The following is a 57671-nucleotide window of genomic DNA, read 5'->3' on the forward strand; positions in this document are numbered from 1 at the left end:
ACTCAACTTCCTAGGTAGCTGACTATTCTTATAAAACAGGACAGCGTAATCTTTTAGGTTATAAGCTTTATAACCGTCAATGCGCTTATAACCATATTTCTTAGCTATCGCCATATCAGTTGTTCCTGCATCATACAGACGTATGCCATCACTGATAGTAAGCACTTCGCTCTTGATATCAACAAGATGAACGGCAAAAGTATCCGTCTGTTGGCTATTATCGGTATAACCGCTACTCTTTGTCGTAACACAAGACGTAACGACAAGTGCAGCCATTATGACTGCACTTGATATCATTTTATATATTTTCATCCTAAACATATAATCATTTATATTACTCTGCTGCCTCGGCGCGATCATCAATATTGTCGCCTTCTGTAGGGGCAAGAGATTCCTTGAAGTTGGTGATTCCTGCCTTTACTAGGATGTTGTACCACTGCAAGAGTTTCTTGATGTCACTATCGTGTACGCGATCTTGATCCCAGTTAGGAAGAACTTCTGTAAAGTAAGCTCTAAGTTCTTTGCTGCTTGCTTTCTTGTAATTGACAGAAGATTCCTTACTGTTCTCCTTCTTGCCTACATTCTCGAGAACCTGCCACAATGGAATATCGTCGGCATCTGTATACATGGCGATATCACCAAGAGAGGTTACACGGTCTGTCGCAAAAACAGGCTGGCGCTTGTGAGTCTCATCAAGTGCCTCTACTATAAGATTCATTTTACCACGAGATACCAGTTTGTAAAGGCCTGGTTTACCTGCTATTGAAAGAATTGTTTCCATTTTATTCTAAATTATAATTTTTGTAATCTATTTATTATATAATGTATCAAGCATGTCGTCGATCTGCTGCTCTAATGACTTTTGTCCGTCATTGATGATTTCATAATCGCACTTTTCTGCCACTTCTTCCTGAGGCAACTGCCGATGAATCCATTCCAACGTTTTAGAACAACTAATTCCATCCCGTGCCATTACTCGCCGGATTCTTATTTCCATAGGTGCTGATACGCAAACTATAAAATCGAAATGAATGCGCTTATCGAAATGTGCGTCAAACAAGATCGCACTCTCAAGCCATTCGTACTCGCTCTCTTCAAAATCCCGCGCTACTGCCGGATGGATGATCTCATTCACTGCCTGCTTGTTCTGCTCGCTCTTTAAAAGAAACTGAGCAAGCACATTTTTCTGCAATATATTGCCTCTATAAACGTGCTCGCCAACTAATTTTTGCAAAGCAACACGCAGACTGGCAGAAGATGCCATCAATCGCTTGGCTGCAGCATCACAATCATAGACATGAATGCCCTTATTTTCAAGGATTCTGCATACGTATGACTTTCCACTGCCGATACCTCCCGTAATCGCAATCCTCTTCATCGCTGTTATTTCTGTTCGATCAGGTAATCGATCTGACGTATTCCTAGTCGTGGATTCTTTATTCCATTTGGATAACTACGCAATATTAAGGTACACTTATCAGAAGGGTGAGTCTGTATCTCATTATAATCTACCACTACAGAAAATTGTTCCGGACTAATCTGTCGGAACAAATTTGCACCTACAATAAACTTCACATCCACACGCGATGGGAACGTTCGAAGTATCTTATCATCCGGCATATTGATAGCCTTTATCGGTACTTCCACACTTTCCTCCGTAAGTACATCGGGATATAGTCCTACACGTACTACCGAAGGAACAATCTTTACACCACGTATGGACTGCAAAGATACCTTGCGATATATGGTATCCGTAATATTAGAAATATTCAGATCTGTAGTTGAGATATATCGAATACTATCCAGTAAATGCTTATTGGCATAAATCCTCACACGCTCTGGCCAGAACTGTACCTTTGACAAATAGTAGCTGGAACCTAAACCTATTCTCCCCGACAATCTTACGGGAACCTCTTTGGACAGTCCATAGTTGTAATAGAACACAAGACGATCCGGATTCAACTTCATGACTTTCGAAGAACCATACAACTGAGGATATATCTGTTTCAAGATATCTGAAGCAGGAATAACACCTACCCCACCCTTACGGGCATAGTTCTCAAAGTCTAAAGTGACCACACGGAATTTTGAACCATAGAGATAACTAAAGATGGAAAATCCTTTATCGCGGATTGTCACCATCACTGTATCGTCTATATTATCCGTGATAACCGCATTACTCGGAACATTAACCAAGCGAACAGGCACAGGAATATCTTGTTCACAAGTCTCGTTGAGCGACATCATAAGCCAAAAGCCACCACTCAACGCGAGAAAGAACAAAAAAATCAGAAATTCCTTGTTGACGATGCCAAACAGGAAATTCCTGATGATTGTCCAAGTACCATTCCACCTGACCATTTACTTACTTATTCTGGCTCTGAGCAGATGAAGCTGTATTGGCAAACACATACCCCTTGTCAACTGTAATGACAACGCCACGAGCAATCTCGAGTTCTATAGTATTATCTGCCATATTTATATGCTTTACAGTACCATAGATGCCGCCACCGGTCACAACACGAGCGCCCTCTTGCAATGAATTCTGGAAATTGCGAATTTCCTTTTGCTTTTTCTGTTGAGGACGAATCATAAACAACCAAAGGATGGCAAACATTGCAACCATCATAATCAGGAAGCCCCACTGGCCGCCTTGCTGTGCCTGAGCAGCTAATAAAATCGATGTCATAATATAAATATCTTTTTAAAATTTAAAATTCAAATTATTAGAAGCGACGCGCACGAGGACGATTGTTCTCCTTCTGTCGCTCTTCCATAGGTTTGGCGATAATGCCACGCTCATTAAGATGACGAGCTATAGTATCGAGCAGACCATTCACATAACGACCACTCTGTGGAGTACTATAAAGTTTAGCCAAATTTACATACTCATTGATCGTAACAGAAGCTGGTATATTAGGGAATGTACAGAACTCAGCAATAGCGATCTGCATAATAACTACGTCCATATAGGCCAATCTTGAGAAGTCCCAATTACGACTCGCCTCACTCATGTAATGCTGATAACTGTCTGCATTCAATATCGTGGCACGGAACAACTTACGAGCGAAGTCACGGTCTTCTTCATCCTTATATTCCGGAAGAAGTTCCTGATTAGCCTTGTTTTCAAGTTCGAATCGTTTAATCGTCTTAATGACGAAAGTATCAACGATTTCCTTGTCATCATTCCAGTAAAGGCTCTTTTCCTCAAGCCAACTATCGATATCCTCATTTTGCTGAATGAGTTGTTTATATATCTTACGCCACAATTCGCGGTCAGCCTCATAAGAATCATCCTCGGCAGCCATATACTCCTGATAGATATCACTTTGTTCTATAAGAGTCAAGAGTTTACGTACTAATTCAATATCGTCATCCCAAGAGAATTTTTTAGTTTCGCAATACTCTGTAAGGGTCTTGTTTTCTTCTAGTTGAACAGCAAATTTGTTAAATGCGAATTTAGAAGACGGAGCCTCTGTTCCCTCACGTTCTGCACGATTAATAAGAATATCCGTCTGACGACGCGATTCACGAGTAATCGCCACAATGAGTGCGAGCATATCATTGTAAAGATCATACGCTTTAGAAAGGCTGAAAAGAAGTTCTTTTTCAGCATTATCCATATTCTTATTTCCATTTTGATAGTATGCGTAGGTTAACTGGACTATCTTTAAACGAATTAATTCCCTATTAATCATTCTCTAATGTTATTTTTGGTTCGTTATATAATGTAATTACGATGCAAAAGTATAAATTTATGTTGGTATATGCAAGAATACGAAACGAAAAACTAGATTTTTTAAGAGAAAAGTTGCACAATTCGCATAAAATACGTACCTTTGCAGCGCTTTTTGAGCAACACAAAATCGTCGGAGCACTAATCTTTTAAAGATTAAAGACGTCGGCGTTTAATCTGTGTATGGCGAATTAAGGCACATATTATTCACTTAATTTAGAGTAACACATTATTATGAAAGAGATTAATGTTTCAGGTCAGAAGCGTACAGACCTTGGTAAAAAAGCTTCTAAGGCAATTCGTAAGGAAGGTTTAGTTCCTTGTAACATCTATGGTGAGGCTAAGGCTGACGGTAAGCCAGTTGCTATGGCTTTCACAGCTACTATGAGCGAGCTCCGCAAGATCGTTTACACTCCACACATCTACGTTATCAACTTGGATATCGATGGTGAGCATCACACAGCTATCTTGAAGGAGTTGCAGTTCCACCCAGTAACAGACGCTCTTCTTCACGTAGATTTCCTTGAGGTTAACGATCAGAAGCCTATCACTATCGGTATTCCTGTTAAGCTCGTAGGTCTTGCACAGGGTGTTCGTGATGGTGGTCGTATGAACCTTTCTATCCGTAAGATCAACGTTAAGGCTCCTTACCAGCAGATTCCTGAGCACCTCGATGTAGACGTTACTGCTTTGAAGATCGGTAAGAGCATCAAGGTTGGCGAATTAAGCTACGAAGGTCTTGAGTTAACAACTGGTAAGGATGTAGTTGTTTGTTCAATCAAGATGACACGTAACGCTGCCGCTGCTGCCGCTGCTGCAAGCGATGATAGTGAGGCTGCTGAATAATGGACAAGTATCTAATTTGTGGATTAGGTAACCCTGGTTCTGAATACGAGGGTACCCGACACAATACAGGTTTTATGGTATTGGACGCTTTTGCAAAAGCGTCCAATATTGTTTTTGAGGATAAGCGTTATGGTTTTGTCGCAGAGACTTCTATCAAGGGGAGAAAGGTTTTCCTGTTAAAGCCTACTACTTTCATGAATCTCAGCGGAAATGCTGTACGATATTGGCTCAATAAGGAAAATATCGACCAGAAGCGCTTACTTGTCATTTCTGATGATGTGGCCTTACCATTAGGTGCTTTCCGATTAAAGGCTAGTGGCAGTAACGGTGGACACAACGGGCTCGGTCATATCATGCAACTCATTGGTCAGAATTACGCACGTCTACGCATGGGTGTAGGCAACGACTACCCACGAGGCGGACAAGTAGACTGGGTGCTCGGACATTACAGCGATGAGGATATGAAGATTCTTCAACCAAGCATCGACCTTGCTGGTGATATCATCAAGAGTTTTGTATTGCAGGGTATTGACAATACAATGAATCAATATAACAAATTAGGCAAGAAATAATGGCTGATACTGCACGAATAGATAAATGGTTATGGGCTGCACGAGTGTACAAAACTCGTTCTCTTGCAGCTAATGCCTGCAAAAATGGTCGCGTTACCATAGAAGGGGTCAACGTGAAACCTTCGCATATGATAAAGCGCGGAGAGGTCATCAGCGTTAAGAAGCCACCTATCACCTATTCGTATATGGTACTCGACTGCATAGAGCAACGTGTGGGTGCCAAACTATTGCCTGACGTTTACAAAAATGTCACCGACCCTAAGCAATACGAACTTCTGGAGATGAGCCGCATCAGCGGTTTTGTGGACAGAGCAAGGGGTACTGGTCGCCCTACCAAGAAAGAGCGAAGAGCTCTTGACTCTTTCGTCGACCCTGCCATGTTCGGATGGGATGACGATGAGAACTGGGATGATGATGAATAAGTAAATCGCATAAGAACATAAAAAAGGTGAACTCAATTATCGAGTCCACCTTTTTCGTTTTTGTTGAATTTATTTATTGAATGTGTTGGTCTAATTACATCATCGGACCACCGAATCCACCACGTGGATGGCGTGGGGCACCTTTGGGACGTTCTCCTTTGAAAGGACCTCCACGGAAATCCGGTCCGGGTCCAAATCCCTGTGTCATCTTCTCACGAGCTTCTTTACTACCGAAAATACTCAAACGGTATATGACATGCAACATGGCATAACTGTTGATACTATTATACTCCGTATCCGTACGTGCCATAGCTGTAAGTGCACGACTAAATGTGCTCTGTTGGCGCAGGATATCATAGAACTGCAAAGATACTGTAAGCGGTTTACCTTTCAGGAAGCTTTGAGACAACTGGGCATTCCATATCAACTCATTCGTATTCATTGAGTTGTCGTTATATCCTCTACGACACTGATTATGAAGGTCAGTACTCAAACTTGTACCCCAAGGTGCTGTAGTCGTGATTGTACCACCATAAGAGAACTGCCATGTATCGAGGTCACTCTGGCTCTGCAACATGTTACGGGCATGGGTATAATTCAAAGAACCATCCAACTCCAGTTCGAACCAATCATTACGATAGCTTGTTGCTAAGCGTTCACCAACAGTCAACGACTTGGTAGTATTCTTCTCTGAATCTGATTTAGAATTCAACTGCAAATAGCTTACATTATTATCATAACCGATATTGGTAAATGTATTCACATTGAAGATACCGGCAGAGTCGATGGCTGTGTTATACATAAAGGCACCAGACATTCTCCAGTTTCCGTTGATATTCTCAGGGGTAATCACTCGTCCGCCTGTTGACTCATTATAAGATACCTTATTGCTTATACTGTTTCTTGTCGTTGAGAAATTGACAAACGACATCAAAGCCTGCTGACGCTTCTCTATATAATTATTGTAGAACAATCTGAGCGTATTGGTGAACGAAGGTTTCAAACCAGGGTTACCCTTTCTGATATTCAATGGGTCACTATCATCTGTGATATCAAGGAGATCCGTCATACTCGGTTGAGAAGTTGTACCACGGTAGTTGATTCGCAGGTTACTAACCCTACTGAAACGATAACGGAAATCAAGAGTTGGAGAGAAATTGGTCACCGAACGAACCGTATCTACATGTATGCCCTGATAGTTCTGAACATATTTAGAGCTCTGTGGCTGTAGAAGTAAGCCGACATTCAAGTTGTAGTTCTTATTGATGACACGAAGCATCACATCAATATCGTGCAGATAATTACGATATTCTGAATAGCGACTGAGATTATTGTCTAAGTAAGATTCCAATGGGTTGCTTAACTTACTCAGATAGCTATCCCATCCACGATAAACAGGAGTGATGGTATCAAAGAAACCTTCGCCTAGATTACTGAAATCGAAAGTACTTCTATCACTCTTGGAATAACTATAGGTAAACTTATAGCTAAACTGCAGGAATGCAGCCCGCCATAATGGTTCACTATACGTGGCTTGAGTGCTAAAACTATAATTTGTAGTAGGAGTAAGATTATATCTATTGGTCTGATAAGTTGAATCCAATCCCAAAGCTGTTTGTACCAAATAGAGATGTGCATTAGCGGTAGAGAGACTCTTGCTATCCGTTTTTCCGTAATTACCATCCAAACGCAAAGTAACATTACGTCCTCGGCTATTGAGTTTTCTATTCAACTGCAACATACCTCTTACATTATTATTACTGCTATAAGAGAGACTGTTGCTATTCTGATAGTTTACCATCAAACTATCATTAGCAAGTTTCTTGATGTCCTCAGTATTCAGAGGATCTATAACATATTTGTAAGGATCTTCTTTATATGATGCTGATACTGATTTAGCCAAGCCATCGTTTGTCTTCCAAGAGAAAGAAGGACGGAACAAAATGTTGGTCATCGTATCAGGAGTCCATTCCAATCGCATTCTGGCATCCCAACTATTACTACGCGTAAAACTATGTGAGATATTATTTCCGAAAGAAGACTTAGTACTTACGAAATACTCAGAAGAAGTCTTGCTATAAGCATCACCGTCGGAATGATTCCAACGACCAGAGATATCGATTTTCAGTTTATTCTTTTTCTCATAGTTATAATTGAGACCAAGCATCTTTGTGGCATTCAGACCTTGACGGCCCATACCCCAGAAACCGCCTCGGCCACCACCGAAGCCCATATCGTTCACGTTATTTGCTGAGCCAAAGAACATCAACTGATTATCATCATCAGAATATCTTCCGAACAATCGTTCTGCATATCTGCCTTTTGTACCGATGGCAAGGTCTGCATTACCAATATATCCTCTATTCATACCAGTTTTCACACCGAAATCTAGTACGGTCTCTTCTTCACCATCATCAATACCCGTAATTCGGGATAGATCACTTTTCTCATCATAGGCCTTAATTTTATCAACAATACTTGTAGGCAAATTCTTAAGGGCTGTCTTCGTGTCACCAGTCATAAACTCCTTACCATTGACACGAATCTTCTTCACCTCTTTACCATTGATCTTGATGGTACCATCATCACTGACCTCAGCACCGGGAAGTCGTTTCACCAATTCCTCTATCGTTGACCCCTCTGGAGTTCTGTAAGCAGCTGAATTATATACGAACGTATCTTCCTTAAGTACCACTTTCTGAGCTTGTGCCGTTATCACAGCGCCCTTAAGCATCACAGCATCCGACCCAAGAACAAGTCGTCCCATGGCCAAGTCTTTGTCTTCTGAAATCTGAATACGCTTGATTACGGGTTTATACCCTACTGAAGTAATTTTCAGCAAATATTTCCCATTCTCCGGAGCATGCACTCTGAACAAGCCTTCTTCATTGGTCAGAGCACCGTCAACATAAGTGCTATCCATTTTCAAAAGTTGGACAGTAGCCTGAGTGATCACCTCCTTAGTATCACGATCATTTATAGCACCTGAAATCAGACGACTCTGAGCCATTGCTGTAAACGCCGATAATAGCATTAAGCCTACAATTAATAATTTTTTCATTTTAAGGTCCCTTTGATTTTTATTGAAACACATACATATAGACGCAACTAAAATGAAAGAGTTTAACTTAGATTATAAAAAAAAACTATTTTTTGCTAGTTTTTTATTTGAAATCATTATATTTGCATTGGTATTTACTTTTATATTATGGAGCAGAGGATTATTATTTCAAAGAATTTAAAGAGCGAACTGGCCACAGCCATCTCTGAATGTGAACACGACAAGACTTTTATCCTTGTCGATGAAGTGACCAAAGAAAAGTGCTGGCCTTTGCTGTCAAAACAGCTTAGCATGCGTAAAGCCAAGCTTATCACGATAGAAGCTACGGATACTCATAAAAACATTGAATCTTTAGCTCATGTATGGGAAGAGCTCGGAAATGATGGGGCTTCCCGACATTCTCTACTGATAAATCTAGGTGGTGGCATGGTAACCGACTTAGGTGGATTCGCTGCTTCTACTTTCAAAAGAGGTATTAACTTCATCAACATTCCTACTACCCTGCTTGCCATGGTCGATGCTTCTGTCGGCGGAAAGACTGGCATCAACTTCAATGGTCTGAAAAATGAGATTGGTGTCTTCAATGATTCTAAATTCGTGATCTTAGATACTGACTTTCTGAAGACTCTTGATGGTCAGAATATATGTAGCGGATATGCTGAGATGCTAAAGCATGGCCTTATCTCCAACGAGAAGATGTGGGCTGAACTGATAAAGTTCGATATTCAACAGCCTGATCTTGGAAAGTTGCAGGACATGTTAGCGAAGAGCGTGAAAGTGAAAGAAAATGTGGTAAAGAAAGACCCTCATGAGCAAGGTATAAGAAAGGCATTGAACTTAGGTCATACTTTCGGTCATGCTTTTGAGAGTTGGAGCTTAAAGCACTCTCCTATCCTCCATGGATATGCTGTGGCTTACGGAATGATCTGCGAGCTCTATCTTAGTGCTATCAAGACGGGATTCCCTACAGACAAGATGCATCAGACCGTACAGTTCATCCGCGAAAACTATGGTGCCATCAATATTACTTGTGATGATTATCCTGAACTGATAGAGTTGATGACTCATGACAAGAAGAACCGTAATGGTATCATCAACTTTACACTTCTTGCAAATATTGGAGACATCAGAATAGACCAGACTGCCACAGAAGAGGAAATCAAAGAAGCCTTTGATTTCTTCAGAGAAGGCTAAGAGCTAATTTCTGAGCTTGTGCACGAGCTGGTTTACTGGTTTCGGTCATAGGAATCTTATCCACATGGAATATATAATGTGGCTGCCAATATTTTGGTAATGCCTTCATACATATTTCTGATACTTCGGCGATATTGTTTTGCTCCGTCAGGAGGATAACAGTTTCGCCGAATTTTTCATCAGGACCTTTCGTTATCATATAAGGAGAGGAAAGGAATGGCTTCAACTTCTTTTCCACTTCTTCTATCTGTATCTTAATGCCTCCGCTATCTATCACATTATCTTTTCTCCCTAATATTTTGAACTCGATCTTTCCGTCTCTTTCACGGAGTTCCGCACGATCATTGGTAACCAACTTTCCTTCATGTACTAATGGGGCATCAATAACAAGACACCCTTCTTCGTTTATACTTACTTTTACGCTATCGAAAGGACGATACCATTCACTTGTCTCCGAACCATTCAACCTACGAAGGGCGATATGCGACAAAGTTTCTGTCATGCCATAAGTACTCCACACAGCATGAGGAAAGTCCTTTAATTGTAATGCGAGTTTATCGTCGATAGCGCCACCACCAATGATAAGGTTATGTATCGACCGAAGGCGTTCAGCCTCAACATCGACTTGTAGGGAATTATACACCTGCATAGGTACCATTGCTGCAAAAAGACGATTTGCATTTGCTTGGAAATAAGCAACTTGATCACCTAAGGAGAGATCACTCAAAGGATGTCCAGAAGGCTTCACTGAAATCAGATGAAGCTGTCGTTCTATCGACCTTACCACAACCATCTTACCTGCGATATAGTCGAGAGGCATACAGAGTAGTGCTGAATCTCCTGGTCGTAGGTTCAGGAAATCACAAGTAATCTTCGCAGAGTTCAACATTCTGCTTTTCTCTACATACATCGGTTTAGGCTTCCCCGTACTACCCGAAGTATGTACCAGCACTGTCTTGCCATCATTATTCCATTCGGCAAGAAATCCTGTTAATGTCATCTTTTCCTTCATCATATATTTCCCATCTAAAAGGTATTGTGGTGGTGATTTCTACGACCCGTTTTTAGTCATTCCGCCGATTCACCATCTTTGGAGGGGCAGAACCATAATTGGTCGCCTCTTATTTCCAGTGGCATATCAATATTATCGGTAAAGAGTTGTCCTGTTCCTAAACCTTGGGGCATCATGATATTCGCGCCATAGGTCTTTGCACAGAAGTGTGCGATAGCGTTCAAGCCGACATTACTTTCCAATGCCGAAGTTATCCAACTGCCAATACCACGTTCCTTAGCCATTTTAATCCATTCGGAAGCACCGGACATACCACCATGAAGACTCGGTTTCAGGATAATATAAGCTGGTTTTATCGTATCCAGCAGTGCTTCCTTCATACTTACAGTGTTTACTCCGATCAGTTCCTCATCCAGTGCAATAGGCAACGGACTCTCCCTGCAAAGTCGAGCCATGGCATCCCATTGATGCTGCTTGATAGGTTGCTCTATCGAATGAATATCATATTGAGTCAAAGCCTCAAGTCGCTCCATGGCATTCTCCGGTGTAAAGCCTCCATTAGCATCCACTCGCAACTCGATCTGTTCTTTCGTGAATGCTTCTCTGATATGCTTCACCAACTCTAATTCTTTTTCAAAGTCGATCGCACCAATCTTCAACTTCACACAATGGAATCCCTTTGCCAGTTTCTCCTCAAGACGGGCATACATCTCATCGAAAGTCCCCATCCATACAAGTCCATTGATGGTAATACCTTCTTCTCCACGTCCAAAAGGCGTATCAAATATAGCAGCAGAACCATTTGCTTCAAACTGAGCGAAAGCAGATTCCAGACCAAAGAGAATGCTTGGATAAGGTCTCAGCATGTCATAAGGAATATGCCCTATCTGTTCTATCAGACGACACATTTCCCGAAGTATTTTATCATACTCCGGGATAGCATCACATGACAAGTCGGGCAACGTAGCACATTCTCCAACGCCCTTGATACCAGGTTTCTCATCATCTGTAAGAGTAAGATAATAACTATGACGCGTATGATAAACGCCACGAGAAGTCCCGGCAGGTTGTTTAAAATGGAGTGTCCGTTCTGATATTTCTATATGTTTCATCTTAGTTTATACATCAAGGGAACTGTGGATATTTGTCAAAATCAGGTTTGCGCTTTTCCAAGAATGCCTTTCCACCTTCCTGAGCCTCATCCATCGTGTAATAAAGCATCGTTGCATCACCGGCCAATTCCTGAATACCAGCCTGTCCATCCAACTCAGCATTTAATCCGGCCTTGATCATTCGCAATGCCAATGGCGAGCGTTCCATCATGATCTCAGCCCACTCCACACAGGTATCCTCTAACTGATCAAATGGCACTACCTTATTCACCATTCCCATTTCTTCGGCCTCTTTTGCTGAATACTGCTTACAGAGGAACCAAATCTCACGCGCCTTCTTCTGTCCGACCATTCGTGCCAAATAACTGGCACCGAATCCTGCATCAAACGAACCAACCTTAGGACCAGTCTGACCAAATATTGCGTTCTCTGATGCTATTGTCAGATCACACATTACATGAAGCACGTGTCCTCCACCTATCGCGTAACCATTTACCATGGCGATTACAGGTTTCGGCAATCGACGGATCTGCATCTGTACATCAAGTACATTCAAGCGAGGCACGCCATCACTTCCAACATATCCGCCACGACCTTTTACATGCATATCACCACCCGAACAGAAGGCCTTATCACCGGCACCTGTCAGAATTACAACACGGATATCCTGACATTCACGGCAATAACTGAAAGCCTGAGACATTTCCCATGTCGTAAGCGGAGTAAATGCATTGCGATAACGAGGACGATTAATTGTTATCTTTGCTATATGATTATAAGTTTCAAAAAGTATCTCCTTAAAATCAAATTCCGTAACTTTATTCCATTGTCTTTCCATATCTATTTTTATTTCCAATAATTCTTTAAAACCTGATCATCTTCTTGAGCATCTGTAAAGACCTCAAGTACCACAGGACGTTGTGTATCTATCGTCATCAACTGTACCATGCCTATCTGCATTTCTTCTTGACTGGTGGCTTTAAGATACCCTACATCATTCTGAGTGCATATTCCCTGTGCCTTGGTTTGATGTGTACCGATAACGAAATCGCGAGCCTTGCTTTCTTTCAGTCCGTCAAACTTGGTAAAGATACCACCACACTCGTTATTTAGAAGTATAATGCGCAAATTACCTTTGAGGTTTCGGTTCCACAAAGCATTCTGATCATAGAAGAAACTCAAATCTCCAAGTACACAGTATACAATATCGTCGGTAACGACAGACATTCCCGCTGCCGTCGATAGACTTCCTTCTATACCGTTGATTCCTCGATTCACATAAATCTGATGTCCAGCATAAATGTTACCTAATCGAACAGCTGAACTATTGCCATATTGTACACGATAATCATAATACATATCTTCGAGTTGTTCTTCGAAGTATTTCACGACTGACATCTGTGAATATGCTGGTTCAAAATCATAAGAATGACTATTCGCCAGTGTGAGTGATTTCTGCCACAAATCATGAAACGTTGTTGACTGATAGGTGCTATTCAACTTGGATGCAGAAATCATATCAGCAATAGCTCCTAATACATCTGCAGGCTCTCCTTCTATGACACCGTCCAAATGCATAAAGGTGTCATGGATTTCTCCATCTGCATCCACGGCCCATTCCTCAGCATCACACTTGCGAAGGAATTGTTTCAACCGTTTGCTAACAAGTGTAGAACCGATATACAGGATGAAATCGGGTTGATAAGCATCATTGTCTCCCTCTTTGGCCAGCACTTCCTCAAAATGAGTCAACGGAAGCACATGAGGACTCAATGATTCTTTCAACACAACAGCATAATCTGCAATAGGTTGCAAGTCTTCTTCTATCAACGTTTGTAATACCATCTGACCGATTACGACCATCGGACGCTCGGCTGCCATAAACCGTTCGGCAACTTGATTCACATACAAATCATTTACTACGGGATTCAATCGGATGATAGGTCGCTCCTCCGGTAATGCAGATTCGGTATATTCATATAAAGGTTCGGTTATCGGCACATTGATATGTACAGGTCCACAACCGCGATGTTTGCATTCCAACAGGGCTTCATTGACCAGACGGTTACAATACCAATGTTCTTCTTCGTCATGAGGTTCCGGCAACGATACAGACTTTCTTACGTAATTTTGTAAAGCACCGGTTTGCTTCATCGTCTGTCCATCCAATTGGTCGATCCATTGTATCGGTCTATCAGCCGAAACGATGATAAGTGGCAAATGCTGATAGTAAGCTTCTGCTGCGGCTGGGGCCACATTGAGCAATGCACTACCCGACGTAACGCATACCACAACAGGCTGATCCAAAGTCTGGCACATTCCCAAGGCATAAAAGCCTGCACTTCGTTCATCCGTAACAGGATAACAGTTCATCTCCTCACATTCGTTGAGATCATGAACGATCGGAGAATTTCTACTACCCGGGCAAACCACAGCATGACGCACGCCATGTTTCAGAAGAAGTGCTGTTAATATATTTACGTTTTCCTTATTGCTGAACATATTATTTCTTTCGTATGAGGTTCATCATTGTTCCCATTTTGTTTACCGTCTCCTGCCACTCACTCTCCATATCACTTTCTTTCATGATACCACCACCTGCAAACAGGCGATATCCATGTTCCTTGATATTCATACATCGGAGCGATACATAAAGATGTGTCTCTCCATCCGGATCGATAGGGCCACAGAATCCACTATAATAGCTGCGGCTCTCATGTTCGTTGGCTAAGATAAAGTCGCGGGTATCATCTTTCGGCAGTCCACAAACGGCCGGGGTAGGATGCATCATCTGTAAGATACCTCCAAGATGTCGTGCCTCTTTCAAGGTGAAGGTAAAGTCACTTCTCAGATGTACCAGATTAGCAGCTCGAGCTGTATATGGTCCTTCCTCCTCGACATGATCAGTAAACAGTTTCAGGCATTCCGTAATGTAACTTGCCACGACACGTTGTTCCTGGATATTCTTCGGACTCCACGATATGGTCTCACCCTCTGTATTCAACTCCGCATCTTCCAGTTTCATCGTCCCGGCAAGTGCCATCGTATGCCAGTTTTCTCCATCACCCTCTAATAAGACTTCAGGAGTTGCCATCAGCCATGTCCCTGCCTCGGGAATAGAGACCAGACAGACAAACAATCGCGGATATCTCTCACAGGCCTCAACAAACAATTGTTCGGGGGAGAGACCACAATTGCCTTCTATCTCGGAGCATCGCGACAACACGATTTTCCGAAATCTACCTTTCTCCAGTTGTGCATGATAATTAGCGAAATTCAAAGCATAGTGATCTTTCTCCGAAGCATCCGGCACTTTCAATTCCACATCTTCCGACGTCCTCACTCCACGATTCACTTTCTCGGATAGTTCCTTGACATGAATCGTCTTGATTTCATCAGGTTGGATAAGAAGGATGGGATATTTGGCTGAATTGGCAAATGGGGCAAACACGAAACCTTTCTTTCCACTCAACTCATCATAAGACGATAATCTCGTAGCATCACCACGCAATTGCTTCATCATGACACAGTCTTGTTGATGAGGCAAACGATAAATAGCGTAACTATCCATTATTTGCGGACGGATAATACATAGTTAGTAACCTGAACAGTAGAAATCAAATCACCCTGTTCGTCTGTAATATCCACATGCCATACGTGGAGCGTTTTCCCTTTAGATTGGATACGGGCAAGGGCCGTAACAGTACCGCCAAAAGCAACAGCCTTCACATGACTACCGTTCACATTGATACCAACACACATTTTTCCGGGACAGAGGGCCATACTGCCTACTCCTGCAAGGTTTTCAGCAAGGGCAAGAGAAGCTCCGCCACTCAGAAAGCCGAAGGGTTGCTGATTCTTCTCATCCACCTTCATCTTGGCCATGACCGTATCAGGTTCCGGAGTGGAAAAGAACTCCATGCCAAGAGTATTCGACAGACCTTTACGGCTCAATATATTACGTTTCTGATCTTCTATATCCATGTCATTTTCGTATTATTACTGCAAAGATAACAAAAAGAAATGCGTTAACGACCAAATCACGAAATATTTTCTTATTTTTGCAGGCAAATAACATACCTAATGAAAAAACTGTTTTTATTTATTACCATTTGTCTGACTACTGTCGTTCATGCTAATCCTATCGACGACTTAATCAATCGTATTGACAATGGGGCTTCTAAGCAATTTGATATACAACTTGAAAACAACAGCACACGCGACTTCTTTGAGATTGACAACGCGCCGAATGGTAGGATTTCTATTAAGGGAAATTCTTGGGTCAGCATTGCTACAGGACTCAACTGGTATCTGAAATATACGGCAGGAATTCATCTGACATGGAACAATATGAGGGCCGACATTCCTTCGAGATTGCCTCGGGTTACTAAGAAGATACGCAAAGAAACAAACCTGACCTTGCGCTATGATTTCAATTATTGCACTTTCTCTTACTCCATGGCTTTCTGGGACTGGGATAGATGGCAGAAGGAAATAGACTGGATGGCGCTACATGGCGTCAACTTGCCTCTCGCTATCGTGGGAGAAGAGGTGGTCTGGCGAAATATGCTTCTGAAATTGGGTTACTCGAAAGATGAAATCGGTAGGTTTATCGCAGGTCCTGCCTTCCTTGCTTGGTGGGAAATGAACAACCTTGAAGGTTGGGGTGGTCCTCTCCCCGACTCTTGGTATCGCCAACAGGAAATATTACAGAAGAAGATTCTCAAGCGGATGCGCGAATATGGTATGCATCCTGTATTACCGGGCTACTGCGGTATGATGCCACATGATGCGAAAGATAAACTAGGTATCGACGTAACGCCTGGTGGCTCATGGAACGGTTATACGCGCCCTGCCAACCTGAGTGCAACGAGTACGGAATTTGACAGAATCGCTGACCTATACTATAAAGAACTTACCCGTCTTTATGGAAAATCTGATTATTATTCCATGGACCCGTTCCACGAGAGTAATGATGATGCTTCCATCAACTATGCTGAGGCCGGCAGAAAACTGATGGAGGCGATGAAACGGGTCAATCCGAAAGCGACATGGGTGATCCAAGGATGGACGGAGAATCCGCGCCCACAGATGATAGAATCCATGAGGGATGGTGATCTTCTGGTGCTCGACTTATTCTCAGAATGTCGTCCTATGTTCGGGGCACCATCTATATGGAAACGTGAACAGGGTTATGGCAAGCATGGGTGGCTTTTCTGTATGCTCGAGAATTTTGGGGCCAACGTTGGTTTGCATGGGCGTATCGACCAACTGCTCCACAACTGGAGACTGGCAAATAGTGAGACCTTCAAAAACCAGAAGAAGAAACTCAGAGGTATCGGTTTCACCATGGAAGGTTCTGAGAACAATCCGATCATGTTCGAACTTATGAGTGAACTTCCGTGGGATGAGAATTCTTTTCTAAATGATGACAGCATTTCCTCTATCCGGAAGGAATGGGTAAAACGCTACGTTAAGGCAAGATACGGACGGGATGATTCCGCCCTTCAGGAAGCTTGGGCGATACTTTCTTCCACCATCTACAACTGTCCGATGGGAAACAACCAGCAAGGTCCTCATGAGAGTATCTTCGATGGTCGACCTTCGCTCAACAATTTTCAGGTAAAGAGTTGGAGCAAGATGCGCAACTATTACGATCCGGCTTCTACCTTGAGGGCTGCCATTCTCTTTGCCAGCGTTGCCGACAAATATCGACTCAACAATAATTATGAATACGATCTCGTCGACATCGTGCGCCAAGCTATGGACGATCAGGCCCGATTACAATATCTCCGTACAATAGCCGACTATAATGGTTTCTCGATAGACGATTTCAAGCGTGACAGCAGACGGTTCCTCGACATGCTACTCCTACAGGACAAACTTCTCGGAACTCGCAGCGAATTTCGACTGGGGCATTGGGTTGAAGCTGCCAGAAAGTTGGGCACCACAGAGGCTGAAAGAAATCTCTATGAATGGAATGCACGTACACAGATTACGACATGGGGAAATCGCACTTGTGCCGACAAGGGCGGACTTCGTGACTATGCGCATAAGGAATGGCAAGGGTTGCTCAGAGACTTCTATTACAAGAGATGGAGCATCTTCTTCGATGCTTTGCTCGCACAGATGACACAGAATCAAAAGTCTGACGAGAATGCACTCGGTGGTGGCCCTAATGCCAACAAGACAAGTCAGGAACTCTTCGACATGGCTTTACCTCACGGTCCTCAGATCGACTGGTATGCCATCGAGGAACCATGGACCCGACAGCACAACACATATAACAGTAAAACAGAAGGCAACTCTATTGATATTGCCAAAGAAGTAATTGATTTCTTAAAATGATACAAAACAAACGTCTGGTCAGCCTTGATGTTTTTAGAGGATTAACTGTCATGTTGATGATATTCGTCAACAATGGGGCTGGCAATGAAATATTTTCACAACTCAAGCATTCCAAATGGAACGGACTGACACTTACCGATCTCGTCTTTCCGTTCTTCCTTTTCATCATGGGTGCTTCCTGCTATCTCAGTTTGAAAAAGTCTGAATTCATTTGGTCGAAGGATATTTTCAAGAAAGTCGTTAAGCGAACAATCCTACTTTTTCTGATAGGACTGTTCATCAACTGGTTTGATATCGCATGCGACGGAAGACCGTTCGACTTTGCTCATCTACGTATCATGGGCGTCATGCAACGTATAAGCATCTGCTATGGATTTGCCACCGTGATCATTCTTACCTGTAAGACCTATTTCGGTTCTACCAATGGAATCATCGGTTGCATCATCGGTATACTCGTTGTCTATTCCGGTTTGATACTATTCTACGGCGGTTACAACTACGATTCGGCAACGAACATACTCGCACAAATCGACCTTTCCGCCCTCAGCTACGACCATTTATACCATAAAAGTCCCGTTGACCCGGAAGGTATCATTTCTACCCTCCCTTCCATTGCCAACACACTTCTAGGTTTCTTCGTATCTGCCACCATCGACAAATACAAGAATCAACGAATCACGATTCTTATCCTATCAGGAGTTGTCCTGATTATAACAGGAAGTTTATTTACACCACTATTACCTATCAACAAACGTATCTGGAGCCCTACCTACGCACTGATAACTTGCGGAATAGGAACACTTCTATGGGGAATCCTCGTATATATCATCGACAGAGAAAAGAAGAGCAACACAAACTCATATCCACTTCAAACCCTGAGCATCGCCTTCGGAACAAACCCCTTGTTCCTATATCTCGTCAGCGAACTCCTTGCCACACTCTTCGGAAGCACAGGTGTCAAAGAACAAATATTCGGAAACCTACACCTGTTGATAACCAACGGATACTGGACAAGTGCTGCCTATGCTACGATTTTCCTAAGCATCCACATCATCCTGGCCCTCCTACTCTTCCACAAGAAAATACTCATCAAGATATAATTTAGGATAAAATAGGTGGCGCTTTCAGAATAATTTCGTAACTTTGCACCTAGAATAGAAAATTTTCGAAAATTAGATTATGAACGTTTTAGAGTTAAGTGAACAGGAGATTGTCCGTAGACAGAGTCTCCAAGAACTGCGCAATATGGGTATCGATCCATATCCTGCTGCTGAGTATCCAACCAACGCATACAGCGTAGATATCAAAAAACAGTTCAAAGCAGATGAGAAGCGTGAAGTAGTCATAGCAGGCCGTATGATGAGCCGTCGTGTGATGGGTAAGGCCAGCTTTGTAGAACTTCAGGATTCTAAGGGTAGAATTCAGGTTTATATTACTCGTGACGACATTTGTCCAGACGAGAATAAAGATTTATACAACAAAGTTTTCAAGAAATTACTCGATATTGGTGACTTCATCGGTGTCAAAGGTTTCGTCTTCGAGACCCAGACCGGCGAGATTAGCGTTCATGCTCAAGAGCTCACACTCTTAAGCAAGAGTTTGAAGCCACTCCCTATCGTAAAATATAAAGATGGTGTCGCATACGATAAGTTCGACGACCCAGAGATGCGCGCCCGCCAGCGTTATGTTGACCTCGTGGTTAACGATGGCGTAAAGGATACCTTCCTGAAGCGTGCAACAGTACTTCGCACTATGCGTAAATTCTTCGACGAGCAAGGCTATACAGAGGTAGAGACCCCTATCCTTCAGTCTATCGCCGGCGGTGCAAGTGCACGTCCATTCATCACTCATTTCAACGCACTCAACATCGATATGTACATGCGTATCGCTACAGAACTTTATCTGAAGCGTCTTATCGTTGGTGGTTTCGATGGTGTATACGAGATCGGAAAGAACTTCCGCAACGAGGGTATGGACAAGAACCACAACCCAGAGTTTACTTGTATGGAGCTCTATGTTCCTTACAAAGACTATAACTGGATGATGAGTTTCACAGAGAAGTTGCTCGAGACCATCTGTGTTGCTGTCAACGGCAAACCTGAGGTAGAATACGAAGATGGCAAGGTCATCAGCTACAAGGCACCATTCCGTCGTCTCCCTATCTTGGAAGCTATTCAGGAAAAGACAGGTTTCGATTGCAATGGCAAGACAGAAGACGAAATCCGCGCATTCTGTCTCTCAAAGGGTATGGAAGTTGACGAGACCTTCGGTAAGGGTAAACTTATCGATGAACTCTTCGGTGAATTCTGCGAAGGCACCTTCATCCAGCCAACATTCATCACAGACTATCCTGTCGAGATGTCTCCACTTACCAAGATGCATCGCTCTAAACCAGGTTTGACCGAGCGCTTCGAGCTTATGATCAATGGTAAGGAATGTGCAAATGCTTACTCAGAGTTGAACGACCCTATTGATCAGGAGGAGCGTTTCATCGAACAGATGAAACTTGCCGACAAGGGTGACGACGAGGCCATGATCATCGACCAAGACTTCCTTCGCGCTCTGCAGTATGGTATGCCTCCAACATCAGGTATCGGTATCGGTATCGACCGCCTCACCATGTTGATGACAGGTAAGGAATACATTCAGGAAGTAATGCTCTTCCCACAGATGAAGCCAGAAGCCAAGATGCCTCAGAGTTCTATCAAGGAATGGGCAGAGATTGGTGTTCCAGAGGATTGGGTTTACGTATTACGCAAGGCAGGTTTCAACCTCATCAGCGACATCAAGAATGAAAAAGCTCAGGGCTTGCAGCAGAAGATTGGCGAAATCAACAAGAAATACAAGCTTGGTTACGAAAAACCTTCTGTAGATGATATTCAGGCATGGATTGACAAGGCACAGGCTTAACCTCGTGCTCGAGTAAAAAATGCAATATGGATTATAATATCGGTAAGATAGCCATTATAGGTGGCGGTAGCTGGGCTACCGCCATTGCCAAGATTATTGTGGGGCATACCCATCACATTGGTTGGTATATGCGTCGCGATGACCGAATCGAAGATTTCAAACGACTCGGCCATAACCCTGCCTATCTTACCTCTGCGAGATTTAATGTCGATGAGATTTTCTTCTCAAGCGATATCAACCGCATCGTTGAGGCATACGACACCCTGGTATTCGTAACGCCATCACCTTATCTCAAGAACCATCTCAAGAAATTAAAACGGGGATTGCATGATAAGTTCATCGTTACCGCCATCAAGGGTATCGTTCCTGATGAGAACTTAGCCTGTTCGGAATATTTCCATCAGGTATATGATGTACCTTACGAGAACTTAGCCTGTATCGGTGGCCCTTCTCATGCCGAGGAGGTTGCCTTGGAGCGACTAAGTTATCTCACCGTAGGATGCAGCGATTTAGACAAGGCCCAAGCCTTTACCAATGTACTGACCTCCGGCTACATCAAGACCAAGACCTCAAGTGATGTGATAGGAATCGAATATTCCTCAGTACTCAAGAATGTGTACGCCATCGCAGCAGGTATCTGCAACGGTCTCAAATATGGCGACAACTTTCAGGCAGTTCTCATGTCGAATGCAGTACAAGAGATGAACAGATTCCTCAATGCAGTACATCCGATAGAGCGAAGCATCTACGACAGCGTATATCTTGGCGACCTATTGGTGACAGGATACAGTAATTTCTCGCGCAATCGTACATTCGGTACGATGATAGGCAAAGGCTACTCCGTAAAGAGTGCACAGATCGAGATGGAGATGATTGCCGAAGGTTATTTCGGAACAAAATGTATGAAGGAAATCAACAGCCACATGCATGTGAACATGCCAATTCTCGATGCCGTTTACAACATTCTTTACGAGCGCATTAATCCACAAATAGAAATTAAACTTCTAACGGATTCGTTCCGTTAATAAAATTATTACATAGTATAATGGAAAATATCAGCTTAGACATCACAAAGGCAGCCCAGTTCCTTAATGCTGGCACCGTTGAAGCGTATGAATCAAAAGTAAATGCTGCTCAGGAAGCTTTGGAAAATGGCACCTGTGCAGGTAACGATTTCCTAGGATGGCTTCACTTACCATCTTCTATCACCCCAGAGTTCCTCGATGAGATTCAGGCTTGTGCCAACACTCTTCGTGAGAAATGCGAGGTTGTAGTTGTTGCAGGTATTGGTGGTAGTTATCTTGGTGCCCGTGCCGTAATCGAAGCACTTAGCAATGCTTTTGCTTGGCTCGTTAACGATGACACAAAGAACCCTACGATCCTATTCGCAGGAAACAACATCGGTGAGGATTACCTAGCAGAACTCACAGAGTACCTCAAGAACAAGAAGTTTGGTGTTATCAACATTTCTAAGTCTGGTACCACTACAGAGACTGCCCTCACATTCCGTTTACTCAAGAAGCAGTGCGAGGCTCAGCGTGGCAAGGCAGAGGCTAAGGATGTTATCGTTGCTGTGACCGATGCCAAGAAGGGTGCTGCTCGTACTTGTGCTGACAAGGAAGGTTACAAGAGTTTCATCATTCCAGACAATGTTGGTGGTCGTTTCTCTGTTCTTACTCCGGTAGGTTTGTTACCAATCGCTTGCGCTGGTTTCGATGTTAAGGCTCTCGTTAAGGGTGCTGCCGACATGGAGAAGCAGTGTGGCAAGGACGTAGCTTTCGCTGAGAACCCAGCTGCTCTGTATGCTGCTGTTCGTCAGGGCTTGTACACACAGGCTGGCAAGAAGATTGAGATCGTTGCCAACTTCCAGCCAAAACTTCACTACTTCGCTGAATGGTGGAAGCAGCTTTATGGTGAGAGCGAGGGTAAGGACTTGAAGGGTATCTTCCCTGCAGCTTGCGACTTCACTACCGACCTTCACTCTATGGGTCAGTGGATTCAGGAAGGTGAGCGTTCTATCTTCGAGACCGTTATCTCTGTAGAGAAGCCAAACCGCGAACTTGACTTTCCACACGATGAGGAAAACCTTGACGGTTTGAACTTCCTTGCCGGCAAGCGCGTAGACGATGTCAACAAGATGGCAGAGCTTGGTACTCGTTTGGCTCACGTAGATGGTGGTGTTCCTAACATCCGCATCAGCGTTCCATCACTCAACGAGTATTACCTCGGTCAGCTCATCTACTTCTTCGAGAAAGCTTGTGGTATCAGCGGTCTCCTTGAGGAAGTTAACCCATTCAACCAGCCAGGTGTAGAGGCTTACAAGAAGAACATGTTCGCTCTTCTCAACAAACCTGGTTATGAGGCTGAAAGCAAAGCTATTCAGGAGCGTCTTGCTAAAGAGAAGTAATAATGATAGAAGCAATTCTAAAATATAAAGGTAAAAACGGCTTTGGGGAATTTTGCCCCAAAGCCGTTCTCTTTGATATGGACGGAGTGTTGTATAACTCCATGCCCAACCATGCTGTTGCTTGGGAAGAGTCGATGAAGAAATTCGGCATCGCGATGACCAAGGCTGATGCTTACGCGACTGAAGGTGCAAGAGGTATCGATACGATCCGTCATTTTGTAAAGAAACAGAAAGGAATAGACATCTCGTTCGAAGAGGCCCAGAAGATGTATGACGAGAAAACACGCATCTTCCACAGTATGCCTGAAGCTCCTATCTTTGATGGTGTCCTCGACATCATGGAGAAGATCCATCAGGCAGGAATGAGTGTGAATGTCGTTACCGGTAGTGGTCAGCGTCCACTTATCGCAAGACTGCTCAACGACTTCGGTAAATATCTCGACGAGAATCATATCACAACAGCATACGATGTGAAACGAGGAAAACCCAATCCCGACCCATATCTTGCCGGACTACAGAAAGCAGGAAATCTAAAGCCATGGGAGGGAATCGTTGTCGAGAATGCTCCACTGGGCGTTCGTGCAGGAGTAGCAGCCAAGATATTTACCGTAGCCATCAACAGCGGTCCGTTACCAGACGAAGCGCTTAGTTCGTTGGGAGCAGACGTACTCTATCATCAGATGACAGAGTTTGTAGAAGACTGGGATATACTTTTCGAATCATCAACACTATAATATGAAAACAAAGCACATATTTTATCAGCCTCAGGGTGTATGCTCACAAATGATTGATGTGACAGCCGACGAGAATGATGTTATTCTACAAGTGATGTTCCTTGGAGGATGCAACGGAAACCTTCAGGGAGTAAGCAAACTTGTCACTGGTCAGAAGATTGACGATGTGATTGCAAAAATCGATGGCATACGTTGTGGAAACAAGTCAACCTCTTGTCCTGACCAACTATGCAGAGCCCTTGAAAAACTAAAAGAGGCTCCTCTGGAAGACTAAGTAGGCAACCCATGAAAAAGAAGATATGAACCTATTTACACACAAGATATCAGAAGAACTATCATTGCCTGTCCACTCGGTAGATGCTGTGCTCTCTCTCCTTGATGAGGGAGCTACAATTCCCTTCATTGCCCGTTATCGCAAGGAGCGTACCGGCAACATGGATGAGGTGGAGATTGCAAAGATCTCTGAGATGAGTGACAAACTCAAAGAACTTGCGAAACGCAAGGATACGATCCTAAAACAGATTGAAGAGCAAGGAAAGCTCACCGATGAACTGAAGAAACGTATCGAGACATGCTGGGAAGGTAATGTACTGGAAGATATTTACCTACCCTATAAACCTAAACGCAGAACTCGTGCCCAGATAGCCCGCGAACATGGCTTGGAACCTCTCGCAACAATGATTATGCTCGGACAGGTACGCAACGTGGAAGATGCCGCACACCGATTTGTAAAAGGTGACGTGAAGAGCATAGAAGATGCTATCCATGATGCAGAGGATATCATTGCCGAGATGATAAGCGAAGACGAACGGGTACGCCAAGGCGTACGTGCCATATATCGCAGAGAAGCCTATATCACCTCGAAGGTCATCACAAAGATGAAAGATGATGAGAAAGCACAGAAATACAGCGACTACTTTGATTGGAGCGAACCGCTGAAGCGTTGTACATCCCACCGTCTGCTTGCTATGCGCAGAGGTGAGAGCGAAGGAATCCTCCGTGTCTCGATCGCTGCCGATGACGAGGTATGTACCGACAGAATCAAAAGAAACTACAGATATAATAAATATGTGAATGAGGCCATAGAAGATGCTTTCAAGCGACTGATCAAACCTTCTATGGAAACAGAATTTGCATCCGCAAGTAAGGAAAAGGCAGACGAAGAAGCTATTGCTGTGTTTACAGAAAACCTTACCCAGCTATTGCTTGCTGCTCCTCTCGGACAAAAGCGCGTATTGGGCGTTGACCCCGGAATCCGTACAGGCTGTAAGATTGTTTGTCTGGATGCACAAGGCAACTTGCTGCATCACGAAGTGGCACATATCGCTCGTGAAGCAGAGAAAGCAGGTAAGCAACTTATCCAACTTGTGAAAGACTACAAGATAGAAGCCATTGCCATCGGAAATGGTACTTATTCGAGAGAGTCGTCAGACTTCATACACACTCTCCGATTCGACCACGATGTGCAGATCTTCGTGGTTTCAGAAGATGGTGCCTCTGTATATTCGGCCTCAGAAACAGCCCGTGAGGAATTTCCTGATGAGGATGTCACCGTCCGTGGAGCGGTAAGTATTGCCCGCCGACTTATGGACCCTCTTGCTGAGTTGGTGAAGATAGATCCTAAGAGCATTGGTGTGGGGCAATATCAGCATGATGTAAACCAAAACGCACTGAAGAAATCTCTCGACACAACAGTTGAGTTATGCGTAAACTCTGTTGGTGTCAACGTGAATACTGCCAGCAAGCATCTGCTTACCTATGTCAGTGGTCTCGGTCCTGCCCTCGCAAAGAATATCGTTGATTACAGAAAGGAGAATGGCCCTTTCACGTCTCGTGCACAACTGAAAAAGGTACCACGACTGGGAGCGACGGCATTCGAGCAATGTGCGGGATTCCTTCGTATTCCCGGAGCAAGAAATCCGCTCGACAATTCTGCCGTGCATCCTGAGAGCTACAAGGTAGTGGAACAGATGGCCAAAGACTGTAACTGTAAAGTGGCAGACCTGATTACCAATGCTGACGAGCGAAAGAAGATAGATATCAAACGCTATGTTACCGACACCATCGGTATACCGACGCTTCAGGATATTCTTAAAGAGTTGGAAAAGCCCGGACTAGACCCTCGTGACAAGATTGAGGTGTTTGAGTTTGCCAAGAACGTACATACCCCCGACGACTTAATACCGGGCATGGAACTTCCTGGTATCGTAACCAACATCACCAATTTTGGTGCTTTTGTCGACATCGGTGTTCATCAAGATGGATTAGTTCATATCAGTCAATTGTCCGACCGGTATGTTAAAGATCCAACCGAGGTGGTGAAACTTCATCAGCACGTCAAAGTGAAAGTGCTGGAGGTAGACAATCGCCGTCATCGCATCAGTCTATCGATGCGCTCATAAAAGTAATATCAACTCTGCAAAAAAACGCAGTTAACTTCATCAGCTTACGAAGTTAACTGCGTAGGCTTACGTGAATAGGTATATCGGCTTACGAAGTTAACTGCGTAAAACGATATACCTGCATATACTAATAACCTTACAAGAGAAAACACAGCAACTATCTATTAGTCAACAAGTTACGCTTCACTCAAAAATCATTCCGTCTTTAATCCTTAATTCGCGAATTATGAGCACCCTTTCTAAGGATGAAAATCATACAATTCTAAAGTTGTTGCATTATTAACTTGAATTTAGGTATTTGTTTGTGGTTATCCAAATATACAAAATGATCAGTGGTTTTCTTCTTTTAATCTCAAATTATCTTTCAACACTCCTTTTTCCGAATGAGCCTTATTTTTTGCTTGGAGAAGCTATCTTATTTCCTTCATTCCATGCTCCGGCGACTTTGTCTCCTACGGCGCGATAAGACATTGAAGAAGCATCGAAAACGACAGGTTGTAATTTATCAAGGTCAACGCGACCATTGGTAAGCACGCTATCATCGGCACTCATATTGATGACCTCACCAACAACTCTCGTTTCATTGAGACTCGTCTTCGTCATCTCGATAACCTTACACTCCAGAGTAAGCGGATATTCATTGATAATAGGAGCATCGACATTAGGACTCTTGGTCACCGTGAAACCGGCCTTCTTCACTTTATCCGGAACATCTTTGGCTGAAACCATACCAAAATAATCTGACTCGGCAATATGTTTCTGGTCGGCAAAACTTACCGTAAAGGCTTTCTTTAGTTGCAGATTCTCCGTGGTCTTATGGGCTGAGAGGTTGAAACAGATATGGCGGGGACCACACTGTCCACCCCATGCCGCCATCATCACATCGGGATTTTCATTCTGGTCATACGTCGCAATCATAATGGCTGGCATCGGAGTTATCAAGGCTTCTTGATTGAAATTCGTTCTACCATCCACATTCTTCACTTCTTGTGCACTAGCTGTCATACTAACAAGAATCATCAAGGTTATAAAAAATTTCTTCATCGTCAATTCATTAGATTAAGTTATGTTCTTTCCTGTGCAAAGATAATTAAAAGTTTGGAAACTACATTTATTTTTGCTACCTTTGCTCGATAATAAAGAACACATTATTGTAATATCTATTATGACAGAAATCATCATAGCATTCGTTGCCGTCCTGGCTGGCTTGATCGCAGGACTTCTCATTGGAAATATGCAGAAGAAAGAGATGTTCGCTATGCAGAAGCAATCATCGGATACGGAAAAAGAAAATCAAAAGAAATCATATGATCAAATCATCGAGAGCTTGAAAATCTCGCATGCCTCTGAAATCGAAACTATCAACAGGGAACATGCCAAACAGATTGCTGCACAAAAGGAGCAGGTGGTAAAGGAACGGGAATATGCTCAACAGATGATAAATGCTGCTAATGAGAATCTGGCAAAGGAAAAGGAAAACGAAGCTGCTCTAAGAGAGGAAAACAATAAACAGTGGACTGAGAAACTGGAGACGCTGAAACAGAGTATCCTAAAGATGACAATGGATCAGTTGGCTTCTAAACAGAATGATTTGCAGGAAAACAATAAAGCGCAGATCAGTGATTTGCTGAAACCTATCAAGGAGCAGTTTAATGATTTCAAGAAATCTGTAGATGATAGCAAGACGCAGAATGAACTGAACAAGGAGCAAATTAGGGAGACTTTTAAATCGACAATGGATTTGTTCCAACAGGCTCAGGATATTGCGGTAAAGACTCTCAAGGAACAAACGGAAAAGATTGGTAATGATGCCAGCAATCTGACAAAGGCCTTGAAGGGCGAAAGTAAGACGCAGGGTGACTGGGGAGAGATGGTGCTACAGACTATTCTCGAAAACAGTGGTCTGCATAAGGATGAGGAATACTTTGTACAGGAGAATGTGAAGGATGAAAATGGTAACAACTATCGTCCTGACATCATCGTGAAGATTCCTAATGATAAGGGATGTATCGTCATCGACTCTAAGGTTTCTCTTACTGCATACTCTAATGCTATCGCTGAAGATGACGAGATCTTACAGGAGAAATATCTGAAGGAGCACGTGAGGAGTGTTCGCAAGCATGTGGATGAACTGGCTGACAAGCATTATGAGACGATCGTCGACCAGACTATCGGATTCGTTCTGATGTTCATTCCTAACGAATATAGTTATATCGTAGCCATGAAGCAGGATCCGCAACTGAACCTCTATGCTTACAAGAAGAAAATCGTCATCATATCACCAAGCAATCTGCTGATGGCTCTGCAACTGGTCTACAATCTATGGCAGACGGATAAGCAGAATAAGAATGTGGAGAAAATCGTGAAGACGGCTGCCGATTTATATGATAAGGTAGTCGGTTTTACAGATACCTTCGAAAACATCGGGGAACAGATAGAAAAAGTAAACAAGTCTTTTGAGAAAGCTAAAGGACAGTTGTTTACCGGAAAGGGTAATGTGCTGGGGCGTGTGGAGAAACTCAAAGAAATGGGGGTAAACCCGAAACGCTCGCGCAAGGCTCTTCCTGATGAGGAGGAATGATGGCTATTCGCCTCTTTTCATTCTCTCCGCAAAAGGTCGGGTGACTTCCATGACTTTCTTCATGGTTTCCTCGTCGATGGTGTCCTTGACTAATTGCTGGGCAAAAGGCATCAAAGAACGGGATTGCTCTGAACGCAGAAACTTAGGAGCTAATCCCCATGGCCCTAAGCGATAGCGATCAAGTGCATCGGCATCCTTGAAAGAATGATATACTTCTAACCATCCTTCTGTATCGTCACTCTTTTCGCCTTCACTGGCTAATGAATGCTTGGGAGCTTCCTTACGGATATATTCCTCACCTTGTGCATCATCGCGATCATGATACTTGATGGTGGCATATACTTCGGGAAGGTATTTGATGTTGTGTGCATCACAAAATTCACGATAGTATTCTGCTGCACGGTCGCCATGTCCTTGATCGAGATAGTTGTCCTTGCGACGGGTATCATGAAAGATTGATGCGTGCGATAAGGCTATCATACTGCGCAACTTGAGTTCGCGCAAATCACCTAACTTCAAAGCTAGAAGGAGCACACGCTCGCAATGACTTTCTGTATGAATGTCGATACCGTCTGTCAACTGCCAGAACTCTATCTGTTCTTGCATCATCTGACGATAATAACGAAACATGGATGCTACTTGCCCTTCTTGGGCTTCAAGGATTTCATCGCTTATCATGACTTTTCTTTACTTCCTTTATCATTTCCATACGCTCCAGATAGAGTGGACGGTATTTGTCTATCATTGCCTGTAATGATTTGCTGCGACTATCCAACTGTGCATATTCGTCACTATCTGTAGCCTCAGCTTTCTTAAGGTCCAGCATTCGAGAAATCATAAACTTCTGCTGATTCTCGGCTGCTATCAACTGTTCGCCTAATTTCTGTGTGGACTCTAAAAAGGCGAGTGCTTTATCTATATGATCTGCCATATTACTTTCGTTAAACTGTGATTTCGCCCGAACCATAACATTTGTAGTGTTCTTCATCATAAATGACGCAGAACTGACCAGGAGCAACTCCATGAATTTTCTCATCACTATGGATGATATATACATCTCCATCTCGTTCAAGAGATGCAGGATGATATTCCGGGGTGTGACGAATCTTGAAGGTGACACGCTTTGGAAGATCTACGATGCCTTCGGTAAGGTAATCGAAGCCATGCATCTTGAAGTCTTTCTTATATGCTGTCTCCGGATCGTAACCATGACTGACATAGAGTATATTCTGGGCTACATCTTTCTTAACAACGAACCAAGGGCCTCCTCCTAATCCTAAGCCTTTACGCTGTCCTATGGTATGGAACCACAGACCTTTATGTTCGCCTATTTTCTTACCTGTTTCCAGTTCGATAACATCACCGATCTGTTCTCCCAAATATCTACGAACATATTCATTATAGTCGATATTCCCGAGGAAACAGATTCCCTGACTGTCCTTACGCTTGGCATTGATGAGTTTCTCACGTTCTGCGATCTCGCGTACTTCGTTCTTCTGATAATGACCTATCGGGAACAGGGCTTTCTTTAGTTGCCATTGGAAGATCTGAGCAAGAAAGTCGGTCTGGTCCTTTACTGGGTCAGGACTGGTGCAAAGCCACTTCTTGCCATCGATAATATCTGTCTGTGCATAATGACCGGTAGCGATATAGTCATAGTTATGCCCCATCTTTTCATCAAAGGCACCAAACTTGATCAGTCGATTACACATCACATCGGGATTTGGGGTAAAGCCTGCCTTTACCTTATCCATCGTGTATTTGGTGACCTGATTCCAATATTCGGCATGACAATCGATGACTTGTAGCTTACATCCAAAACGATGTGCTACAGCTGTCGCCATCTCCAAGTCTTCTTCGCTAGAACAATCCCACTCTTCTTTCTCTTCAGGACCAATCTTAATATAGAAGCAATCCGGATGCATACCATGACTAGCAAACTCCCAGACTACAACCGAAGAATCAACACCGCCCGACAATAAAACGGCAATACGTTTATCTTTTAGATCTTCATAATTTATCATGTGTGCAAAGTTACGGCAAAATTTACGAAAGGCAAAATAAAAGATGTTTTATTTTGGTTTATACCTTATTATATATCAGATGTTTATATGGCCATGAAAACCATAAGACCACCTAAGATGATATAGCCTACTGCAAACGGAAGGGCGGACTTGAGTATCTCTCCATCTTTACCTTGCATGTCGCAAGAGGCTGTTGCTATAGCTATACTCTGAGGGCTTATCATCTTGCCACCTGTTGCACCGGTCGTATTGCCTGCTACCAACCAATTGGTCTCGCTACCGTCAACACCAAAGAAGGTGCCCTGACCGGTCAGATGAAGTTGACCTGCTACATTGGCTTGCAACTTGGCAAAAAGAATGTTTGAGGATGTGTCTGAACCTGTGACAAAGGTTCCTATGGCTCCTATAAGTGGGGCAAAGACTGGATAGAAGCTACCCGTCACTGCAACTAATCCGGAAGCTATTGCACTAATCATTCCACTATAGTTCATTACTGATGCTAAAGCGATAAGACAGATTATCGTGACAACTGTATTCTTAAGACTTACTGTTGTCTTGGCCAGCAACACAAGAAGTTGCTTCAACGTAAGTCCTTGTATCAATCCACCTATCGATGCTCCGAGGAAAAGCATCAAACCTGCATTACTAATCCATCCAAACTTGAAAGTGGAACCAATAACGGGCAGATGGATGCTCGTTACAAGATGTGACTTGAGGAAGCTATTGACCGGAGGACAGAGTGCACCGGAAACAAGGATGAATATCAAAATAAACAGATATACGCTCCAGGCTTTAAATGACTCGAACAACGTGAATTTCTTATTGTCTTTATTTGTTTGTTTATGTGTAAAGAACTTTGCATAAATGAGAATGGCTACAATAGCTGCAACAGACCCTATGATTGCTGGGGTCTCTGCACCCAGATATCGTGCACAGACAAACTGGACGATAACAGATATGCCTCCCACCCATAGGGATAACAGGAGGTTCTTGACGATTGACTTATGGTCCGTAATCGTCAGTATGACAAACGGAAGGATAAAGAACAATGGTGACAACTGGAGGACGGCAAAGGAAGAGGTTTCACAAATTTGTTCTATCGTTGCTGATCCTCCCGGAGCAACTTCATTACATAGTGTGGTAACAGGTACGCCAACGGCACCAAACCCTGTGGCTACAGTGTTACCAATCAACGAGACCAAAGCGGAGAACATTGGTTTGAACCCCAAACTGATGAGTATTGCCGCAGGAATGGCTACTGCTGTACCGAAACCGGCCATACCTTCAAGAAGTCCACCAAATCCCCATACCAACATCAGCACTAATACGCCACGATCTTCTGATATCGACATAAATTGGCTCTTTATCACTTCGATTTGTTTGGTTTCTACCAATATGTTATAGCTATAGATGGCCATAAGGATAATAATCAATATCGGGAATACTGCCTTTAACATACCCTCGACAAAGCTCCACCCTACAACACCTAAAACGTTTGCATCTTTCAGACTCTTTGGCATCATATTCATTTGTGGTACCGCTAAGAGGGCTAGAATCATCGTGACTATCAAGGTGATAACCGCACTTTTGTGACCGGGCATCTTGAATCCTAGCATCAATACAAACAACAGGATCACGGGAATAATAGATATTAATGCTGTATAGATCATGTTCATCATATATTATACTATAATCTGTCAAAATTATCATTAGGTATTCTATGCGGTAAAATTAATAATTTTCTAATGAAGTTCCAACTATTTCAATGGTTTTTGTTAACTTTGCGACATATTATGTATAACTAGCATGATCATGCTAAAACGTAGAGAAAGCCAATGCAAAACAAAAAAGAGATTTACGCACTTGCCGTAAAACAGGTGCAAAGCCTTATTGAGGGAGAAAAGAATATTGTAGGTATCGAAGCTAATATCTCGGCACTACTCAAAGAGGCTTTTCCCGAAAGATTCTGGTGGGTAGGATTTTATATGGTTCATGAAGGAAAACTGCAGTTAGGTCCCTTCCAAGGCCCTGTTGCTTGTTATTCTATTGGGAAAGGTAAAGGTGTATGCGGTACGGCATGGGCAGAGGCTAAAACGGTCATCGTAGATGACGTAGAAACGTTCCCCGGACATATTGCTTGTTCTTCGCTGTCGCGCTCTGAAATTGTGGTTCCAATATTCAGTAAGCATAGTAACGATGTCGTCGGTGTGATAGATATCGACAGTAAAGACTTAGCTGCCTTTGATGAAACAGACCAAACTTATCTTGAAAGAATTGCTTCTATCATAACGGAAACAGTCGACCTATAGGTCGGCTGTTTTATTTTAGTCATGATGATGGGATTTGAGTATTATCAGTAATACTGCAGAGAGTATCAATATGATACCTATAGCCAATCGGGTGGTGAAACTCTCACCAAAAATGACAACACCTATAAACACGGCCGTCACTGGCTCCAATGCTCCCATGATAGCAGATGGTGTACTACCTATGTTCTTTATCGCAATGGTCATAAAGAACAAGCTCAACACGGTAGGCATCAATGCCAACTGTATTGCACAAGCCCATTCACGAACTCCATGTAGGAGTTGTATTTCATCACCTACCACAAATGAATATCCTAATACGGTGAAGAGTCCGAAGAACACAATCCAAAAGGTAAACTTCAGAGAATCATAAGGGGGAGTCCACTGGTTGACGGAAATAATATAGAACGCATATAATAATGACGATAATATAACTAAAGTTATTCCTACCGTACTCAATGTTGTTGTACCATCACCTCGATATAAAAGGGCAATACCTGTAACTGCAAGTGTTATCGACAAAGTCGTAGGCCACGTAAACTTTTCATGGAAAAAGGCTATCATCAGTATTGCTGTCATGATAGGATAACAGAATAGTATCGTAGAGGCTATTCCTGCATCCATATAATGAAAACTTAGATAAAGTGTCGTTGATGACAGGGCAAAGAACACGCCCAACATGGCAAAACGGATAGCATGGCCCCACTTGATACGAAAACTCTCACCACGGAAAAGCATCCAAACGGCAAACATCAGTACCGCTAAAGCATATCGATAAAACAAAACACTACTAGAGTTGATACCATCCTGATAGAGTTGTAATGTTCCCAAGGGATTCGTACCATAGAAGATTGCGGCCAAAATGCCTGCAATAAAACCTTTTACCTTATTGTCCATTCTCGTTATTATATTATCTCCGTATTGTATCAAAATACAAGAAACGATACAAAATTACGAAAACTTTTCTTCTTTTTCACTCTTTCATGCTGTTTTTTATTATATTTGCGATGATAATAAAATAAGTCATATAGCGATGGAACAAATCAAGAACGAAAAACTTACTGTGGTAATCGCAGAGCATGGAGCTGAATTGCATAGTATCAAAGATGCTGATGGTAAAGAATATCTTTGGGATGGTGACGCTAGGTACTGGAATCGTCACTCTCCTATCCTCTTCCCTATCGTATGTGGACTTTGGGAAGATACTTATCGGGTAAAAGGTAAGGAATATCAACTCCATCGCCATGGTTTTGCACGGGACTCTGATTTTCATATTATTGCTAAAGGAGATAACCAGGTGGTTTTCGCTTTACATGATACACCAGAAACATATAAGAAATATCCATTCCACTTTAACTTGGCTATCAGCTATAAACTTGATGGTAACAGAATTCATGTGGTATGGCACGTGGAAAATACGGACAATAAGGAGATTCATTTCCAGATTGGCGGTCATCCTGCATTCCTCGTACCGGGTTGTGAGAAAGGTGAGCCTATGCATGCCCGACTACGCCTTGACGAGTCGGAACCGATGAGATTGTTCGGCAACAGAAATGGTTGTATCGTTCCTGGATACCATAAGGTAGAAACGAAAGATGGTATCTGGGAGGTTGATGAGGAAACCTTCAAGGAGGACGCTGTAATCTTCGACCATCAACAGCTAAAACATATCGAAATCCTTGGAGAAGATGACGAGACTTTGGTGGCCGTTGACATGAAGACTCCTGCTGTCGGCATCTGGAATCCTTATGGCAAGCATGCTCCTTTCATCTGTATCGAACCGTGGTATGGCATTCACGACTGGGCTGAATTTGATGGCGAATTCAAGGAGAAATATCTGATGAATAGTCTCTTACCGGGTGCTAGTTTTATGTCAGAATATACGATCACCATCGGTGAATAAGAATAGAGACATTAGGATAAAAAATATCGCGAGGCATTAAAAGGCTTCGCGATATTTATTTTCTTCTTTATCTTCGAGCATACTCAGATAACTCTGATATCTGCTCTCGGCTATAAAATGATCTTCAACGGCTTTACGTACTGCGCATCCTGGTTCATGGGTATGCGTACAATTCGAGAACTTACACTCTTTGGAGAATTCAAATATCTCTCTGAAATAGCTGGTTAGTTCTTCTTTCTCGATATCGAAGGTTCCAAAACCTTTTATTCCAGGAGTATCAATGACATATCCTCCATTAGGAAGCTCCAGCATTTCACTAAATGTCGTGGTGTGCATACCGGTGTCATGTGCATCACTGATTTCTGCAGTACGTTGCTGTGCCTCTGGTATCAATATATTTATCAGAGTTGACTTACCGACACCACTATTGCCACTGAAGAGTGTTACTTTATCAGCTAATAGTGGGCGCAACTCATCAACTCCTTCACCCGTAGCAGCACAAATCTCACAGCAATCATAACCTATCGTCTTATAGAGTGTCATCATCATCTGCTGATAACGCTGTTCATCTTCATCAAGAATATCACGCTTATTGAATACCAAGACAACAGGTACACGATAAGCCTCCGCTCCAGCAAGGAAACGATCTATAAAGGTTGTACTTGTCTGAGGATGACTAACAGTGACTATAAGAAATGCTTGGTCAAGATTAGCCGCTAGGATATGGCTCTGCTTACTAAGGTTAGGTGATTTGCGTACAATGTAGTTACGACGATCATCAATCGAAGTGATGAACGCCGTACCCTCTTGATTGGTAACAATCTCGACACGGTCGCCCACAGCGACAGGATTCGTCGAACGAATACCCTTGAGTCGAAAGTTACCCTTTATCTTGCTCTCGATAACCTTGCCATCATCGGTCTTTACGGTATACCAAGAGCCAGTATTTTTAATAACTAATCCTTTCATGAATTATACCGTCATGATTTCTTTCTGCTTAGCAGCCAGAATACCATCAATCTCCTTGATGAAACGGTCGTGAGCTTTCTGTAGATCAGCTTCTGCATCTTTCTCCAAATCCTCAGAAAGACCATCTTTGATAGCCTTCTTCAACTTTTCCTTAACATCGGCACGGACGTTTCGAATCTGTACCTTTGCACCTTCACCGATTTTATTACATTGCTTCACAAGTTCCTTACGACGTTCCTCGGTAGGCTGAGGCAAATGCAGAATTACCATCTCGCCATTGTTTTCAGGAGTGATACCAACATCACTATCCATAATACCTTTTTCGATATCACGGATCTGCTTACGATCCCAAGGACGGATTGTGATGGTACGAGCATCAGGAACTGACACATTAGCAACCTGATTGAGAGGAACCATCTGACCGTAAGATTCTACTCTTACACCATCGAGGATTGCAACATTAGCACGTCCGGCACGAATGCGAGCAAGTTCTTCCTCCAAATACTTCGATGCCTTCTGCATTTTCTCTTCGGCACCTTTCAAAGTTTCTTTTACGTCTATCATAATTCTTATATTTAATTTCTAATCGACAAATTTATATATTAATTTTAATATCACAATGTTTAGACCACATTTTTTCTCATCGAGACAGTTCTTTTTCTATGATGTTGGTAAGTTCTACAAACTGTGCTACCGTGAGTTGTTCCGGCCGCTTCGTCATGATATCTTGCGTAAAGAATTCTGCAGAAGGCATACATTCTCTACTGAACATCTGCTTGATGCTGACACGTAACATCTTTCGACGCTGATTAAAAACAGTCTTTACCAAACGCTTGAAAAGTTTTTCATCGCATCCAAGGTCTGTCACCTCATTACGAGTCATGCGAATAACTGCACTCTTCACCTTTGGAGGTGGATTGAAAACGTTCTCATCAACGGTAAACAAATACTCGCAATTATACCAAGCTTGAATCAAAACAGAAAGAATGCCATATGCCTTATTCCCCGGTTTACTAGCAATACGCAAGGCAACCTCTCGCTGAATCATACCCGTACAACAAGGTATAAGATCCTTGTTGTCAAGCATCTTGAAGAATATCTGTGATGAGATATCGTATGGATAGTTTCCCGTAAGTACGAACTGCTGTCCATCAAACACCTTTGTAAGATCCATGCGCAAGAAGTCTTCACCCAAGATGTTATCACGCAAACGTGGAAATGCTTCATTCAGATAAGCCACACTCTCGCGGTCTATCTCTACGACCTTGAAAGGACGCGGCTTCTCTACAATATATTGGGTCATAACGCCCATACCTGGTCCAACTTCAAGCACAGGTATGTCGGGACAGGCATCAACGGTATCAGCAATACGCTTAGCAATATTCAAGTCGGTAAGAAAATGCTGACCTAAATTCTTTTTCGGTTTGACTGCTTTCATACGAATTTATTTCTTTGGGACAAAGATACAAAATAAAAATGAAAAAAAAGTGGCGAACCGACCTAAATCGATTCGCCACACATATTTTTATTATAAATTCGTTCAAAAAAAGAAAGGAGCAATTACTTTTTCAAGTTAATCTTATGCCCCAAATTTACTGCCTGTGCAATCATGATTGCTACTACGGCAAAACTCATTAATATAACCATAATAAAATGTTTTAATTTAAATTATCCTCTCATATATCTTTTTACCGATGCAAAGATAAATATTATTTGCTGTGTGCGCAAACATTTATGCTAAAAAGCTCATTTTAGGGCGTTTTTATTGATTTTCGTCAATAGATTGACATACGTCAAGAATAAGTTTTTCATAAAATTCCGAAATTTTACATTTTCGATTTCTTTGTTCTCGAGATAATGTATTATCTTTGCACGTATTATGAACTATAAAAATGTAGTAAACACAGCTTGGAAGATATCACTATCCATCATACTTGGTGGCGCTATTCTTTATTGGATGTATCGAGATTTCAATTTCCAACAAGTACGCCATGTGCTTACAGACGAAATGAACTGGACTTGGATGCTCCTCTCCTTTCCTTTCGGAATACTTGCTCAAGCCTTTCGTGGATGGAGATGGAAGCAGACTTTGGAACCGGTCGGCGAAAAGCCAAGAAGTTCAGTAAGCGTATACTCTATTTTCTTATCTTACGCTGTTTCGTTAGTCATCCCTAGAGTAGGCGAATTTGCCAGATGCGGTGTGCTGAAAAGATGGGATAAGGTTTCTTTTCCTAAAGCCATAGGAACTGTTGTCACAGAACGGGCCATCGATTCCTTGTTAATCTTATTGATAGCAGCCCTTACCTTTCTTGCTCAAATACCTATATTCCTCACCTTCTTCAGAAAAACAGGCACCAGCATAAACTCTATATTTGGTCAATTCACAACCACAGGTTATCTGGTAACAGCAGTTTGTGGTATTTCCATACTTATCTTAGCTTGGTATCTATTACGCAAATTGTCTATATACGATAAGGTGAAATCTACTATCGGAGGTATCTGGCAAGGGGTTATCTCTCTGAAGAACGTAAAGAACATCCCCTTATTTATATTTTTTACTATCGCAATATGGGGAAGCTATTTTTTTCATTACTATCTTACATTCTTCTGTTTCGAAGCTACAAGTCATCTCAGCATCGCCTGTGCCTTGGTTACATTTATCGTAGGAAGTATTGCCGTCATTGTTCCTACTCCTAACGGAGCTGGTCCTTGGCATTTCGCGGTAAAGACAATGCTTATCCTTTATGGTATAGGAACCTATGATGCGCTATATTTTGTACTCATCGTACATTCGGTTCAAACACTACTCGTTATCCTACTTGGCATCTACGCTTGGATAGCCTTAGCGTTAACCGGAAAGAAAAAAGATACAGATAAAATTCTTAATTAAAACTATAAAACTATGAGTGAAATTGCAAATTTAAAACCAGAAGCCATTTGGCGCAACTTTGATGCATTAACACAAGTTCCTCGCCCTTCTGGACACGTAGAGAAGGTACAGCAATTCTTACTCGACTTTGCCAAGAAGGCTGGCGTCGAGGCTTTTCAGGATCCTGCTGGAAATATTGTTATGCGCAAACCTGCTACACCAGGCATGGAAAACAGAAAGACTGTATTGATGCAGGCTCACATGGATATGGTTCCGCAAAAAGCTCCAGACAGCAAACACAATTTTGAGACCGATCCTATCGAGACTCACATTGAGGACGGATGGGTATATGCAAACCACACCACACTAGGAAGTGATGACGGTATCGGTGTTGCTACCATTATGGGTATCATGGAAAGCAAAGACTTGAAACATGGTCCTTTAGAGGCCTTGATCACTCGCGATGAGGAAACCGGTATGTATGGTGCAAACGATCTTCCTGAGGGTGAGTTGAACAGCGATATCCTTTTGAATCTTGATTCTGAGACATGGGGTAAGTTTGTTATCGGTTCCGCTGGTGGTATTGATATTACAGCAAATCTAGAATATAAAGAGGTAGAAAACGATCAGGAAACTGCCGTAAAGGTAACTTTAAAAGGTCTTCGTGGTGGTCACTCTGGTCTCGAGATCAATGAGGGTCGTGCCAATGCTAACAAAGAGATGGTTCGCTTGGTAAGAAAAGCTATTGCTGAATGTAGCGCAAGACTTGTTAGTTGGCAGGGTGGAAACATGCGCAACGCAATACCTTTCAAGGCTGAAGTTGTTTTAGCATTACCAAAAGCTGAAGTTGAGCACTTAGAGAAGTTAGTGAAGGAACAGAAAGAACTTATCGAAGATGAATTCAAGACCATCGAGAACAATGTAGAGTTCTTTACCGAGAACGTTGAGGCTCCGAAGAATCTAGTTCCGGAAGAAATCCAAGACAACCTTATCGATGCGATTTATGCTTGTCATAATGGTGTTGTAAGAATGATTCCTGTATATCCTGACGTTGTAGAAACTTCCAGCAACCTTGCCATTATCAACATTAATGAAGGTAAAGCAAGCTTCAAGATCCTCGCTCGTAGTTCTCGCGAAGATATGAAGGAGTATATTGCTACTCAACTCGAAAGTTGCTTCAGCATGGCAGGCATGAAGACAGAACTAAGTGGCTCATATGGTGGCTGGGATCCAAATCCAGACAGTGAGATTCTCGGTTTGTTGAAGAAAGTATACAAAGAGCAAAACAATCAGGAAGCTATCGTACAGGTAGACCACGCAGGTCTAGAATGTTCAGTAATCCTGGGCAAATATCCTAATCTTGATGTTGTTTCTCTTGGTCCTACGCTCCGCAGTCCACATACAGCAAGTGAGCGCTTTGAGATTGCTACAGCAGAACCTTTCTGGAAACTCATGACACAAGTTCTCGAAGAGATTCCTGAGAAGTAAAATGTAACCAATACCTAAATATACATTTAAAGGCATAGTGATGATACCCTTGTATTGTTACTATGCCTTAATTTATTTTCCAAACTCACCTTATATATAATATGACTCACCCGATAAAAGAGTAAACCATGACCATATCCATACCATGAGAGAAATAGAACAAACGTTAACGCAAAAAACTCTATATTCTGTACTCGCTTATCGATTTTTTATTGTATCTTTGCAACCGGAAAAATCAATTTATTAATTCAAATGGACGATTATCACGCGGAAGATAACAATTTATAAGCGTGAGGATTCTGCAGATTGCTAATCCTCACACTCGTTTAATTCATGGAGATTAGCAACAATGAGAACATTTTGGAACATTGAAAATAACCTGAAGGCTATCAATGAATGGCAGCCAAATTGCTGGATTCAAGTAACATGTCCAACCGACGAAGATCAGCAATTACTTGAACAAGAGTATAATATCCCTGACTACTTTCTTTCAGATATCAGCGATACCGATGAGCGTGCACGTTACGAATATGATGACGGCTGGATGCTTATCATCCTACGTATCCCATATGTAAAAGAAATACGTTCTCGTACACCTTATACTACAGTACCTTTGGGTATTATCCATAAAAGAGACGTCACCATCACCGTATGCTATTATGAAACGAACATGATGATCGACTTTGTCAGTTTCCAGCAAAAGAGAGGTGTCGGTTTCACAGATTATGTCGATTTAATTTTCCGTCTGTTCCTATCATCTGCAGTATGGTATCTGAAAAGACTAAAGCAAATCAACTCATTGATAGAAAAGGCCAAAAGAAATCTTGACCAAGGTGTAAACAACGAAAGCCTTATTGGTTTGAGCCGTCTACAAGACTCCCTGACCTACTTCATCACCTCTATCCGTGGAAACGAAAACCTGCTCCAGAAATTGAAGTTCAAATTACAGGTGGACGAATTGGATGCTGACTTGATAGAAGATGTCAATATTGAGATGTCACAGGCTCGCGAAACCACCAATATCTATTCGGATATCTTGGAATCCACAATGGACACCTATTCCAGCATCATCAACAATAATATGAACACCACGATGCGTACGCTGACCTCCGTCAGTATCATCATGATGTTCCCAACACTTATTGCATCACTCTTTGGTATGAACCTGATCAACGGAATGGAAAGAAGTCCTTTCGGATTCGTCATCGCCATCGTAATCTCCGTAATCGTATCAGGACTTTCATGGTGGATTCTACGCTATAAGAGACTACTATAAAGAAAAAATCGAAAAAAAACATCGAAAATTAGGAATTTACAATTATTTTATTTAAGTTTGCAACTTAATTAAGTAATTGTGGCTTAGCCTTATAGCAAGCCTTGAAACCCGAATCATAAACTAAAAAGTGACATGATGGACTCTCAAGAGAATGCCCTGAATCAGGGAAATTTAGAAAAAGAGCAAAAGGTTGAATCACCTACTGCTCAAGTAGAAGACGCAGCAAAGAAAGCATACACTACCAAAAAGGAAATTTTGGAACGTGTAACTGAAATTGCACGTAGTGAAGACCGTCCACAAAAGGATGAAATTGACCACTTGAAGACTCTCTTCTACAAACTACATTTTGCAGAACGTGAAAACCAAATGAAAGAATTCCTCGACAATGGCGGAAAGGCTGAGAATTTCCAGATTTTACCTGATGAAGACGAGGAAGTCTTTAAGGCCGAGATGCAAATCATCAAGGAGAAAAGAGCAAAGATTTTCCTTGAGCAGGAAGAACTGAAAAAGAAGAATCTAGAAAGAAAACTAGAAATCATCGAAAAGATAAAAGCAATGGCTACTTCTCCTGAAGAAGCCAATAAGTCATATCAGGACTTCAAAGCTCTACAACAGGAATGGAAAGAGATAAAAACCGTTCCGGCCGAGAAAGCGAGTGAGCTATGGAGAAATTATCAGCTATACGTTGAACAATTCTATGACTTACTTAATCTGAACAGAGAAGCTCGCGAATATGATTTCAAGAAGAATCTGGAAATCAAGACCAAGCTATGCGAGGCAGCAGAGAAACTAAACGACGAAGAGGATGTCATCAGCGCATTCCATCAGCTTCAGGAGCTCCACCAGCAGTATCGCGAGACAGGTCCTGTGGCTAAGGAACTTCGAGAGAGTATCTGGGTAAGATTTAAAGCCGCAAGTACTGTTATCAACAAGAAGCATCAGCAACACTTTGAAGAGTTGCGTGCAATAGAGGAAGAAAACCTTACCAAGAAAACTGCCCTTTGCGAAAAAGCAGAGGCTATTGCCAAAGAAGAAAACAAAGGTGCTGCTGATTGGGAAAGACATACTAAGGAAATTATCGCTATCCAAGCAGACTGGAAAAAGATCGGTTTCGCACCTCAGAAGATGAACGTGAAAATCTTCGAACGTTTCCGTGCTACTTGCGACGATTTCTTCGGAAGAAAAGCAGAGTTCTTCAAGGAACTGAAAAATAAATTTGCAGAAAATGCAGAAAAGAAGAAAGCCCTTGTCGAAAAAGCGCAAGCTTTAACAGACTCAACAGACTGGAAATCTGCTAGTGACAAGTTTATTGCTATGCAGAAAGAATGGAAAACCATAGGCATGGTACCTAAAAAACTAGGTGATCAGCTATGGAATGACTTTATGGCTGCATGCAATCATTTCTTTGAAGCCAGAAATGCTGCTAATGCAGGTACAAAGAATGCTGAACATGAGAACCTTGACAAGAAGAAGAACATTATCGCTCAACTTCAGAAACTTGTAGATCAAACTGACGAAGGGCTACAAGAGAAAGTTCAGAAACTTGTAGAAGAATATAACAGCATAGGCCATGTTCCTTATAAAGAAAAGGATAATATCTATAAAGAGTATCATAGTATCCTTGACAAACTTTATAAAGATTTGCATATTAATATTGCACGTAAACGTCTCGATAACTTCAAGAGCAACCTTAAAAACGTTGCCCGCAAGGGTGAAGATGCACTCGATAACGAACGTGCAAAACTCATGCATCGCTACGAGGCCTTGAAAGGCGAGATTAACACATATGAAAACAATCTCGGATTCCTTAATGCGTCAAGCAAAAAAGGAAATAGCTTAATAGACGAAATGAATCGAAAAGTTGAAAAACTTAGAGATGATTTAAAACTGGTAAGAGAAAAAATCAAAGCTATCGACGCAGAGAATAAATAATCAATAAGAACGCCCTCTATTCGTTATAGAATAGAGGGCGTTTTACATTTATAACACCTAAAAGACACCCCCTCTATCATTAACAATTATAATTGTCTAAAAGTAAGGGCGAAAAAAAAGCATCTTACATTGTAAGATGCTCTATGTTGGGATACCCGGACTCGAACCAGGAATGACAGGACCAGAATCTGTAGTGTTACCATTACACCATATCCCATTATTGCTATAGGTTGTTTCCCTTATTGCGAGTGCAAAGGTACTGTTTTTTTTCGAACCGCCAAAACTTTTTGGAAGAAATTTCTAAAAAAAATCAAAAATCTCCGATTTTAGGAGGCTTTTCTTTGCATTTTACATAATTTACACTACCTTTGTCCTCACATATACATTATTATATATAATTGAAATTATCATTTGAATGAAAGAAGCAAAAGAATTAGTTAAGACTATAACAGAAGGTATACAAGAGAAAAAGGGATCAGGCATAGTTATTGTAGATTTAACTCATATAGACGGTGCTATTGCCAAATATTTTGTTATTTGCCAAGGGGGCTCCCCTACCCAAGTTGAAGCTATCGCAGAATCCGTTTCTGAATTTGCTAGAAAAGAAGGAGAAAAACCAGTCAGCGTTGTAGGACTCGAAACAGATCAGTGGGTCGCTATGGACTATGTTGATGTACTTGTCCATATCTTCCTCCCTGAAGCTAGAGAATTCTACGATTTGGAAAATCTTTGGGAGGATGCTAAACTAACCCGTATTCCTGATGAATACTAATAGCGATTTTACATTTATAACTAATAAGAATCATGGAACAAGGCGATTTAAATAATTCCAATAACAAGCAACCTAAGATGCCACGCTTCAACATGAGCTGGCTCTACATAACCATTCTTGTAGGTTTAATTTTCCTCTTTATGACAGGAGGTGGAAACTTACTCGGAGGTAGTGCAGCACAGAAGGCCTCTTACACAGAATTCAAAGATTATGTAAATAGAGGATATGCTCTCAATGTTGTCATCAACAAAGATGAAAGTACACTTAAGATGTATGTACAAGCTAAATACATCCGACAAGTATTCAACCTAAGTGCTAAACAGGTTGGCCCAAACCCATATGTAGAAGTTGAATTCGGTTCTGTTGACGAATTGGAGAAATTCCTTACAGCAGAACAAAATGCACATAAGATCAAGGCTTTCAGCTACGAGAACAAGCATAGCAGCGACTTCATAAACATTCTCATCCAACTGTCACCGATAATTTTCTTCTTTATCTTCATTTGGTGGATAAGCAGAAGAATGGGCGGCAACAGCTCTGGTAGTGGCATGGGGGGCGTATTCAACGTTGGAAAGTCAAAGGCCAAGATGTATGAAAAAGGAAATGACCTAGGCATTACCTTCAAAGATGTTGCTGGTCAGGAAGGAGCAAAACAGGAAGTCGAAGAAATCGTAGAATTTCTGAAGAATCCAAAGAAATACACCGACCTTGGTGGAAAGATTCCTAAGGGCGCCCTTTTGATAGGTCCTCCAGGAACTGGTAAGACCTTACTTGCCAAAGCCGTTGCAGGAGAAGCAGGTGTTCCTTTCTTCTCTATGAGCGGTTCAGACTTCGTAGAGATGTTTGTCGGTGTCGGAGCCAGCCGTGTTCGTGACCTTTTCCGTCAGGCTAAGGAAAAAGCACCATGTATCATCTTTATTGATGAGATTGATGCCGTAGGCCGTGCTCGTTCTAAAAATCCTGCTATGGGAGGTAACGATGAAAGAGAGAATACCCTCAATGCATTGCTCACCGAAATGGATGGATTTGGCACAAATAGTGGTGTCATCATACTTGCAGCAACAAACCGTGTTGATATGTTAGACTCAGCACTACTCCGTGCAGGACGTTTTGATAGACAAATTCATGTCGACCTACCAGATCTACAAGAGCGCAAAGCTATCTTTATGGTTCATCTCAAACGCGTGAAATATGACGAAAGCGTAGATATAGACCTGTTAGCACGACAGACTCCAGGATTCTCCGGTGCCGATATTGCCAACGTTTGTAACGAAGCAGCACTTATTGCAGCCCGCCACGACAAGAAAAACGTCAGCAAACAGGATTTCCTTGATGCCGTTGACAGAATTATCGGTGGTTTGGAAAAGAAAACAAAAGTCATGACCGCCGAAGAGAAGAAAACGATTGCACTTCACGAAGCAGGACATGCTACGATCAGTTGGTTCTGTCAATATGCGAACCCATTGATCAAAGTAAGCATCGTGCCACGTGGTCAGGCTCTTGGAGCAGCATGGTATCTACCAGAAGAGCGACAGATCACAACAAAGGAGCAAATGCTTGACGAGATGTGTAGTCTATTAGGTGGTAGAGCTGCAGAAGAACTTTTCACGGGTCACATCTCTTCAGGTGCTGTAAACGATCTTGAGCGTGCAACAAAGAGCGCATACGGCATGATAGCCTATATGGGTATGAGCGACGAATTGCCAAATATCTGTTATTACAACAATAACGAATATCAATTCCAGAAGCCTTACTCAGACACAACAGCTCAGAAGATCGATAGTGAGGTACTGAAGATGATAAACGAACAGTACCAACGTGCAAAGGAAATTCTTACAGAGCACAAAGAAGGACACAACCAACTGGCAGAACTTCTGGTACAGAAAGAAGTCATCATGGCAGAGGATGTAGAGAAGATCTTCGGTAAACGCCCTTGGATAAGTAGAAGTCAGGAAATCATGAACGACAAGCAACCAAAGGTCGATGCTGCCGTAAAAGAATTACCAGAAGTCAAAAAAGCCATCGAAGAGCATGAAAGAAGACTAAATGCTCAAGAAGGTGAAGCAGAACAACCAAACGATTCTGACAATAACATTGATAATAAAGCAGAATAATCATGAGTGACAAACAAAGAAATCTGGTTATCAGAGCAATCACAGGTGCTTTTTTTGTGGTATTAATGGTAGCAGGAATCCTATATTCCTGCCTCTCCATGACAATACTCTTTGCCATCATTACGGGAATGACGATCTGGGAGTACACAGGCTTAATCAATCAGTCTGACAAAATCATTGTAAACCGATTCATCTCTACTGCAGCAGGAGTATATTTATATCTAGCATTCGCCGGATATTGCTCAGGCTTCGTGAGCTCTGCAGCATTCATCCCTTATCTGCTAACGATCGTTTACTTATTCATTAGTGAACTATATACCAAAAATGAGAACGCGATAAACGATTGGGCCTATACCATGTTAGCACAGATGTATATAGCCCTGCCATTGTCCATGACAAACGTATTAGCGTTCCTTGGTACCAATGACGGTTCTACGGAATATGCACCAATCCTACCCATGAGCATATTCATATTCCTATGGACTAACGATACGGGCGCATATTGTAGCGGTTCGTTATTCGGTAAGCACAAACTCTTTCCACGAATAAGTCCTGGAAAGAGTTGGGAAGGTAGCATTGGTGGAAGTATCTTTGTCATTATCGCTGCCAATCTAGTTTATTTCTTATGGGCCTCCAATCTCGAGAACAATGGTACGATTTTATCAACAATGAACATTACACATTGGATTGGACTTGGATTAGTAGTGGTTGTATTTGGCACTTGGGGTGATCTTGTAGAGAGCCTTTTCAAGCGCACCCTTGGCATCAAAGATAGCGGCAACATATTACCGGGACACGGTGGAATGCTTGATAGATTCGATTCATCGCTCATGGCCATTCCTGCCGCAACCATCTATCTATATACTATCACTATGTTCTAAAAAATCTCTTGTCTATTTCTGAGACAAGAGATCAACCATAATACGGGCAGCATTATCAGGAGCGATAGTGTTGCCCAGTTTTATACGAATACCCTGATATCCTTCAAGCATTTGTTCCCGATATTTCTGTCCTGGAAGAATCTTATATAATTCATCCACGAGTCCATCCACCGTAAAACGGTCTGCAAGCATTTCTGGAACAACTTCCTTACCAGCTATCAGATTTACCAGTGATATAAATTTCACCTTAATAATATGTTTAAAGGCAAAACGAATAAACTTAGGTAATGGCGTTTCATAACAAACGACCTGAGGGACATCAAACAAAGCCGTTTCAAGAGTTGCCGTTCCACTGGTAACCAATGCCGCCTGACTATGCGCCAACAGCGGATAAGTATCACTACTGACCTTTTTCACACAAGTTCCATCAATATACTTCTGATAAAACTTATCCTCTATAGAAGGAGCACCAGCCAAAACAATCTGATAATCCTCAAAATGCGAAGCAGCCTCCACCATCGCAGGTAAGTTATCTTTAATTTCCTGTTTTCTACTACCTGCAAGAAGCGCAATAATAGGGCGCGAAGAGTCAAGATTATTCCTATTACAGAAATCCTCGTAACCTTCATGATAATCAGAGCGGAACTCAGCAATTTCCTGTGCAGTAGGATTACCCACATAATGTATTTTATACTTATGCTTTTCCTCATAGAAAGGCACTTCAAAAGGCAAGATAGAAAACATTTCTTTCACATCCCTCTTTATAGCCTTTATTCGCCATTCCTTCCATGCCCATATCTTAGGAGAAATGTAATAATAAACCGGAATTTTAGTCTTGGCCTTCAAGAACTTGGCTATATTCAGATTAAAGCCAGGATAATCAACAAGAATAACCACATCTGGATTCCAAGTGACTATATCCTGTTTACACATAGCCATATTCTTAAATATCGTAGGAAGATGAAGAAGAACAGGAACAAACCCCATATAGGCCAGCTCTTTATAATGGCGTACACAAGTACCCCCCTCAGCTTTCATCAGATCGCCGCCAAAGAAACGGAATTCAGCATTCTGATCAAAATATTTCAAAGATCGCATTAATCTTGAAGCATGCAAATCTCCACTAGCTTCCCCTACGATAATATAGTATTTCATAAATTCCAGTTTTTGAGTTCTTTCATAAATTCATAAGCTGTAACATCCATCGTTGTAGGTGTGATAGATACATATCCATGAGTCAATGCCCACTGATCAGTATCTTCGGCATCAGGTTCATCATTACGATACTCCCCTACCATCCAATAGTAGTCATAATTACGAGGATGACGTTCTTTCACGACCTCATTTATCCAACTACCATAAGTCATCCTACATATTTTTGTACCCTTAAAAGGTGGCATCTTTGGGAAATTAACATTCAGACAAATTCCTTTAGGCAATCCCTCTTTTAACACACGAGCAACAATAGACCGCACATACTCTGACAAATAACTTAGATCTGCATTTTCATCATAGTTACAACTAGAGAATGCAATCGAAGGAATATATTTCATACATCCCTCCATGGCAACACCCATCGTACCAGAATAATGATTGTTTACAGAAGAATTATCACCATGATTAATACCACCAAGGATAAGATCCGGTTTACGTTCTTTGCAGAACTGATCAAGAGCGATTTTAACACAGTCCACAGGAGTACCACTACAAGACCACACCTCAACATCAGGAATTGTATAACGCCGCTTCAAGCGTAAATATTCAACCGCAGAAAAAGCACAAGAATAACCAGACCGAGCAGATTCCGGAGCACACACCAGAATATCGGCCATATCTTTAAGGAATTCAACAAGATATCTTATTCCTCCCGAATGATATCCATCATCATTCGAAATCAATATCAAAGGTTTCTTATCTTTCATATTTCACTCATTAATTTCGATGCAAAAGTACTAAAAAAAGGTTTAAATATCGTATTTCTCACATATAATTTGTAACTTTGCAATCAAAACTTGTATTGAAAGGAATAAGAAAATGGGAAAAATAATTGCATTAGCCAATCAAAAAGGCGGTGTGGGCAAAACGACAACCACAATAAACTTGGCTGCGTCATTGGCTACACTCGAAAAGACTGTCCTAGTTGTCGATGCAGACCCACAAGCTAATGCTTCAAGTGGTTTAGGTGTCGACATTAAAGAAGTTGACTGTTCCTTATATGAGTGCATCATTGACCACACAGATGTTCGCGATGCCATCTACACTACAGATATTGATGGCCTAGATATCATCCCTAGCCATATTGATTTGGTCGGTGCTGAAATTGAAATGCTTAATCTTAACAACCGTGAAAAAGTAATCAAAGCACTTCTTGATCCAATTCGTGAAGAATACGATTACATATTGATAGACTGCTCGCCATCATTAGGCTTGATTACGGTCAACTCTCTTACGGCTGCAGATTCTGTCATCATTCCAGTGCAGTGTGAGTATTTTGCACTTGAAGGAATCAGCAAACTTCTGAACACGATCAAGATTATCAAGAGCAAGCTCAATCCGAAATTGGAAATCGAAGGCTTCCTGTTGACAATGTACGACAGTCGTCTTCGCTTGGCAAATCAGATATACGACGAGGTAAAACGTCATTTCCAGGAATTGGTTTTCAAAACCGTTATCCAGCGCAACGTTAAATTATCAGAAAGTCCTAGTCACGGACTTCCTGTTATCCTTTACGATGCGGATTCTACAGGAGCGAAGAATCATCTTGCATTAGCCAAGGAAATCATCAATAAAAATGAAAAGTGAAAATTAGAAAATGGCAGTACACAAGAAGTTTAATCATAGCACAAAGACAAATGCACTAGGTCGTGGACTCGACGCATTGATTTCTACAGAACCGATTAGCACTTCGGGTAGTAGCACTATCAACGAAATTGCAATCGATCAAATTGAGCCCAATCCTAACCAGCCACGTAGAGAATTTGATGACGAAGCTTTAAAAGAATTGGCAAGCAGTATTGCTCAGATTGGTATCATTCAGCCTATTACCCTTCGACAGGTAACCGAGAATAGATTTCAGATCATTGCAGGAGAACGTCGATGGAGAGCCTCTCAATTAGCTGGGCTGAAAGCTATACCTGCATATATTCGTACCATCAGTGATGAGAATGTCATGGAAATGGCACTCGTCGAGAATATCCAGAGAGAAGATTTAAATGCGATAGAAATCGCTTTGGCATACGAGCATCTCTTGGAAAATACGGGTATGACACAGGAGAAGGTTTCTGAGCGCGTAGGAAAGAGCCGTGCTGCCATCGCCAACTACCTAAGATTGCTCAAGTTGCCGGCTCAGGTACAAATGGCATTACAAAAGAAGGAGATTGATATGGGACACGCCCGTGCCCTTCTCTCTCTCGACAGTCCTTCGCTACAGATAAAGCTCTTCAAGGAAATCCAGAAGAACGGATATTCTGTACGCAAAGTAGAAGAACTCGTTCAGCAACTAAAGAACGGAGAAGACATAGAAAGTGGAAAGAAGAAGATTGCTGCAAAAGCACAACTTCCAGAGGAATTCAACATTCTAAAACAAAGACTTTCCAGTTTTCTGAACACCAAAGTTCAAATGACATGTTCACCAAAGGGAAAAGGAAAGATCAGTATTCCTTTCTCTAACGAAGAAGAACTTGAGCACATCATGAATGTGTTCGACAAATTGAAAGAGGATCAGCAAAGTGAATAAACTATTTCTGTTTTGTCTAGCTACCACTCTACTTCTTGCACCATCTAAGATGAAGGCGCAAGAAGTTGTTGATACTACGAATACCCAAGTAGTCGACGATGATATGGACTTTATCATAGCCGACTCCCTTGACAAAGCGAAGTCTACAAGCAACATCAAGCCCAAACGACAAAAAAGAGATTGGAATACATGGAAACCAGACGTCAAGAGAGCGCTATGGCTTTCTGTCGTATTACCAGGAGCAGGACAGATCTATAATCACAAATACTGGAAACTGCCTATTTTCTATGGAGGTGTCGTGGGATGTGTATATGCTATGACATGGAACAACAATATGTATAGAGATTATTCCCAAGCATATATGGACCTTGTAGATAACAATCCTTCAACACAAAGCTATAATCAATTCCTACATTTAGGAAACAAAATTACACCAGAGAATAAAGCACGCTACGAGGAAATATTCCGTAAGCGTAAAGACCGCTATCGTAGATGGCGCGACCTAAGTGTTTTCTCACTTATTGGTGTCTATGCTCTCTCTATCATTGATGCATACGTTGACGCTTCTCTAAGTGATTTCGATATCTCTAAAGATCTCAGTATGCACATTCAACCAACGATTATCAATAATCAACTAAACAGCAGTCCGCTAAGCTCCGGTGCAATTGGATTGCAATGTAGTCTTAACTTTTAAATTCAACAAGCATTATAATGAAGAAAATACATCTACTATTGGTTCTATTCCTCTCTTTCTGGAGTTGCGCGATGCAAGCCCAGAATAAGGTTGAGAATGATGTTATTACTGTAACCGATAGTTTAGGAAACAAACAAGATATCGATATACCAGAGGGTATGTTTGTAGACGTAGATAGTCTTTTGCATTTATATAACTCCAGAACCTATCTGCAACCAGATACATCTTGTAACTACAAGGACGTAAACCCTATCTACGATGAGGAGGTATATATCAATCGATTGAAACGACTTCCGACGATCATAGAGATGCCATACAATGAGGTGGTACAGAAATTCATAGACCATTATAGTAATGACTTGCGTCGTTCTGTCAGCTATATGTTAGGTGCTCAGAATTTCTATATTCCTATTTTTGAGCAGGCATTGGAAGCATACAACCTACCCCTTGAACTGAAATATCTGCCAGTAATCGAGTCTGCTCTAAATCCTAATGCTGTTTCCCGAGTCGGTGCCACAGGTCTTTGGCAATTCATGATTGGTACAGGAAAGCGATATGGACTTCAAGTCAACTCTCTGGTCGATGAGCGACGTGATCCGATAAAAGCATCTTATGCCGCAGCTCATTATCTGAGTGACTTATACAAGATCTTTGATGACTGGAACTTAGTTATCGCAGCATATAATTGTGGCCCGGACAAAGTAAACAAGGCTATACACCGCGCCAAAGGTGATGCTGACTATTGGAACATATACCCTTATCTTCCTAAGGAAACAAGAGGATATGTACCTGCATTTATCGCTGCCAACTACATTATGAATTACTATTGCGAGCACAACATCTGTCCGATGCTTACGAGTTTACCGGCGAAGACTGATACCATCGTCATCAACAAAGATGTTCATTTCGACCAGATTGCCGCAGTATTAGGTATCGACAAGGATTTGTTGGCTGAACTAAACCCACAATATCGCCATGAATATATTAACGGATTCAGTTCACCGGCAACGGTACGTCTTCCGTCTTCTCTTATCGGAACATACATCGACCGTGAAGATTCCATCTATAACTATAAAGCTGACGAATATCTCATGAAGAGAACCATCGTGGAGGTGAATCATGAGGCCCCGTCTTACTCTAGAAGAAGAAGTAGTCATAAGAAGAGTAGCAAACCTTCTAACAGTGGTTCACGGAATACCAAGAAGAAAAATAAAAAAGACAAGAAGGAGAAAAAGCAGCAAAGCGTTACGATCAAGAGTGGTGACACACTCTCAGAAATCGCAGAGCGCAACCATACCACCGTTAAGAAACTGAAGAAACTTAACGGAATAAAAGGAAACGGCATCCGTTCCGGAAAGAAAATCAGAATCAAATAAAAGTTCTTTGTGCATAAATTAATATAAGGAGATTAGGATATGGACGATCAAAATTTGAAAGACTTGGAAAGAGAACAAGCCGATAACAAAATGATCAATGATGCGTTTCAGCATCTTCTTGACACCTATCTAGCGTCACGACACAGAAAGAAAATCGACATCGTGACCAAAGCTTTCAATTTTGCCCGACAAGCTCACAAGGGAGTGAGAAGATTATCGGGTGAACCTTATATCATGCACCCTATCGCCGTAGCTCAGATTGCATGCGAAGAGATGGGACTCGGATCTACCAGTATCTGTTCCGCTCTTCTTCATGATGTTGTAGAAGACACAGACTATACCGTAGAAGATATCCAGAACATTTTTGGTCCGAAGATAGCACAAATCGTTGATGGACTAACCAAGATCAGCGGTGGCATCTTTGGTGACAAGGCTTCTGCACAGGCCGAGAACTTCAAGAAACTTCTGCTCACGATGAGTGATGATATCCGTGTCATCCTCATCAAGATTTGTGACAGATTGCACAATATGCGAACCTTAGCCTCTCAGCCTGCTAACAAGCAATATAAGATTGCCGGAGAGACCTTATATATATATGCCCCGCTGGCCAATCGATTAGGATTAAATAAGATTAAGACCGAACTTGAGGATTTAAGTTTCCGCTATGATCACCCTGACGAGTATGCTAATATCGAGAAGAAACTCGCCAATACAGAAAAACAAAGAGACTTCTTATTCGATAACTTTACTGCCCCGATAAAGAAGGCTCTTGACAAGATGGGAATACAGTATTCCATCAAAGCAAGAATAAAGAGTCCATATTCTATTTGGTGTAAAATGCAGAACAAGCATGTCACCTTTGACGAGATCTACGACATCCTTGCTGTAAGAATCATTTTCACTCCAAAAGTAAGAACTGAAGAAATTAACGAATGTTTCAGTATATACGTTGCGATCAGTCAAATCTACAAGAGTCACCCTGACCGCTTACGTGATTGGTTGAATCATCCGAAAGCTAACGGCTATCAGGCTCTTCATGTCACTTTGATGAGTAAACTCGGAAGATGGGTCGAGGTACAAATTAGAAGTGACAGGATGGACGAAGTCGCAGAACAAGGTTTTGCTGCACATTGGAAATACAAAGAAGGTGAAGAGTACACGGAAGACGAGAACGAACTCAACGATTGGTTGAGTACTATCAAGGAAATCCTAGACGATCCACAACCTGATGCCATGGATTTTCTGGATAGCATCAAACTGAATCTGTTTGCGAGTGAAATCTTTGTATTCACCCCAAAGGGTGAAATCAAGACGTTGCCGGCAGGATGTACGGCTCTCGACTTTGCCTTCCAATTGCATACATTCTTAGGAAGTCATTGTATTGGAGCTAAGGTAAATCATAAACTAGTTCCACTAAGTCATAAACTAAATAGTGGTGACCAAGTTGAGATTCTTACCTCAAAGAGCCAACACGTCAAACCTTCTTGGATTAACTTTGTCAGCACGGCAAAAGCCAGAAACAAAATTCAGGCAATCCTCCGTAGAGACAACAGAGAGATACAGAAGAAGGGAGAGAATATCCTCAACGATTGGCTTAAATCCAACAATCTGGAGTTAAGTACATCAATACTTGATAGATTATGTGACTATCATGACATGAAGAAGCACGAAAACTTCTTCCAGTCATTGGGTGACTATAGTATCATCCTTGGAGAAAAAGACATCGATGAGATACAAGGTAAGAACAAGAACAAACGAGATGGTGCCAGCAAAGGTTGGAGACGCTATGTGCCTTTCTTAGGTAAAAAGACAAACGACGCTGAAACCGAAGAGGCTACCGAAGATTTCCAGAAATACTTTGTTGTCGATAAAAACTTCAATAAGAAGAAACCTATCATCATCTCAGAAAAGAACATTCATCAGTTCATCTTCCCAGAATGTTGCCATGCCATACCAGGAGACGACATCTTAGGATATATCGACAATCAGAACCATATTGAGATACACAAGCGCGCCTGTAAGGTAGCCACGAAATTAAAATCCAGTTTCGGTAACAGGATTGTCGATGCAAAATGGAACATGCATAAGCAATTATTCTTCGATGCCACCATTGAACTACAAGGTATCGACAGAAAAGGTATGCTGTTGGATGTATCCAAGGTCATATCAGGACAACTGAATGTGGACATTCACCGCATCACCGTCAATAGTGACGAAGGTATCTTTGATGGAAAGATAGACTTGAAAGTTCACGACCGAGACGATGTAAAGGTCATCATGGACAACCTTAAGGGTATTGACGGATTACAAGAAGTACAGCAAATCAAATAATGACGAACATACGCAGTTAACAGTATGGAATTACGAGTTAACTGCGTTCCAACTCAGAAAGGCAATAGGAATTCCAAGGCAAAGATAATATGATCACACGATCATGTCCAAAGATTTTTTCAAATCCTTGAGTTGCTCACGGACAGATAACAACGTTTCCAATATCTCGCTAGTTCTGTCTGCACCGGCACGATTCTCATTGATATACTTACGAGCAGCAGCAATTTTGAATCCACGAACCTTGATCAAGTTATAAATCAATTTAACCTGTTCAATATCCTTATCGTTGTATTGCCGTACTTTATTAGCCGTAACCTTAGGACGAAGGTGTGGGAACTCCTTTTCCCAGAATCTCAGAGTAGACTCATTTACACCAACCATAGAGGCAACCTCTTTGATTGAATAGTACAATTTCACGTTTTTGTTCGGATTCAACGGCATAATTCTTCGTTTTTATATCTTTTAAATGCAAAGATAATAAAATCTATCAACTTTTTCGTATCTTTGCACATGATTTTTTAGAAAAGATAAAATTAAAGCATAAATAATATGATGACAGCTAATGAAATCCGTGACTCATATCTAAAATTCTTTGAGTCAAAAGGACACGTTATCGTACCGTCTGCTCCTATCGTTGTTAAGGACGACCCTACGTTGATGTTTACAAATGCTGGTATGAACCAGTGGAAAGATATCATCCTCGGCACAAAGGAACCAGAACCTCGTCGCCGTACCGATTCTCAGAAATGCTTACGTGTAAGCGGAAAGCACAATGATTTGGAAGAAGTAGGTCGTGACTCAGCCTTGAGCCATCACACCATGTTCGAGATGCTAGGCAACTGGAGTTTTGGCGATTACTTTAAGGAAGGTGCCATTGACTATGCTTACGAATTTTTAGTTGATGTTCTTCACCTTGATCCTAAAGACTTATATGTTACTGTCTTCGAGGGTGACGCTCAGGAGAATCTTGGTCGCGATGATGAAGCTGCAAGTTATTGGGAAAAGCATTTCCCTAAGAATCATATCGTGAATGGAAACAAGCACGATAACTTCTGGGAGATGGGTGACCAGGGACCTTGTGGACCTTGTTCAGAAATCCACATTGATTTCCGTCCTGAAGAGGAGAAAGCGAAAGTTCCAGGTGAAGAACTTGTCAACAAAGATCATCCACAGGTTATCGAGATTTGGAACATCGTGTTCATGCAGTTCAACAGAAAAGCTGACGGAACTCTTGAACCGCTCAAGATGCATGTTATCGATACCGGTATGGGATTCGAGCGCCTCGTTCGTTTGATGCAGGGCAAGAATTCCAACTATGATACCGACCTCTTCACTCCTATCATCACTGAGATTGAACGTCTTTCCGGAAAGAAATACAGTCACACCTTCCCGGAGGGTAAGAATGGTGAAGGTAAGAACGAAGAACAGAAGACTGATATTGCCATCCGTGTCGTTGCCGACCACCTCCGCGCTGTAGCCTTTGCTATCGCTGATGGCCAGTTACCAAGCAATGCCAAAGCAGGTTATGTCATCCGTCGTATTCTTCGTCGTGCCGTTCGTTACTACTATACCTTCCTCGATCAGAAAGAGGCTTTCATGTATAAACTTCTTCCTGTTCTTGTCAAAGAAATGGGTGCAGCTTATCCCGAACTCAATGCACAGC

At 42.0% G+C, this 57671-nt stretch carries 53 protein-coding genes and 1 tRNA gene (2 of these 54 running past the window's edge); 28 read left to right on the forward strand and 26 right to left on the reverse strand.

The genetic code is table 11. From position 1 onward, the window contains the following. The 6 genes in view from K333_RS0102265 to nusB are tightly spaced (at most 37 nt apart) and all read right to left on the reverse strand, a layout consistent with a single transcriptional unit that may run on beyond the window. Positions 1–312, reverse strand: the 5' portion of a protein-coding gene (locus K333_RS0102265) for a hypothetical protein (RefSeq protein WP_154652965.1). Its footprint begins 246 nt before the window's first position; only the first 312 of its 558 coding nucleotides appear in the window; it begins with the start codon at positions 310–312; its stop codon lies off the left edge, out of view. A 22-nt stretch (positions 313–334) separates the two neighbouring features. Continuing rightward, positions 335–781: a DUF5606 family protein gene (locus tag K333_RS0102270; RefSeq protein ID WP_024989088.1), complete on the reverse strand. Its 447-nt coding sequence runs from the start codon at positions 779–781 to the stop codon at positions 335–337. A gap of 27 nt (positions 782–808) precedes the next feature. Beyond that, the gene (gene coaE / locus K333_RS0102275) at positions 809–1378 is read right to left on the reverse strand and encodes a dephospho-CoA kinase (protein WP_036885822.1); all 570 of its coding nucleotides are present in this window, start codon (positions 1376–1378) and stop codon (positions 809–811) included. A gap of 5 nt (positions 1379–1383) precedes the next feature. Further along, complete coding sequence (locus K333_RS0102280; RefSeq protein WP_024989086.1) at positions 1384–2361, reverse strand: CdaR family protein; 978 nt, start codon at positions 2359–2361, stop codon at positions 1384–1386. A 4-nt stretch (positions 2362–2365) separates the two neighbouring features. Continuing rightward, positions 2366–2689: a preprotein translocase subunit YajC gene (gene yajC / locus K333_RS0102285; protein WP_024989085.1), complete on the reverse strand. Its 324-nt coding sequence runs from the start codon at positions 2687–2689 to the stop codon at positions 2366–2368. Between the two features lie 37 nt (positions 2690–2726). Then, positions 2727–3698: a transcription antitermination factor NusB gene (nusB, locus tag K333_RS0102290; protein ID WP_024989084.1), complete on the reverse strand. Its 972-nt coding sequence runs from the start codon at positions 3696–3698 to the stop codon at positions 2727–2729. 272 nt (positions 3699–3970) lie between these two features. Here nusB and K333_RS0102295 point away from each other — a divergent pair, with 272 nt between their 5' ends. From K333_RS0102295 to K333_RS0102305, 3 genes are read left to right on the forward strand one after another with little or no spacing between them, the layout of a single operon-like run. Further along, entirely contained in the window at positions 3971–4582 is a 612-nt protein-coding gene (locus K333_RS0102295; protein WP_024989083.1) for a 50S ribosomal protein L25/general stress protein Ctc, read from the forward strand. Beyond that, the gene (gene pth, locus K333_RS0102300) at positions 4582–5154 is read left to right on the forward strand and encodes an aminoacyl-tRNA hydrolase (protein WP_027452279.1); all 573 of its coding nucleotides are present in this window, start codon (positions 4582–4584) and stop codon (positions 5152–5154) included. Before K333_RS0102295 ends, pth begins: the two co-directional genes overlap by 1 nt. Beyond that, entirely contained in the window at positions 5154–5576 is a 423-nt protein-coding gene (locus K333_RS0102305) for an RNA-binding S4 domain-containing protein (protein ID WP_024989082.1), read from the forward strand. Before pth ends, K333_RS0102305 begins: the two co-directional genes overlap by 1 nt. A 94-nt stretch (positions 5577–5670) precedes the next feature. Here the strand turns inward: K333_RS0102305 and K333_RS0102310 are convergent, their stop codons facing one another. Then, positions 5671–8637, reverse strand: coding sequence for an outer membrane beta-barrel protein (locus tag K333_RS0102310; RefSeq protein WP_024989081.1), 2967 nt, complete (start codon positions 8635–8637; stop codon positions 5671–5673). 147 nt (positions 8638–8784) lie between these two features. Here K333_RS0102310 and aroB point away from each other — a divergent pair, with 147 nt between their 5' ends. After that, on the forward strand, positions 8785–9831 hold the full coding sequence (gene aroB / locus K333_RS0102315; protein ID WP_024989080.1) for a 3-dehydroquinate synthase: 1047 nt from the start codon (positions 8785–8787) through the stop codon (positions 9829–9831). Here aroB and K333_RS0102320 read toward each other — a convergent pair. From K333_RS0102320 to K333_RS0102345, 6 genes are all read right to left on the reverse strand, one after another. Beyond that, the gene (locus tag K333_RS0102320; protein ID WP_027452280.1) at positions 9818–10831 is read right to left on the reverse strand and encodes an AMP-binding protein; all 1014 of its coding nucleotides are present in this window, start codon (positions 10829–10831) and stop codon (positions 9818–9820) included. The two genes, aroB and K333_RS0102320, sit on opposite strands and share 14 nt — an antisense overlap. Before the next feature lie 68 nt (positions 10832–10899). Continuing rightward, positions 10900–11955, reverse strand: coding sequence for an o-succinylbenzoate synthase (locus K333_RS0102325; RefSeq protein ID WP_024989079.1), 1056 nt, complete (start codon positions 11953–11955; stop codon positions 10900–10902). Positions 11956–11968: 13 nt separating this feature from the next. Then, the gene (menB, locus tag K333_RS0102330; RefSeq protein WP_024989078.1) at positions 11969–12793 is read right to left on the reverse strand and encodes a 1,4-dihydroxy-2-naphthoyl-CoA synthase; all 825 of its coding nucleotides are present in this window, start codon (positions 12791–12793) and stop codon (positions 11969–11971) included. 8 nt (positions 12794–12801) lie between these two features. Continuing rightward, complete coding sequence (menD, locus tag K333_RS0102335; protein WP_024989077.1) at positions 12802–14457, reverse strand: 2-succinyl-5-enolpyruvyl-6-hydroxy-3-cyclohexene-1-carboxylic-acid synthase; 1656 nt, start codon at positions 14455–14457, stop codon at positions 12802–12804. Between the two features lies 1 nt (position 14458). Further along, positions 14459–15526 (reverse strand): isochorismate synthase, encoded by a 1068-nt coding sequence (locus tag K333_RS0102340; protein ID WP_024989076.1) that lies wholly within the window; start codon positions 15524–15526, stop codon positions 14459–14461. Beyond that, positions 15526–15939 (reverse strand): PaaI family thioesterase, encoded by a 414-nt coding sequence (locus tag K333_RS0102345; RefSeq protein WP_024989075.1) that lies wholly within the window; start codon positions 15937–15939, stop codon positions 15526–15528. The genes K333_RS0102340 and K333_RS0102345 overlap by 1 nt, the downstream gene beginning before the upstream one ends. A gap of 99 nt (positions 15940–16038) precedes the next feature. On the opposite strand from K333_RS0102345, the gene K333_RS0102350 reads away from it, so the two are divergent. From K333_RS0102350 to K333_RS0102385, 8 genes are all read left to right on the forward strand, one after another. Further along, the gene (locus K333_RS0102350; RefSeq protein WP_027452281.1) at positions 16039–18303 is read left to right on the forward strand and encodes an alpha-N-acetylglucosaminidase; all 2265 of its coding nucleotides are present in this window, start codon (positions 16039–16041) and stop codon (positions 18301–18303) included. After that, positions 18300–19403, forward strand: a complete 1104-nt coding sequence (locus tag K333_RS0102355) for an acyltransferase family protein (protein ID WP_051230840.1) — start codon at positions 18300–18302, stop codon at positions 19401–19403. Before K333_RS0102350 ends, K333_RS0102355 begins: the two co-directional genes overlap by 4 nt. Before the next feature lie 79 nt (positions 19404–19482). Further along, positions 19483–21213 (forward strand): lysine--tRNA ligase, encoded by a 1731-nt coding sequence (gene lysS, locus K333_RS0102360; protein WP_024989073.1) that lies wholly within the window; start codon positions 19483–19485, stop codon positions 21211–21213. Positions 21214–21239: 26 nt separating this feature from the next. Then, positions 21240–22238, forward strand: coding sequence for an NAD(P)H-dependent glycerol-3-phosphate dehydrogenase (locus K333_RS0102365; protein ID WP_027452282.1), 999 nt, complete (start codon positions 21240–21242; stop codon positions 22236–22238). 20 nt (positions 22239–22258) lie between these two features. Further along, on the forward strand, positions 22259–23620 hold the full coding sequence (locus K333_RS0102370) for a glucose-6-phosphate isomerase (RefSeq protein ID WP_024989072.1): 1362 nt from the start codon (positions 22259–22261) through the stop codon (positions 23618–23620). Between the two features lie 2 nt (positions 23621–23622). Then, positions 23623–24354: an HAD family hydrolase gene (locus K333_RS0102375; RefSeq protein WP_027452283.1), complete on the forward strand. Its 732-nt coding sequence runs from the start codon at positions 23623–23625 to the stop codon at positions 24352–24354. 1 nt (position 24355) lies between these two features. Next, on the forward strand, positions 24356–24628 hold the full coding sequence (locus tag K333_RS0102380) for a TIGR03905 family TSCPD domain-containing protein (RefSeq protein ID WP_036885817.1): 273 nt from the start codon (positions 24356–24358) through the stop codon (positions 24626–24628). Between the two features lie 25 nt (positions 24629–24653). Continuing rightward, on the forward strand, positions 24654–26756 hold the full coding sequence (locus K333_RS0102385; RefSeq protein ID WP_024989069.1) for a Tex family protein: 2103 nt from the start codon (positions 24654–24656) through the stop codon (positions 26754–26756). A gap of 390 nt (positions 26757–27146) precedes the next feature. On the opposite strand, the gene K333_RS0102390 is transcribed toward K333_RS0102385, so the two are convergent. Then, positions 27147–27800, reverse strand: coding sequence for a flavin reductase family protein (locus tag K333_RS0102390; protein WP_244870401.1), 654 nt, complete (start codon positions 27798–27800; stop codon positions 27147–27149). Positions 27801–27921: 121 nt separating this feature from the next. Here K333_RS0102390 and rmuC point away from each other — a divergent pair, with 121 nt between their 5' ends. Further along, positions 27922–29337: a DNA recombination protein RmuC gene (gene rmuC / locus K333_RS0102395; RefSeq protein ID WP_036885855.1), complete on the forward strand. Its 1416-nt coding sequence runs from the start codon at positions 27922–27924 to the stop codon at positions 29335–29337. Positions 29338–29340: 3 nt separating this feature from the next. On the opposite strand, the gene K333_RS0102400 is transcribed toward rmuC, so the two are convergent. From K333_RS0102400 to K333_RS0102415, 4 genes are all read right to left on the reverse strand, one after another. Next, on the reverse strand, positions 29341–30015 hold the full coding sequence (locus K333_RS0102400) for a hypothetical protein (RefSeq protein WP_027452286.1): 675 nt from the start codon (positions 30013–30015) through the stop codon (positions 29341–29343). Then, the gene (locus K333_RS0102405; protein WP_024989067.1) at positions 30002–30268 is read right to left on the reverse strand and encodes a hypothetical protein; all 267 of its coding nucleotides are present in this window, start codon (positions 30266–30268) and stop codon (positions 30002–30004) included. The genes K333_RS0102400 and K333_RS0102405 overlap by 14 nt, the downstream gene beginning before the upstream one ends. 10 nt (positions 30269–30278) lie before the next feature. After that, positions 30279–31361 carry a tRNA 2-thiouridine(34) synthase MnmA gene (mnmA, locus tag K333_RS0102410; RefSeq protein WP_036885815.1) on the reverse strand — a complete coding sequence of 361 codons (1083 nt, stop codon included), beginning with the start codon at positions 31359–31361 and terminating at the stop codon, positions 30279–30281. 83 nt (positions 31362–31444) lie between these two features. Beyond that, positions 31445–33040: an L-lactate permease gene (locus K333_RS0102415; protein ID WP_027452287.1), complete on the reverse strand. Its 1596-nt coding sequence runs from the start codon at positions 33038–33040 to the stop codon at positions 31445–31447. A 156-nt stretch (positions 33041–33196) separates the two neighbouring features. Here K333_RS0102415 and K333_RS0102420 point away from each other — a divergent pair, with 156 nt between their 5' ends. After that, positions 33197–33670, forward strand: coding sequence for a GAF domain-containing protein (locus tag K333_RS0102420; protein WP_024989065.1), 474 nt, complete (start codon positions 33197–33199; stop codon positions 33668–33670). 15 nt (positions 33671–33685) lie between these two features. Here the strand turns inward: K333_RS0102420 and K333_RS0102425 are convergent, their stop codons facing one another. Then, complete coding sequence (locus K333_RS0102425) at positions 33686–34564, reverse strand: DMT family transporter (RefSeq protein ID WP_024989064.1); 879 nt, start codon at positions 34562–34564, stop codon at positions 33686–33688. A 136-nt stretch (positions 34565–34700) separates the two neighbouring features. Between K333_RS0102425 and K333_RS0102430 the strand changes: the two genes are divergently transcribed. Further along, positions 34701–35570: an aldose 1-epimerase family protein gene (locus tag K333_RS0102430; protein WP_024989063.1), complete on the forward strand. Its 870-nt coding sequence runs from the start codon at positions 34701–34703 to the stop codon at positions 35568–35570. Between the two features lie 36 nt (positions 35571–35606). Here the strand turns inward: K333_RS0102430 and rsgA are convergent, their stop codons facing one another. From rsgA to rsmA, 3 genes are all read right to left on the reverse strand, one after another. After that, positions 35607–36539: a ribosome small subunit-dependent GTPase A gene (gene rsgA / locus K333_RS0102435; RefSeq protein WP_024989062.1), complete on the reverse strand. Its 933-nt coding sequence runs from the start codon at positions 36537–36539 to the stop codon at positions 35607–35609. Between the two features lie 3 nt (positions 36540–36542). After that, positions 36543–37103, reverse strand: coding sequence for a ribosome recycling factor (gene frr / locus K333_RS0102440; protein WP_024989061.1), 561 nt, complete (start codon positions 37101–37103; stop codon positions 36543–36545). A gap of 76 nt (positions 37104–37179) precedes the next feature. Next, on the reverse strand, positions 37180–37977 hold the full coding sequence (gene rsmA, locus K333_RS0102445) for a 16S rRNA (adenine(1518)-N(6)/adenine(1519)-N(6))-dimethyltransferase RsmA (RefSeq protein WP_024989060.1): 798 nt from the start codon (positions 37975–37977) through the stop codon (positions 37180–37182). A gap of 441 nt (positions 37978–38418) precedes the next feature. Between rsmA and K333_RS0102450 the strand changes: the two genes are divergently transcribed. The 4 genes from K333_RS0102450 (at position 38419) to K333_RS0102465 (ending at position 44104) form a co-directional block, all read left to right on the forward strand. Further along, entirely contained in the window at positions 38419–39429 is a 1011-nt protein-coding gene (locus K333_RS0102450) for a lysylphosphatidylglycerol synthase transmembrane domain-containing protein (protein WP_024989059.1), read from the forward strand. A 12-nt stretch (positions 39430–39441) separates the two neighbouring features. Beyond that, positions 39442–40896, forward strand: a complete 1455-nt coding sequence (locus K333_RS0102455) for an aminoacyl-histidine dipeptidase (RefSeq protein ID WP_027452288.1) — start codon at positions 39442–39444, stop codon at positions 40894–40896. A 349-nt stretch (positions 40897–41245) separates the two neighbouring features. Further along, on the forward strand, positions 41246–42172 hold the full coding sequence (locus tag K333_RS0102460; protein ID WP_024989058.1) for a magnesium transporter CorA family protein: 927 nt from the start codon (positions 41246–41248) through the stop codon (positions 42170–42172). A gap of 132 nt (positions 42173–42304) precedes the next feature. Next, a complete protein-coding gene (locus K333_RS0102465) occupies positions 42305–44104 on the forward strand; it encodes a DUF349 domain-containing protein (protein ID WP_027452289.1) in 1800 nt (599 codons plus the stop codon). Between the two features lie 146 nt (positions 44105–44250). Here K333_RS0102465 and K333_RS0102470 read toward each other — a convergent pair. Further along, positions 44251–44321, reverse strand: a tRNA-Gln gene (locus tag K333_RS0102470). A 198-nt stretch (positions 44322–44519) separates the two neighbouring features. Here K333_RS0102470 and rsfS point away from each other — a divergent pair. From rsfS to K333_RS0102485, 3 genes are read left to right on the forward strand one after another with little or no spacing between them, the layout of a single operon-like run. Then, positions 44520–44876 (forward strand): ribosome silencing factor, encoded by a 357-nt coding sequence (gene rsfS, locus K333_RS0102475; RefSeq protein WP_024989057.1) that lies wholly within the window; start codon positions 44520–44522, stop codon positions 44874–44876. 32 nt (positions 44877–44908) lie between these two features. Further along, on the forward strand, positions 44909–46990 hold the full coding sequence (gene ftsH / locus K333_RS0102480) for an ATP-dependent zinc metalloprotease FtsH (RefSeq protein ID WP_024989056.1): 2082 nt from the start codon (positions 44909–44911) through the stop codon (positions 46988–46990). Positions 46991–46992: 2 nt separating this feature from the next. Further along, positions 46993–47871, forward strand: a complete 879-nt coding sequence (locus K333_RS0102485) for a phosphatidate cytidylyltransferase (protein ID WP_027452290.1) — start codon at positions 46993–46995, stop codon at positions 47869–47871. Positions 47872–47883: 12 nt separating this feature from the next. Here the strand turns inward: K333_RS0102485 and lpxB are convergent, their stop codons facing one another. Together lpxB and surE are read right to left on the reverse strand one after the other, a co-directional pair. Further along, positions 47884–49026 carry a lipid-A-disaccharide synthase gene (lpxB, locus tag K333_RS0102490; RefSeq protein WP_024989055.1) on the reverse strand — a complete coding sequence of 381 codons (1143 nt, stop codon included), beginning with the start codon at positions 49024–49026 and terminating at the stop codon, positions 47884–47886. Continuing rightward, positions 49023–49793, reverse strand: coding sequence for a 5'/3'-nucleotidase SurE (gene surE / locus K333_RS0102495; protein WP_024989054.1), 771 nt, complete (start codon positions 49791–49793; stop codon positions 49023–49025). The genes lpxB and surE overlap by 4 nt, the downstream gene beginning before the upstream one ends. A 112-nt stretch (positions 49794–49905) precedes the next feature. On the opposite strand from surE, the gene K333_RS0102500 reads away from it, so the two are divergent. The 5 genes from K333_RS0102500 to K333_RS0102520 are packed head-to-tail and all read left to right on the forward strand — an operon-like array spanning position 49906 to position 56008. Then, the gene (locus K333_RS0102500; RefSeq protein ID WP_024989053.1) at positions 49906–50673 is read left to right on the forward strand and encodes a ParA family protein; all 768 of its coding nucleotides are present in this window, start codon (positions 49906–49908) and stop codon (positions 50671–50673) included. Positions 50674–50683: 10 nt separating this feature from the next. Continuing rightward, complete coding sequence (locus K333_RS0102505) at positions 50684–51607, forward strand: ParB/RepB/Spo0J family partition protein (RefSeq protein ID WP_024989052.1); 924 nt, start codon at positions 50684–50686, stop codon at positions 51605–51607. A 49-nt stretch (positions 51608–51656) separates the two neighbouring features. Beyond that, positions 51657–52301 carry a DUF5683 domain-containing protein gene (locus tag K333_RS0102510; protein ID WP_024989051.1) on the forward strand — a complete coding sequence of 215 codons (645 nt, stop codon included), beginning with the start codon at positions 51657–51659 and terminating at the stop codon, positions 52299–52301. A 17-nt stretch (positions 52302–52318) separates the two neighbouring features. Continuing rightward, the gene (locus tag K333_RS0102515) at positions 52319–53677 is read left to right on the forward strand and encodes a lytic transglycosylase domain-containing protein (protein WP_024989050.1); all 1359 of its coding nucleotides are present in this window, start codon (positions 52319–52321) and stop codon (positions 53675–53677) included. Positions 53678–53716: 39 nt separating this feature from the next. Further along, on the forward strand, positions 53717–56008 hold the full coding sequence (locus K333_RS0102520; RefSeq protein ID WP_024989049.1) for a RelA/SpoT family protein: 2292 nt from the start codon (positions 53717–53719) through the stop codon (positions 56006–56008). Positions 56009–56101: 93 nt separating this feature from the next. On the opposite strand, the gene K333_RS0102525 is transcribed toward K333_RS0102520, so the two are convergent. Further along, entirely contained in the window at positions 56102–56449 is a 348-nt protein-coding gene (locus tag K333_RS0102525; protein ID WP_024989048.1) for a MerR family transcriptional regulator, read from the reverse strand. Between the two features lie 108 nt (positions 56450–56557). Between K333_RS0102525 and alaS the strand changes: the two genes are divergently transcribed. Next, positions 56558–57671 carry the beginning of an alanine--tRNA ligase gene (gene alaS / locus K333_RS0102530; protein ID WP_024989047.1) on the forward strand. 1553 nt of this gene lie beyond the right edge of the window, so 1114 of the gene's 2667 nt are visible here — the first part of the coding sequence; its start codon is at positions 56558–56560; its stop codon lies off the right edge, out of view.

The organism is Segatella albensis DSM 11370 = JCM 12258, from assembly GCF_000426565.1.
Classification (GTDB): Bacteria; Bacteroidota; Bacteroidia; order Bacteroidales; family Bacteroidaceae; genus Prevotella; species Prevotella albensis.

Coding starts and splice junctions, on each gene's coding strand:
- K333_RS0102270 (WP_024989088.1), bottom strand. CDS start 781: ATGGAAACAATTCTTTCAATAGCAGGTAAACCAGGCCTTTACAAACTG.
- coaE (WP_036885822.1), bottom strand. CDS start 1,378: ATGAAGAGGATTGCGATTACGGGAGGTATCGGCAGTGGAAAGTCATAC.
- K333_RS0102280 (WP_024989086.1), bottom strand. CDS start 2,361: ATGGTCAGGTGGAATGGTACTTGGACAATCATCAGGAATTTCCTGTTT.
- yajC (WP_024989085.1), bottom strand. CDS start 2,689: ATGACATCGATTTTATTAGCTGCTCAGGCACAGCAAGGCGGCCAGTGG.
- nusB (WP_024989084.1), bottom strand. CDS start 3,698: ATGATTAATAGGGAATTAATTCGTTTAAAGATAGTCCAGTTAACCTAC.
- K333_RS0102295 (WP_024989083.1), top strand. CDS start 3,971: ATGAAAGAGATTAATGTTTCAGGTCAGAAGCGTACAGACCTTGGTAAA.
- pth (WP_027452279.1), top strand. CDS start 4,582: ATGGACAAGTATCTAATTTGTGGATTAGGTAACCCTGGTTCTGAATAC.
- K333_RS0102305 (WP_024989082.1), top strand. CDS start 5,154: ATGGCTGATACTGCACGAATAGATAAATGGTTATGGGCTGCACGAGTG.
- K333_RS0102310 (WP_024989081.1), bottom strand. CDS start 8,637: ATGAAAAAATTATTAATTGTAGGCTTAATGCTATTATCGGCGTTTACA.
- aroB (WP_024989080.1), top strand. CDS start 8,785: ATGGAGCAGAGGATTATTATTTCAAAGAATTTAAAGAGCGAACTGGCC.
- K333_RS0102320 (WP_027452280.1), bottom strand. CDS start 10,831: ATGACATTAACAGGATTTCTTGCCGAATGGAATAATGATGGCAAGACA.
- K333_RS0102325 (WP_024989079.1), bottom strand. CDS start 11,955: ATGAAACATATAGAAATATCAGAACGGACACTCCATTTTAAACAACCT.
- menB (WP_024989078.1), bottom strand. CDS start 12,793: ATGGAAAGACAATGGAATAAAGTTACGGAATTTGATTTTAAGGAGATA.
- menD (WP_024989077.1), bottom strand. CDS start 14,457: ATGTTCAGCAATAAGGAAAACGTAAATATATTAACAGCACTTCTTCTG.
- K333_RS0102340 (WP_024989076.1), bottom strand. CDS start 15,526: ATGGATAGTTACGCTATTTATCGTTTGCCTCATCAACAAGACTGTGTC.
- K333_RS0102345 (WP_024989075.1), bottom strand. CDS start 15,939: ATGGATATAGAAGATCAGAAACGTAATATATTGAGCCGTAAAGGTCTG.
- K333_RS0102350 (WP_027452281.1), top strand. CDS start 16,039: ATGAAAAAACTGTTTTTATTTATTACCATTTGTCTGACTACTGTCGTT.
- K333_RS0102355 (WP_051230840.1), top strand. CDS start 18,300: ATGATACAAAACAAACGTCTGGTCAGCCTTGATGTTTTTAGAGGATTA.
- lysS (WP_024989073.1), top strand. CDS start 19,483: ATGAACGTTTTAGAGTTAAGTGAACAGGAGATTGTCCGTAGACAGAGT.
- K333_RS0102365 (WP_027452282.1), top strand. CDS start 21,240: ATGGATTATAATATCGGTAAGATAGCCATTATAGGTGGCGGTAGCTGG.
- K333_RS0102370 (WP_024989072.1), top strand. CDS start 22,259: ATGGAAAATATCAGCTTAGACATCACAAAGGCAGCCCAGTTCCTTAAT.
- K333_RS0102375 (WP_027452283.1), top strand. CDS start 23,623: ATGATAGAAGCAATTCTAAAATATAAAGGTAAAAACGGCTTTGGGGAA.
- K333_RS0102380 (WP_036885817.1), top strand. CDS start 24,356: ATGAAAACAAAGCACATATTTTATCAGCCTCAGGGTGTATGCTCACAA.
- K333_RS0102385 (WP_024989069.1), top strand. CDS start 24,654: ATGAACCTATTTACACACAAGATATCAGAAGAACTATCATTGCCTGTC.
- K333_RS0102390 (WP_244870401.1), bottom strand. CDS start 27,800: ATGAAGAAATTTTTTATAACCTTGATGATTCTTGTTAGTATGACAGCT.
- rmuC (WP_036885855.1), top strand. CDS start 27,922: ATGACAGAAATCATCATAGCATTCGTTGCCGTCCTGGCTGGCTTGATC.
- K333_RS0102400 (WP_027452286.1), bottom strand. CDS start 30,015: ATGATAAGCGATGAAATCCTTGAAGCCCAAGAAGGGCAAGTAGCATCC.
- K333_RS0102405 (WP_024989067.1), bottom strand. CDS start 30,268: ATGGCAGATCATATAGATAAAGCACTCGCCTTTTTAGAGTCCACACAG.
- mnmA (WP_036885815.1), bottom strand. CDS start 31,361: ATGATAAATTATGAAGATCTAAAAGATAAACGTATTGCCGTTTTATTG.
- K333_RS0102415 (WP_027452287.1), bottom strand. CDS start 33,040: ATGATGAACATGATCTATACAGCATTAATATCTATTATTCCCGTGATC.
- K333_RS0102420 (WP_024989065.1), top strand. CDS start 33,197: ATGCAAAACAAAAAAGAGATTTACGCACTTGCCGTAAAACAGGTGCAA.
- K333_RS0102425 (WP_024989064.1), bottom strand. CDS start 34,564: ATGGACAATAAGGTAAAAGGTTTTATTGCAGGCATTTTGGCCGCAATC.
- K333_RS0102430 (WP_024989063.1), top strand. CDS start 34,701: ATGGAACAAATCAAGAACGAAAAACTTACTGTGGTAATCGCAGAGCAT.
- rsgA (WP_024989062.1), bottom strand. CDS start 36,539: ATGAAAGGATTAGTTATTAAAAATACTGGCTCTTGGTATACCGTAAAG.
- frr (WP_024989061.1), bottom strand. CDS start 37,103: ATGATAGACGTAAAAGAAACTTTGAAAGGTGCCGAAGAGAAAATGCAG.
- rsmA (WP_024989060.1), bottom strand. CDS start 37,977: ATGAAAGCAGTCAAACCGAAAAAGAATTTAGGTCAGCATTTTCTTACC.
- K333_RS0102450 (WP_024989059.1), top strand. CDS start 38,419: ATGAACTATAAAAATGTAGTAAACACAGCTTGGAAGATATCACTATCC.
- K333_RS0102455 (WP_027452288.1), top strand. CDS start 39,442: ATGAGTGAAATTGCAAATTTAAAACCAGAAGCCATTTGGCGCAACTTT.
- K333_RS0102460 (WP_024989058.1), top strand. CDS start 41,246: ATGAGAACATTTTGGAACATTGAAAATAACCTGAAGGCTATCAATGAA.
- K333_RS0102465 (WP_027452289.1), top strand. CDS start 42,305: ATGATGGACTCTCAAGAGAATGCCCTGAATCAGGGAAATTTAGAAAAA.
- rsfS (WP_024989057.1), top strand. CDS start 44,520: ATGAAAGAAGCAAAAGAATTAGTTAAGACTATAACAGAAGGTATACAA.
- ftsH (WP_024989056.1), top strand. CDS start 44,909: ATGGAACAAGGCGATTTAAATAATTCCAATAACAAGCAACCTAAGATG.
- K333_RS0102485 (WP_027452290.1), top strand. CDS start 46,993: ATGAGTGACAAACAAAGAAATCTGGTTATCAGAGCAATCACAGGTGCT.
- lpxB (WP_024989055.1), bottom strand. CDS start 49,026: ATGAAATACTATATTATCGTAGGGGAAGCTAGTGGAGATTTGCATGCT.
- surE (WP_024989054.1), bottom strand. CDS start 49,793: ATGAAAGATAAGAAACCTTTGATATTGATTTCGAATGATGATGGATAT.
- K333_RS0102500 (WP_024989053.1), top strand. CDS start 49,906: ATGGGAAAAATAATTGCATTAGCCAATCAAAAAGGCGGTGTGGGCAAA.
- K333_RS0102505 (WP_024989052.1), top strand. CDS start 50,684: ATGGCAGTACACAAGAAGTTTAATCATAGCACAAAGACAAATGCACTA.
- K333_RS0102510 (WP_024989051.1), top strand. CDS start 51,657: ATGAAGGCGCAAGAAGTTGTTGATACTACGAATACCCAAGTAGTCGAC.
- K333_RS0102515 (WP_024989050.1), top strand. CDS start 52,319: ATGAAGAAAATACATCTACTATTGGTTCTATTCCTCTCTTTCTGGAGT.
- K333_RS0102520 (WP_024989049.1), top strand. CDS start 53,717: ATGGACGATCAAAATTTGAAAGACTTGGAAAGAGAACAAGCCGATAAC.
- K333_RS0102525 (WP_024989048.1), bottom strand. CDS start 56,449: ATGCCGTTGAATCCGAACAAAAACGTGAAATTGTACTATTCAATCAAA.